Genomic DNA, 51,678 nt, shown 5'->3' with positions numbered 1-51,678 from the left:
CCGGAGCACCCCGGGGGGCGGCGGCCCGCGTCCCGGCGGCTTCGGCGGCCGTCCCAGCGGCGGCGGCCGCGGCCGCGGCGGCGGCACGGCGGGAGCCTTCGGGCGTCCCGGCGGCCGTCCGGGCCGCGCCCGCAAGTCCAAGAAGCAGCGGCGCCAGGAGTTCAACGACATGCAGGCGCCGTCGTTCGGCGGCGTCAAGATCCCCAGCGGCAACGGCAAGGTGATCCGGCTGTCGCGCGGGGCCTCGCTGGCCGACTTCGGCGAGCGCATCGACGTCAACCCGGCGTCGCTGGTGCAGGTCGTCATGTTGCAGTTGGGCGAGATGGTCACGGCCACCCAGTCGCTGCCGGACGAGACCCTGCAACTGCTGGGCGAGGAGCTCAACTACACGGTCGAGGTCGTCAGCCCCGAGGACGAGGACCGCGAGCTGCTGGAGTCCTTCTCCATCGAGTTCGGCGAGGACGCCGGAAGCGAGGAGGACCTCAAGCCGCGCGCCCCGGTGGTGACCGTCATGGGTCACGTCGACCACGGTAAGACCCGGCTGCTCGACGCGATCCGCAACACCAACGTGGCCAGCGGCGAGGCGGGCGGCATCACCCAGCACATCGGCGCCTACCAGGTCACCACCACGGTGGACGGTGAAGAGCGCAAGATCACCTTCATCGACACCCCGGGCCACGAGGCGTTCACCGCCATGCGTGCCCGCGGTGCGCAGGCCACCGACATCGCGGTGCTGGTGGTCGCGGCCGACGACGGCGTCAAGCCGCAGACGGCCGAGGCCATCGACCACGCCAAGGCGGCCAACGTGCCGATCGTGGTCGCGGTCAACAAGATCGACCTCGAGGGCGCCGACCCGCAGAAGGTCCGGGCGCAGCTCACCGAGTACGGCCTGGTGGCCGAGGAGTACGGCGGCGACGTCCAGTTCGTGGACATCTCCGCGAAGCAGAACATCAACATCGACGGACTCCTCGAGGCCATCATCCTGACCTCGGACGCCGAGCTGGACCTGAAGGCCAACCCCGACATGCCGGCCCAGGGCCTGGCCATCGAGGCCTACCTGGACCGCGGCCGCGGATCCATGGCCACCGTCCTGGTGCAGCGCGGAACGCTGCGCGTCGGCGACTCGATCGTCTGCGGCGACGCCTACGGCCGCGTCCGCGCGATGCTCGACGAGAACGGCAACCCGGTCAAGGAGGCCGAGCCGTCCCGTCCGGTGCAGGTGCTCGGACTGACCAACGTGCCCAGCGCGGGCGACAACTTCCTGGTGGTCAAGGACGACCGGGTCGCCCGCCAGATCGCCCAGCAGCGCGAGGCGCGCGAGCGGTTCGCGCAGCAGGCCAAGGCCAGCCGCCGGGTCACCCTCGACAACTGGCAGAAGACCCTGGAGGAGGGCAAGCGCGAAGAGCTGCTCCTCATCATCAAGGGCGACATGTCCGGTTCGGTGGAGGCGCTGGAGGAGTCCCTGCTCAAGATCGACGTGGGCGGGGACGAGGTCGCGATCCGCGTGATCGGCCGCGGTGTCGGCGCGATCACGCAGAACGACATCAACCTGGCGGCCTCGGCCGGTGCGATCATCATCGGCTTCAACGTTCGGCCCGAGGGCAAGAACAGCGAGCTGGCCGACCGCATGGGCGTGGACATCCGCTACTACTCGGTCATCTACCAGGCCATCGAAGAGGTGGAAGCGGCCCTCAAGGGCATGCTCAAGCCCGAGTACGAGGAGGTCCGGCTCGGCACCGCGGAGATCCGCGAGGTCTTCAAGGTGCCGCGGGTCGGCAACATCGCCGGTTCGATCGTCCGCGACGGCCTCATCAAGCGCAACTCCAAGGCACGGCTCATCCGCGACGGGGTGGTCATCTCCGACAACCTCACCGTCGAGTCGCTGCGCCGGTTCAAGGACGACGTCACCGAGGTCCGCGAGGGCTTCGAGTGCGGTATCGGAATCGGCTACAACGACATCCGCGTCGGCGACGTCATCGAGACGTTTGAGATGCAGGAGAAGCCGCGCGACTGACCCTTCGGGGAGGTCGGGGCCCGGCAGGTCTGCCGGGCCCCGACCCGGGGCCCCACAGCGGTCCGTGCCGGGAGACGGCATCCACAACTACAGAATCACGGGGTGAGCGCGTGTTCGTCGGGGCCCTGACGCTGGACCTGCTGCTGGGTGACGTCCGATCACTGAAGCAGAAGCGTTCCGTCGTGCGTCCCATCGTGGCCGAGCTCCAGCGCAAGCACAGGGTTTCGGTCGCCGAGACCGGCAACCACGACCTGTACCGGCGCTGCGAGATCGGAGTGGCGGTGGTCGCCGCCACCGCGGCGCACTGCACGGCGCTGATGGACTCCTGCGAGAACCTGGTCGCCAATCACCCCGAAGTCGAGCTGCTGTCCGCCCGACGGCGGCTCTTCAACGACGAGGAATAGAGCGATGGTTGACGCCGCACGCGCGAGCAAGCTCGCCGACCGCATCCAGCGGATCGTGGCCGAGATGCTGGAACGCCGTATCAAGGACCCGCGCCTGGGCTTCGTGACCGTCACCGACGCGCGGCTCACCAACGACCTGCGCGACGCCACCGTCTACTACACGGTGTTCGGCAGCGACACGGAGAAGGCCGGGACCGCGGCGGCCCTGGAGAGCGCCAAGGGGCTGATCCGCTCCGAGGTCGGCCGCCGCACCGGGCTGCGGCACACCCCCACCATCACCTTCGTGGCCGACGAGGTGCAGGCCAACGCCCAACACATCGAGGAACTGCTGGCCAAGGCCAAGATGGCCGACGCGGAGGTGGCCCGCGCCGCGGCCAACGCCCGCCCGGCCGGGGATCCCGACCCCTACCGCACCCCGCGCGTCCGCGAGGACGAGGACGACTGACCCATGACCGACGGCGTCGTCATCGTCGACAAGCCCGCCGACTGGACCTCCCACGACGTGGTCGCGAAGGTCCGCCGCCTGGCGGGGACCCGCCGGGTCGGCCACGCCGGCACCCTCGACCCGATGGCCACCGGGGTGCTGGTGCTGGGCGTGGGCCGGGCCACCCGCCTGCTGGGGCACCTCGCCCTCACCGAGAAGGTCTACGAGGCCACCATCCGCCTGGGGCAGACCACCACCACCGATGACGCCGAGGGCGAACCGCTGGAGCACCGCGCCGCGGACCGGGTCGGCGAGGACGAGGTCCGGGCCGGCGCCAAGGCGCTCACCGGGGTGATCCAGCAGGTGCCGCCGCAGGTCAGCGCGATCAAGGTGAACGGCCAGCGCGCCTACCGCAGGGCGCGCGCGGGCGAGTCGGTCGAGCTGCGGGCACGCGAGGTGACGGTCCGCGAGTTCGAGGTGACCGGGTTCCGCCGCGTCGCCGACCCCGGCGGGGACTTCGTCGACGTCGACGCCCGCGTCACCTGCTCCAGCGGCACCTACATCCGCGCCCTGGCCCGCGACCTGGGCGCGGACCTCGGCGTGGGCGGACACCTCACCGCGCTGCGCCGCACCCGGGTGGGCCCCTACACCCTGGACCAGGCCGCCACCCTGGAGGAGCTGGCCGCCGAGTTCACCCTGATGCCGCTGGCCGAAGCGGTCGCCGCGGCCTTCCCGGTCCGCCGCCTCACCGAGGCGGAGGCCCGCCGGGTGGCCCACGGCAACCGCATCTCCCCGAGCGGGCACCCCGGCCCGGTCGGCCTGTTCGCCCCGGACGGCAGCGTGCTGGCCCTGGCCGAGGACCGCCCCGGCTACGGCAAGCCCGTGGTGGTCTTCGCCGGGAACTGACGGCGCGGTCCCCGCCTCCGGGTGCCCGTCCGGCCCCGGTCCCGGCCGCCGCACGGAGGGGAGATCACGGGGAGTAACATGGCGCGGGGCGGCACCCGATCCGCCGCCCGCCCTGTCGACCACACCCCTGATGGGAGAGCGGTGAGCGTACGGCTTTGGCGCGGCCTGGACGAGGTGCCCGCTGACTGGGGACGCTCGGTCGTGGCCGTCGGAACCTTCGACGGAGTCCACCTCGGCCACCAGCACCTCCTGCGCCAGGCCCGGGGGCACGCCGACCGGCTGGGGCTGCCGCTGGTCGTGGCCGCCTTCGACCCCCCGCCCGGACTGGTGCTGGGCACCCTGGAGCCCGCCGTGGTGCTCACCGGCGCCGACTACCGGGCCCGGCTGCTGGCCGAGCAGGGCGCGGACGCGGTGTGCCTCCTGCCGTTCACCCCGGAGTTCGCCGAGCAGCCCGCCGCGGAGTTCGCCGAGCGCGTCCTGGTCGGCGCGCTGCACGCCGCGGTGGTCGTCCCCGCCGGGTACGGCGACCGCCTGCCCGCGGGGGACGCCGACGAGCTGCGCGCCCTCGGCAAGGAGCACGGCTTCGCCGTGGAGGAGGTGCAGCCCGCCGCCGGCACCGAACCGGTCACCTCCGCCCGGGTGCGCTCCCTCGTCACCGAGGGGGACGTCGCCGCGGCGCACGCCGCCCTGGGGCGCCCGCACCGCGTCGAGGGCGTGGTCGTGCACGGCGCGGCCCGGGGCCGGGAGCTGCTCGGCTTCCCCACCGCGAACCTGGAGTGCCCCCCGCACACCGCCGTCCCCGCCGACGGCGTCTACGCGGGCTGGCTGGTCCTGCTCGACGGGGTGGAGGAGCAGGAGCGGTGGGCGGCGGCCGTCTCGGTGGGCACCAACCCCACCTTCGAGGGGACCGCCCGCACGGTCGAGGCCTACGCCCTGGACCGCGACGACCTGGAGCTGTACGGCCTGCACATGGCGGTGGAGTTCACCCACCACATCCGCCCCATGCTGCGCTTCGACGGCATCGAGGAGCTCATCGCCGCCATGGGACGCGACGTCGCCCGCTGCCGGGAGCTGCTCCTGGGCGGCTGAGCCGCGGCACGCCCCTGCCGCGGCCGCCGCGCAACGGTAGTAAGCTTGCCTGGAAGTCGGCTGTAGCGCCGACCCTCGGCCGTGCCCGCTGCACTGCCCGTCCGGGCCCGCGGCACGCCGGGTGCACCATCCCGTCCGACGACTGTGGGCGCGCACGGTTGTCGGCTTTCGACGGTCCGTCCGGACCGGTTTCCCGAAAGCACAGGTCAAGGTCCGCGCGCCGAGACGTAAGAAGGAGCGTCGTGTCGATCGACAGCGACACCAAGAAGAAGATCATCGCCGAGTACGGTACCTCGGAGGGTGACACCGGTTCGCCCGACGTGCAGGTCGCGCTGCTGACGCACCGCATCACCCAGCTCACCGAGCACCTCAAGCAGCACAAGCACGACCACCACAGCCGTCGTGGCCTGCTGCTGCTGGTCGGTCGTCGGCGCCGGCTTCTCCAGTACATCGCGAAGAAGGACATCAACCGCTACCGTCAACTGATCGAGCGCCTCGGTCTGCGCCGGTAGCCGGTTGCCAGCGGAGAGGGGAGTGGCCGCCGCCGCTCCCTTTTCTTAGTAGTGTGGACTCGTTACCGGCTCCCGCGGCGGGGTAGTACCTTGCCGCGACGTGTCGGTCGACAACTGAAAAGCAGACCATTCCCGCGCCCCACCCTCGGCCGTTCCAGCCGCGGTGGCATCTGCCGGCAGGTGAGGAAGGACCTCACCACGGTGTCGAGGCCGGTCCTCGGTAGTGGTTCCCCGACGCGTCCGTAACCGACGGCGCCTCCGGGGGACTTCGATCGATGGCCGGCCGTCAGGGCCATCGCCGTGCGGTCGTGGACCGCCACACGCGGCGTCGCGGAGCCGTACGACTCCTTCGGGACGGACACTCTTCTCAACGGGGCACGGACGCGGGAGCTTCGTTCACCGTGTAGGAGGTCGCCCATGGAGGGCGTGTATTCCGCCGAGGCCGTCATCGACAACGGCCGCTTCGGCACCCGTACCATCCGTTTCGAGACCGGTCGGCTGGCCCGCCAGGCAGCCGGATCGGCCACCGCCTACCTCGACGACGAGACCATGGTCCTGTCGGCGACGACCGCGTCGAAGCGCCCCAAGGAGGCCCTCGACTTCTTCCCGCTGACCGTCGACGTCGAGGAGCGCATGTACGCGGCGGGGCGCATCCCCGGCTCCTTCTTCCGCCGTGAGGGCCGCCCCTCCGAGGACGCCATCCTCACCTGCCGCCTGATCGACCGGCCGCTGCGCCCGTCCTTCCAGAAGGGGCTGCGCAACGAGATCCAGATCGTCGCGACGGTCCTGGCGCTGCACCCCGACCACCTCTACGACGTCATCGCCATCAACGCCGCCTCGATGTCCACCCAGTTGGCCGGGCTGCCGTTCTCCGGCCCCATCGGCGGGGTGCGCGTGGCGCTCATCGAGGGCCAGTGGGTGGCCTTCCCGACCCACTCCGAACTGTCCAACGCCACCTTCGACATGGTGGTGGCCGGCCGGGTGCTGGACAACGGCGACGTCGCGATCATGATGGTCGAGGCCGAGTCCACCCCGCACACCCTCCGACTGGTCGCCGAGGGCGCGATCGGCCCCAACGAGCAGACCGTCGCCGAGGGCCTGGAAGCCGCCAAGCCGTTCATCAAGGTGCTGTGCCGCGCCCAGCAGACGCTGGCCGACGCCGCGGCCAAGGAGACCGTCGAGTACCCGATCTTCCTCGACTACCAGGACGACGCCTACGCCGCCGTCGAGGGGGCGATCCGCTCCGAGCTGGCCTCCGCCCTCACCATCGCCGACAAGCAGGAGCGCGAGGCCGAGCTCGAGCGGGTCAAGACGCTGGCCGCGGAGAAGCTCGCCGAGGACTTCGAGGGCCGCGAGAAGGAGCTGGCCGCGGCGTTCCGCGCGCTCACCAAGAAGCTGGTGCGCGAGCGCATCATCAAGGAGCGGGTCCGCATCGACGGCCGCGGGGTCAAGGACATCCGCTCCCTGACCGCCGAGGTCAACGTCGTGCCGCGGGTCCACGGCTCCGCCCTGTTCGAGCGCGGCGAGACCCAGATCCTGGGCATCACCACGCTCAACATGCTGCGCATGGAGCAGACCATCGACACGCTCAACCCCGAGCGGACCAAGCGCTACATGCACAACTACAACTTCCCGCCGTACTCCACCGGGGAGACCGGCCGGGTGGGCTCGCCCAAGCGCCGCGAGATCGGCCACGGCGCGCTCGCCGAACGCGCCCTCCTGCCGGTGCTGCCCTCGCGGGAGGAGTTCCCCTACGCCATCCGGCAGGTGTCGGAGGCCCTCGGCTCCAACGGCTCCACCTCCATGGGGTCGGTGTGCGCCTCCACCATGTCGCTGCTGGCGGCGGGCGTGCCGCTCAAGGACATGGTCGCGGGCATCGCCATGGGCCTCATCGCCGAGGACGGCGAGTACGTCACCCTCACCGACATCCTCGGCGCCGAGGACGCCTACGGCGACATGGACTTCAAGGTCGCCGGAACCCGCGACCTCATCACCGCGCTGCAACTGGACACCAAGCTCGACGGCATCCCCGCCGAGGTGCTGGCCGCCGCCCTGCAGCAGGCCCGCGGGGCGCGCCTGGCGATCCTCGACGTCATGGCCGAGGCGATCGACAGGCCCGCCGAGATGAGCCCGTACGCGCCGCGCATCCTCACCATCAAGGTGCCCGTCGACAAGATCGGCGAGGTCATCGGCCCCAAGGGCAAGATGATCAACTCGATCCAGGACGAGACCGGCGCCGAGATCACCATCGAGGACGACGGCACCATCTACATCGGCGCCACCGACGGGCCCTCCGCGGAGGCGGCCCGCGACACCATCAACAGCATCGCCAACCCGACGATGCCCGAGGTCGGCGACCGCTACCTCGGCACGGTCGTCAAGACCACCGCGTTCGGCGCGTTCGTGTCGCTGCTGCCCGGCAAGGACGGCCTGCTGCACATCTCGCAGATCCGCAAGCTGCACGGCGGCCAGCGGATCGAGAACATCGACGACGTGATCAGCATCGGCGAGAAGATCCAGGTCGAGATCCGCGAGATCGACGACCGCGGCAAGCTCTCGCTCATCCCGGTGGAGGTCATCGAGGCCGAGGCGGCGGCCGCCGCCAACGGCGAGGCGGACCGCGACGCGGCCAAGAAGTCCGACAACGGCGGCGAGCAGCCGCAGCCGCGTCGGCGCCGCCGCACCCGCTCCTCCAGCCGGTCCAGCGAGAACACCTGATCTGTCCCGCCACCGCCCGGGGCGTCCGGGCGGTGGGAGAACCCGTCGGGCGGCCGTACCGTAAGAGGACGGCCGCCCCCCGTTTACCCGAGGGGCGACCCCACCGTTTCCGCTTTCGCTGAAGAAGGACCCATGACGACAGTTCCGATCGCGGCCGAGCAGGAACCGGGCACCACCGTCACCGTGCTTCCCCCGCAGAACGGCACCGGCCTGGTACGGCGCACCGTGCTGCCGGGCGGCCTGCGGGTGGTCACCGAGACCATGCCGGGAGTGCGCTCCGCGGCCTTCGGGATCTCGGCCACCACCGGGTCCCGCGACGAGGACGCGGCCCACGCCGGCTCCGCGCACTTCCTGGAACACCTGCTGTTCAAGGGCACCGAACAGCGCAGTGCCCTGGACATCTCCGCGCTGCTCGACGGCGTGGGCGCCGACTACAACGCCTACACCACCAAGGAGCAGACCACCTACTACGCCAAGGTCCTCGACCGCGACCTGCCGCTGGCCATCGACGTCATCAGCGACATGATCGCCAACTCGGTCCTCGACCCCGCAGAGGTGGAGACCGAGCGCGGGGTGATCCTCGAAGAGATCGCCATGTACGAGGACGAACCCGCCGACGTGGTCGACGACGTGTTCGCCGCGCACTTCTTCAAGGACTCCCCGCTGGGCCGGCCCATCCTGGGCACCAACGACACGATCCGCGCGCTGCCCCGCGAGCGCATCCTCGAGCAGTACCGGAAGGCGTACGTGCCCTCCGAACTCGTCGTCGCCGCCGCGGGCAACCTCGACCACGACGAGGTGGTGCGCCGGGTCGCCGAGGCGTTCCGCGACCTGCTCGAGGCGGCCGGGGACGCCCGCCCCGCCCCGCCCCGCATCGGCGGCCCCACACCCGCCACCCACCCGGGAACGGTGCTGGTCAGCAGGGACACCGAACAGGCCCACCTGATCCTGGGCCGCGAGGGCGTCCACCGCACCGACCCGCGCTGGTACGCGCTGCGGGTCCTCGGCGCGATCCTGGGCGGCGGCATGTCCTCCCGGCTGTTCCAGGAGGTGCGGGAGAAGCGCGGCCTCGCCTACGCCGTGCACGGCTACTCGTCCAGCTACTCCGACACCGGCCTGTTCCAGGTCTACGTCGGCTGCCTGCCCGACAAGATCGACGAGGTGCTCGACGTCTGCCGCACCGAGCTGGCCCGGGCGGCCGCCCACGGCGTCCTCCCCGAGGAGCTGGCCCGCGCCAAGGGGCAGATCCGCGGCTCCTGGGTGCTGGGCACCGAGGGCACCAACGCGCGCATGAGCCGCCTCACCGGCCACGAGCTGGGCCGCACCCGCCACCTCTCCCTCGACGAGGACCTCGCCCTGTTCGACGCCGTCACCACCGACGACGTCAGCGAGGTCGCCGCCGACATCCTCAACCGGCCCGAGGCCCTGGCGGTGGTCGGCCCCTACGAGGAGGGCCGCTCCTTCGGTTGACCCGGCCGCGGGGCGCGGACGGACCACCCGGACCGGCCGCGCCTGTACGGCCCCGGCGCGGACCGCCTCCCACCTGCGTCCGGTACGGTGAGACCCGTGATCAAGGTAGGAGTGTTCGGCGCCCTCGGGCGCATGGGGTCAGAAGTCGTCAAGGCCGTCGAAGCGGCGGAGGACACCGAACTGGTGGCCGGGATCGACAGCGCGGACGAGCGCGACAAGGTGCTCGGCGCCGACGTGGTCGTCGACTTCACCCACCCCGACGTGGTGATGGACAACCTGCGCTGGCTCGTCGACCACGGCATCCACGCGGTGGTGGGGACCAGCGGCTTCGACGAGGGCAAGCTGGCCGAGGTGCGCGGCCTGCTCGACGCCCGCCCGGGGCCCAACGTGCTCATCGCACCCAACTTCGGCATCGCGGCCGTGCTCATGATGAACTTCGCGGCCAAGGCGGCCCCCTACTTCGAGTCGGCCGAGATCGTCGAGCTGCACCACCCGAAGAAGGCCGACGCGCCCAGCGGGACCGCCTACCGCACCGCCGAACTGATCGGGGCGGCGCGCGCCGAGGCGGGCCTGGCCCCCGCCCCCGACGCCACCACCTCGGAACTGCCCGGCGCCCGGGGCGCCCAGGTCGCGGGAGTGCGGGTGCACGCGCTGCGGATCACCGGCATGATCGCCCACCAGGAGGTCGTCTTCGGCACCCACGGCGAGACGCTGACCATCCGCCACGACTCGATGAACCGCGAGTCGTTCATGCCGGGCGTCCTGCTGGGCGTCCGCCGGGTCGCGTCCCTGCCGGACCGGCTCACCGTCGGGCTGGAGTCCCTGCTCGGACTCTGACGGGCTTGTGCCCGGCCCCGGGGAGGAGCGGCCGGTCCCCGGCCCCCTCCCCGGCGGCTACTCCCGTTCCGCCTCCACCCAGCCGAGGGTGCGCTGCACCGCCTTCTTCCAGTTGCGGTACTCGCGGTCGCGCAGCCGCGGGTCGATCGCCGGGGTCCACACCGCGTCGCGCCGCCAGTTCGCGCGCAGACTGTCCAGGTCGGGCCAGTAGCCCACGGCCAGCCCCGCCGCGTAGGCGGCTCCCAGGCAGGTGGTCTCCGCGACCTTCGGCCGCACCACCTCCAGGTCCAGCACGTCGGCGAGGGCCTGGTTGAGCAGCGCGTTGGCGACCATGCCGCCGTCCACCTTCAGCGAGGTCAGCGGGATGCCGGAGTCGCTGTTCATCGCGTCCACGACCTCGCGGGTCTGCCACGCGGTGGCCTCCAGCACCGCGCGCGCCAGGTGCGCCCGGGTCACATAGGAGGTGAGCCCGGCGACGACCCCGCGGGCGTCGCTGCGCCAGTGCGGCGCGAACAGCCCGGAGAACGCGGGCACGATGTAGCAGCCGCCGTTGTCGGAGACCGTGGACGCCAGCTCCTCGATCTCCGCGGCGTGCGAGATCATCCCCAGGTTGTCGCGCAGCCACTGCACCAGCGAGCCCGCCATCGCGATGGAGCCCTCCAGCGCGTACACCGCGGGCCGGTCGCCGATCCGGTAGCCCACCGTGGTGAGCAGGCCGTTGGCGGAGACCACCGGCTCGGTCCCGGTGTTGAGCACCAGGAACGCGCCCGTGCCGTAGGTGCCCTTGACGTCGCCCGGGTCGAAGCAGGTCTGCCCGAACAGCGCGGCGTGCTGGTCGCCCAGCGCCGCCGCCACCGGCACCCCCTCCAGCGGCCCGCGGGCCGTGCCGTACACCTCGGAGCTGGACCGGATCTCGGGCAGCATCGCCGCGGGCACGCCCATCGCGTCGAGGATCTGCTCGTCCCAGTCCAGGGTGTGCAGGTTCATCAGCATGGTGCGGCTGGCGTTGGTGACGTCGGTGACGTGCCGCCCGGTGAGCTTCCACACCAGCCAGGTGTCCACCGTGCCGAACAGCACCTCGCCGCGCTCGGCGCGCTCGCGCAGCCCTGGCACCTCGTCCAGCAGCCAGCGCAGCTTCGGCCCGGAGAAGTAGGTGGCCAGCGGCAGCCCGCACCGCTCCCGGAACCGGTCCTGGCCCGCCTCCCCGCCCAGGACGTCCAGCAGCCGGTCGGTGCGGGTGTCCTGCCACACGATCGCGTGGTGCACCGGCTCGCCGGTCCTGCGGTCCCACACCACGGTGGTCTCCCGCTGGTTGGTGATGCCCACCGCGGCCAGCCGGTCCGGGGTCAGCCCGCCCGCCGCGAGCGCCTCCTCGACCACCGCGACCACGTTCGCCCAGATCTCCGCGGCGTCGTGCTCCACCCACCCGGGCCGGGGGAAGATCTGGCGGTGCTCGCGCTGCCCCACCGAGACGACGTCGCCGCGCCGGTCGAAGACGATGCAGCGGCTCGACGTGGTGCCCTGGTCGATCGCCGCCACGTACTGTTCGGTCACCGGACCCCGCCCTTCCGTTCCGCGCGTTCCACGGTCGCCACCGACGTTAGCGGGATCACACCCGTCCCGGGGAGCCGACCGTCCGCGGGCGCGTCCCGGGGCCGGGCGTGGAGCCGGGAGGCCGGGCCGCTGCGGCTCCGGGGTCAGGTCGGCCGGGGAGAACTCGGACATGACGCCGGAGGCGGCGCAGGCGCTTCCCGGCGGCCCCGGAACCGGGGTGGGCGCGCCGCCCCTGCGCGCCCGTCAGTGGCCCGCGGGCCGTCGGGAGCCCAGCCGGGAGCGCACGGTCTGGGACCGGCCCGAGGACGTGTTCCCGAGGCTGGGACGGGCCAGCGGCAGCGAGCGGGGAGCACGCGGGTGCCGCGGCCGGGTCACCCCAGGGCGAGCCCCAGCGCGAACAGCACGCCGAACGCCGTCTGCAACCGCCCCGTCTCGCCCAGGCCGCGGATCAGGTCGGGGCCGGTCTCGCCGCGCAGCACCCGCGCGCACGGCCGTACCGCCAGCGGCGCGGACAGCAGCACCAGCAGCACCCACCACGCCCCCACCGCCGTGGCCAGCGCCGCGACGAACGCACCCGCCACGCACCCGGCGAACAGCAGCCGCGCCCGCCGGTCGCCCAGCACCACCGCCAGGGTCCGCTTGCCGGTCACCACGTCGGTGGGCAGGTCCCGCACGTTGTTGACGACCAGCATCGAACACGACAGCAGCCCCACCGCCACGGCCGCCGTCCACCCCCGCCACGGCACCGAGCCCGCCTGCACGAAGACCGTCCCGGCCACCGCCACCAGGCCGAAGAACACGAACACCGACACCTCGCCCAGCGCCCGGTAGCCGTACGGGTTGCGCCCGCCGGTGTAGAACCAGGCCGCGGCGATCGCCACCGCGCCCACCAGCAGCAGCCACCACGACGACACCGCCACCAGCACCAGGCCGACGACCGCCGCCACCCCGAAGCACAGCCAGGCCGCGGCGAACACGTGCCGCGGCTCGGCCAGCCGGGACGCGGTCAGCCGCAGCGGCCCCACCCGGTTCTCGTCGGTGCCCCGGACCCCGTCGCTGTAGTCGTTGGCGTAGTTCACGCCCACCTGCAACGCCACCGCCACCACCAGCGCCAGCAGCGCCTTCCACCACACGGCGGCGCCCAGCCCGAAGGCGAGCCCGGTGCCCACCGCCACCGGGACGACCGAGTTCGGCAGGGTGCGCGGACGGGCCCCCGCCACCCACTGGCTCACCGTGGCCACGTGTCGGCCTCACTTCCCCCAACCGCCCGCCGCCGCGGACGGAACCACCGGTCCGTTCTGTGCGGTCTCCACCGTAGCGCCGCCCGCCGCGGCCCCGGTCAGCGGCTGATCGCCGCGTGCAGCCGGACCATGGGCACCACGGTCCCCATGTCCAGCTCGCGGCGCGCCCCGTCCGCGGCCCACCCCGCCTGCTCCACGAACGTGCGCAGCGCGTTCTGCTGCTCCAGCGTCCACACGTACACCGCCTGGAAGCCGTCGTCGAGCAGGTGGTCCACCACCGCGTGCAGCAGCCGGCTGCCGTGCCCGCGCCGCACCCGGTCCGGGGCCACGTGCAGCGCGTAGATCTCCGCGTCGGTCCCCGGCCAGCGGTCCGCGTCCTGCGCCGGACCGAACGCCGCGAACCCGGCCACCGCCCCCTCGTCCGTGGCCACCAGCAGCCGGTGCCGCGACGTCGGCGGCGACTCCACCGCGGCCCGCCACCGCGCCACGAACGCCGCGCGGGCCTCCGCCCCCGACAGCTCCGCCAGCACCGCTTCGGGCAGCAGCTCCCGGTAGGTCTCCAGCCACGCCGCCACCTGGACGTCCACGATCGCCTCGACGTCCTCCACGCGGGCTGACCGGACGAAACGCCGCGTCGACACGGCACGCCCCCTCACACACTCGACGGCACGGGCAACCCGCCCATCGTCCCAGGAACACTCCGCAACCGGGAACCGAGGCCCCGCCCACCCCGAGAAGGCGCCCGCACGCCCCTGAGAATCCCCCCAAATTCCGCCCTGGACTGCCAACGCGCCCCCGTGGCGTGGGAGCATCGAGTCGTGAGCATCATCTTGAGAGTCATCGTCAACGCCATCGCCCTGTGGGCCGCGGTGCTCCTGGTCGACGGGATCGAGGTCACCACCGACAACACGGCCGCCATGATCCTGACCTACCTGGGCATCGGCGCGCTCTTCGGCATCGTCAACGCCGTCATCAAACCGGTCGTCAAGACCGTGGGCTGCATCTTCTACATCGTCACCCTCGGCCTGGTCGCCCTCGTCGTCAACGCCCTGCTGCTGTGGTTCACCGGATGGCTGGCCGGAGCACTGGGCATCCCCTTCACCATCGACGGCTTCTGGGCCGCGTTCTGGGGGTCCATCATCGTCGCCGTCGTCAGTTGGCTGCTCAGCCTGTTCGTCGGCGGAGACGACGACTGACCGCCCCCGGGACGGCCGTCCCCGCAGACCGGAGCGCGCCACAGACCTCCTCGACCGGGGAGGTTGGCGCGCTCTGTCCAGCTTTCGCGGTACCGTTTGCAGCATGGTAGGCAGTACTACGCCGAACGCGCCCTTCGGCCAGATGTTGACCGCGATGATCACCCCCATGCGCGACAACGGGGAAGTCGACTACGACGGAGTGGCCCGCCTCGCGGCCTACCTGGTCGACGAGCAGCGCAACGACGGCCTCGTCGTCAACGGAACCACCGGCGAGTCCGCCACCACCAGCGACGAGGAGAAGGAGCGCATCCTCCGCACCGTCGTCGAGGCGGTCGGCGACCGCGCCACCATCGTCGCCGGGGCGGGCAGCAACGACACCCGGCACAGCATCGAGCTCGCCCGGACCGCCGAACGCGCCGGAGCCCACGGCCTGCTGCTCGTCACCCCCTACTACAACCGCCCGCCCCAGGAGGGGCTGCTGCGGCACTTCACCGCTATCGCCGACGCCACCGGGCTACCGGTGATGCTCTACGACATCCCCGGCCGCACCGGGACCCCCATCGCCTCCGAGACCCTGGTCCGCCTCGCCGAGCACCCCCGCATCGTCGCCAACAAGGACGCCAAGGACGACCTCGGCGCCAGCTCCTGGGTGATGGCGCGCACCGACCTCGCCTACTACTCCGGCAACGACATGCTCAACCTGCCGATGCTGTCCATCGGCGCGGCCGGCTTCGTCAGCGTGGTGGGCCACGTCGTCGGCGGCGACCTGCACGACATGATCGACGCCTACCACTCCGGCGACGTCGCCCGCGCCCTGGCCATCCACCGCCGCCTCATCCCCGTCTACACGGGCATGTTCCGTACCCAGGGCGTCATCACCACCAAGGCGGTGCTCAACATGTCCGGACTGCCCGGCGGGACGGTCCGCAGCCCTCTGACCGACGCCTCCCCCGAACTACAGGCGCTCCTGAGCGAGGACCTCGCCGCGGCCGGGGTGAAGAGCCCCAACGGGCTCGCGCCCCACCAGGCCGTGCCGGCCGGCGCGGCGGGAGCGGAACGGCTCACGGAGGGAACGGCATGAGTCACCCGCACCCGGAACTCGGTCCGCCGCCGCCGCTGCCCCGCGACGCCCTGCGGATCGTCGCCCTGGGCGGTCTGGGGGAGATCGGCCGCAACATGACCGTCCTGGAGTACGACGGCAAGCTGCTCGTCATCGACTGCGGCGTGCTCTTCCCCGAGGAGGAGCAGCCCGGCGTCGACCTCATCCTCCCCGACTTCGAGTACCTCCGGGGCCGCCTCGACGACGTCGAGGCGATCGTGCTCACCCACGGGCACGAGGACCACATCGGCGGCGTCCCGTTCCTGCTGCGCGAGCGCAACGACATCCCGCTGGTGGGCTCCCGCCTCACCCTCGCGTTCCTCTCCGCCAAGCTCGGCGAGCACCGCATCAAGCCCGAACTGGTGCAGGTCGCCGAAGGGGAGCGGCACACCTTCGGCTCCTTCGACCTGGAGTTCTTCGCGGTCAACCACTCCATCCCCGACGCGCTCGCGGTCGGCGTGCGCACCCCCGCCGGGAACCTGCTGCACACCGGCGACTTCAAGATGGACCAGCTTCCGCTGGACAACCGCATCACCGACCTCGGCGGCTTCGCCCGCTTCGGCTCCGAAGGCGTCGACCTGCTGCTGTCGGACTCCACCAACGCCGAGGTGCCCGGCTTCGTCACCAGCGAGCGCGACATCTCCGGGGTCATCGACAACGTCTTCGCCAAGGCCGAGAAGCGCGTCATCGTCGCCTGCTTCGCCTCCCATATCCACCGGGTGCAGCAGGTCCTCGACGCCGCCCTGGCGCACGGCCGCAAGGTCGCCTTCGTGGGCCGCTCCATGGTCCGCAACATGAACATCGCCCGGGAACTCGGCTACCTCAAGGTCCCCGCGGGCCTCCTCGTCGACCCGCGCGACCTCGACGAGCTGCCCTCCGACGAGGTGGTGCTGGTGTGCACCGGCTCCCAGGGCGAGCCCATGGCCGCGCTCAGCCGCATGGCCAACCGCGACCACCAGATCCACATCGAACCCGGCGACACGGTCATCCTGGCCTCCTCGCTGATCCCCGGCAACGAGAACTCCGTCAACCGGGTCATCAACGGCCTCACCCGCTGGGGCGCCAAGGTCGTCCACAAGGGCAACGCCCTGGTCCACGTCTCCGGGCACGCCCCCGCAGGGGAGCTGCTGTACGTGCTCAACATGGTGCGGCCCCGCAACTTCATGCCGATCCACGGCGAGTGGCGGCACCTGCGCGCCCACGCCCAGCTCGCCGTGCTCAGCGGCGTCCCCGAGGACCGCGTCGTCATCGCCGAGGACGGCGTCGTCGTCGACCTCCACGAGGGCCGGGCCCGCATCACCGGGGTCGTCCAGGCCGGCTACGTCTACGTCGACGGCACCTCCGTCGGCGACGTCACCGAGGCCGCCCTCAAGGACCGCCGCATCCTCGGCGAGGAGGGCTTCATCTCCGTGGTCATCGTGGTGGAGTCCACCACCGGCAAACTCATCGGGGAGCCGCAGATCCACACCCGCGGCGCCGGGATCGACTCCGAGGCCTACGACGACGTCATCCCCAAGATCCAGGAGACCCTGGAACGGGCCGCCGCCGAAGGCGTCAGCGACACCGCGCAGTTGCGCCAACTGGTCCGCCGCAGCATCGGCCGCTGGGTCAACGAGAGCTACCGGCGCAGGCCCATGCTGGTCCCCGTGGTCGTCGAGGTCTGACCGCGCGGGCACCGGCCACGACACACCCGGCGGGTGCCTGAAGCGGCCCAGCCTTCCTTAGTAGGCTGCGCCCATGGCCACCCGCGCGCCCAGATCCTCCCAGCGTTCGGGCGGCGGAACCGGCAGGAAAGCCCCGGCCCGCCGCCCCGCGAACCAGTCCTCCCGCCCCCGTCGGCCGGCCAGGCGGACCCCGCCGCCCCGCAAGCAGCCCTCCGAGGGACCCGTCGCGCTCCTGTTCACCTGGATCGGACGCTGCCTGCTGCTGGCGCTGCGGCTGGTCGCGCACACCGTGGGGTTCCTGGTCCGCGCCGTCGGCCGCGGCACCCGCGACCTCGACCCCGACCTGCGCCGCGACGGCGTCGGCATGATCCTGCTCGCGGTCGGCCTGCTCATCGCCGCCGCCGTGTGGTGGGACAGCCGGAGCCCCCTGCTCGACGTCACCCGCACCGTGGTCGTCGGCGCCGTCGGCGTCTTCGCCCCGGTCATCCCGCTGCTGTGCCTGCCGTTCGCGTGGCGCCTCATGCGCAGCCCCGGGCCGCCCCGGCCCGCCGACACCGGGCGCATCGCCATCGGCACCACGGCGCTGCTCACCGGGCTGCTCGGCCTCATCCACATCGGCCGCGGCACCCCCTGGCCCTCCGACGGCATGGCCGCGCTCCACGACGCCGGCGGAATCATCGGCTTCGCCGCCTCCGGCCCCCTCAGCCTCCTCATCACCCCCTGGCTGACCGCGGTCCTGCTGTTCCTGCTCATGCTGTTCGGGCTGCTCGTCGTCACCGCCACCCCCGTCCACCGCATCCCCGAACGGTTCCAGCAGCTCCTCGGCAGCCTCCTGGCCGCCGACGACGGCCCCTCCGCCGGGGTCGACATCCTCGACCCTCCCGCCGAGGCCCCCCGCCCCCGGCGGCGCATCCCCAAGAAGGCCGCTGCCGCCGCTGAACCCCGCACCCACGCCGGGGACCACGAACGCCCCTACGACACCCCCGTCGTCGAAGCCGCCCCCGACCCCGAACCCGAGCCCGAACTCCCCAGGCCCACCGTCCCCGACCCCACCCCGGCGCCCGCCACCGCCACCCAGTTGGCCATCCCCACCCGCGTCGTCGACGGCGACTACACCCTGCCGCCCCCGCACCTCCTCAAGCCCGGGACCCCGCCCAAACAGCGCACCAAGGCCAACGAGGCCGTCGTCCAGGCGCTCACCGAAGTCCTGGAGCAGTTCTCCGTCGACGCCCGCGTCACCGGCTTCACCCGCGGACCCACGGTCACCCGCTACGAGATCGAGCTCGGCCCCGCCGTCAAGGTCGAGAAGGTCACCGCCCTGGCCAAGAACATCTCCCTCGCCGTGAAGAGCGCCGACGTGCGCATCCTGTCGCCCATCCCCGGCAAGTCCGCGATCGGCGTGGAGATCCCCAACACCGACAAGGACCTCGTCAGCCTCGGCGACGTCCTGCGCTCACCCGCCGCCACCTCCGACGACCACCCCATGCTCGTCGGACTCGGCAAGGACGTCGAGGGCACCGACGTCGTCGCCAACCTCGCCCGCATGCCCCACGTCCTCGTCGCGGGCGCCACCGGCGCCGGCAAGTCCACCTGCATCAACGGGCTCATCACCTCGATCATGATGCGCGCCCTGCCCGACGAGGTCCGCCTCATCCTCATCGACCCCAAACGGGTCGAGCTCACCATGTACGAGGGCATCCCCCACCTCATCACCCCCATCATCACCGACCCCAAGAAGGCGGCCGACGCGCTCCAGTGGGTCGTCGGCGAGATGGACCGCCGCTACGACGACCTCGCGGCCTCCGGGTTCCGCCACATCGACGACTTCAACGCCGCCGTGCGCTCCGGCGAGCTCACCGCGCCGCCCGGCAGCGAACGCGGCTACGAGCCCTACCCCTACCTGCTCGTCGTCGTCGACGAGCTCGCCGACCTCATGATGGTCGCCCCCCGCGACGTCGAGGACGCCATCGTCCGCATCACCCAACTGGCCCGCGCCGCCGGCATCCACCTCGTCCTCGCCACCCAGCGCCCCAGCGTCGACGTGGTCACCGGCCTCATCAAGGCCAACGTGCCCTCCCGGCTGGCCTTCGCCACCTCCAGCCTCTCCGACAGCCGCGTCATCCTCGACCAGCCCGGCGCCGAGAAGCTCGTCGGCAAGGGCGACGCGCTGTTCCTCCCCATGGGCTCCTCCAAGCCCATCCGCCTACAGAACGCGTGGGTCTCCGAGAAGGAGATCCGCGCCGTCGTCGAGCACTGCAAGCAGCAGGCCAAGCCCACCTACCGCGAGGACGTGGGCGTCACCGAAGCCAGGAAGAAGGAGATCGACGAGGAGATCGGCGACGACCTCGACCTGCTCCTCCAGGCCGCCGAACTGGTCGTCACCACCCAGTTCGGCTCCACCTCCATGTTGCAGCGCAAGCTGCGCGTGGGCTTCGCCAAGGCGGGACGCCTCATGGACCTCATGGAGAGCCGCGGCATCGTCGGCCCCAGCGAAGGCTCCAAAGCCCGCGAAGTCCTCGTCAAACCCGACGAACTGCCGCAGGTCCTCGCCTCCCTGCGCGGTTCCTGACCCGGTCGGGGCGCGCCGCGCGCCCCGACCGACCCCTGGTCCTTCCTTGACCGGACCCGGGAGCGTGTCCCCCTCCGGGCCGCCCGGTGACGCGGTAGGCATACACCGGCGGCGTCCCGACACGACGGGGAGGGAGACGGATGGCGACCATCGGACAGGCACTCGCGCACGCCCGGGCCCGGCACGGCCGCACCCTCCGCCGGCTCAGCGCGGCCACGCGCATCCCCGAACCCGTCCTGCGCGCCATGGAGCGCGACGACTTCACCGCCTGCGGCGGGGACTTCTACGCCCGCGGACACCTGCGCGTCCTCTGCGCCGCCCTGGGCCTCGACCCGGACCCCCTGCTGCGCCGCTACGACACCGAGCACGCCGCCCCGCCGCCCCGCAGCGCCGCGGAGCCCCGCCCGGCAGACCCCGGCCGCTGCGACCGCGGCCTGCGGCGCCGCCGTCGGGCCTGGACCGCCGCCGTCCTCGCCGCGGCCCTCGCCCTGACCTTCCCCGTCTGGCCCGACCACGACCCGGCCCCCGCGGCAGCCCGGCACGCCGCCCCCGCGCCCGCCGACCGCTCCGCGGCCCCCACCGTCCCGCCCGCCGCCGAACCGGTCACCCTGCGCGTCACCGCCCACCGCCGCACCTGGGTCAGCGTGGCCGACGCCACCGGGACCGACCTCTTCACCGGGGTCCTCGCCCCCGGACAGACCCGGTACTGGAGCGTTCCCCGCGCGGTGCTCCTCCGCCTCGGCGACGCCGGCGGCGTCCGCCTGTGGGTCAACGGCAGAGCCCACGGCACCCCCGGGGCCGACGGAGAAGTGACGCGTCTCTCCTTCACCGCCGACACCGGCGTCCCGCCCGGACCCGCCGGACCTCCCCCCGACGGCACCGCCTACCCTGGAAGCAACGGGGACCACCGCGCCCGCGAATTCCCCTAACCTTGGGAACTATGTCATCGCGCCGTACTGTCTCGCTCATCACCCTCGGGTGTGCGCGCAACGAGGTCGACTCCGAAGAACTCGCCGGTCGGCTCGCCGCCGACGGGTGGACCCTCGTCGACGGTGACGACGGTGAGAAAGCCGACGTCGTCCTCGTCAACACCTGCGGATTCATCGAAGCCGCCAAACAGGACTCCATCGAGACCCTGCTGAACGCGGCCGACAGCGGTGCCAAGGTCGTCGCCGCGGGCTGCCTGGCCGAACGGTACGGAGCAGAACTGGCGGAGGCCATGCCCGAGGCGCAGGTCCTCAGCTTCGACGACTACACGCAGATCAGCAAGCGCCTCGACGACGTCCTCGCCGGACGGCCCCTGACCCCCCACACCCCGCGCGACCGCCGTACCCTCCTGCCCATCACCCCGGTCGAGCGCTCCGCCGCGTCCGGCCCCCACACCCCCGGCCACCTCACCTTCGGCGCGGACCCCGAACCGCTGCCCGAGGGCGTCGCCCCCGCCTCCGGGCCCACCGTTCCCCGGCTGCGCCTCAACGGCGGCCCCGTCGCCAACCTCAAGATCGCCTCCGGCTGCGACCGCCGCTGCTCCTTCTGCGCCATCCCCTCCTTCCGCGGCGCCTACCTCTCCCGCCACCCCGACGACGTCCTGCGCGAAGCCGAATGGCTCGCCGACCAGGGCGTCCGCGAGCTCTTCCTGGTCAGCGAGAACTCCACCTCCTACGGCAAGGACCTCGGCGACCTGCGCGCCCTGGAGAAGCTCCTGCCCCGCCTCGCCGAGGTCCCCGGCATCGAACGCGTCCGCGTCAGCTACCTGCAACCCGCCGAGGTCCGCCCCGGACTCGTCGACGTCCTCACCGGCACCCCCAAGGTGGTGCCCTACTTCGACCTGTCCTTCCAGCACGCCAGCGGCCCCCTGCTGCGCCGCATGCGCCGCTTCGGCGACCGCGAACGCTTCCTCGAACTCGTGGAGACCATCCGCGCCCGGTCCCCCGAAGCGGGCATCCGCTCCAACTTCATCGTCGGATTCCCCGGCGAGACCGAAGAGGACCTCGCCGAACTCACCGCCTTTCTGGAACAGGCCCGCCTCGACGCCGTCGGCATCTTCGGCTACTCCGACGAGGAGGGCACCGAGGCCGCGGGCTTCGACGGCAAGCTCCCCGAGGAGACCATCGCCGAGCGGGTCGAACAGCTCAACCAGCTCGCCGAGGAGCTCATGGCCCAGCGCGCCGAGGAACGCGTCGGCACCACCGTCGAGGTGCTCGTCGAAGCCGAACTGGACGAAGGCGCCTACGAAGGACGTGCCGCGCACCAGGCCCCCGAGGTGGACGGCAGCACCATCGTCTACGCCGAGACCGAACTGCGCGTGGGAGACATCGTGCCCGCCACCGTGCTGACCGCCATGGGAGTCGACCTCGTCGCCGAACACCAGGAAGACGCTGATACCCCGTGAGCACCCCGGACCCCGCTGCGTCCACCGGCCGCGTTCCGGTGCTGAACATCGCCAACATCCTGACTATCAGCAGGATCGTCATGGTGCCCCTCTTCGTCGTCCTCATGCTCCAGGACGGCGTCTGGTGGCGCCTGGCGGCCTTCGCCGTCTTCGTGGTCGCCGCCATCACCGACCGCGTCGACGGCGAACTCGCCCGCCGCCACAACCTCGTCACCGACTTCGGCAAGATCGCCGACCCCATCGCCGACAAGGCCCTCACCGGAGCCGCGCTCCTCCTGCTCTCCTGGACGGGCGCACTGTGGTGGTGGGTCACCGCCGTCATCCTCGTCCGCGAGTGGGGCGTCACCGTGCTGCGGTTCGCCGTCATCAGACACGGAGTCATCCCCGCCAGCCCCGGCGGCAAGCTCAAGACGGTGCTACAGATCGTCGCCATCAGCGCCTACCTGTTCCCGCTGCCCGACCTGTGGTACCTGAAGCTGCCCGCGCACGCCGTCATGGCCGCCGCGGTCGCGCTCACCCTCTGGACCGGTGCCGACTACGTCGTCAAGGCCCTGCGCCTGCGCCACCGGGCCGGTGCCGGACAGCACGGCGGGGAAGCGGGAAGAGGCTGAACCGGTGACCGACACCGCCGCCCGCGTCCACGCCCTGCTGGCCCGCCGCGGCCACACCCTCGCCGTCGCCGAGTCGCTCACCGGAGGCATGATCGGCGCCGCCCTCACCGCGGTCCCCGGCGCCTCCGCCACCTTCCGCGGCGGAGCCGTCACCTACGCCACCGACACCAAGGCCGCCCTCCTCGGCGTGCCCGCCGCCCTCCTCGCCGACCACGGCGCCGTCCACCCCGACGTCGCCGCGGCCATGGCCCGCGGCGCACGCCGCCTCTTCGCGGCCACATTCGGCCTCGCCGTCACCGGCGTCGCCGGGCCCGACCCCCAGGACGGGCAGCCCGTCGGCACCGTCTACGCCGCCGCGGCCCTCCCCGACGACCGCTGCCACCTGAGAAAACTCCAGCTCCACGGCGGTCGCGCGGCCATCCGGGAGCAGACCGTCGCCGCCGCCCTGGAGCTCCTCCACGACACCCTCCTCGACGACGTGGCACAAACCACCGCGAATTAACGGCCGCCAACCCGTTCAAGTCGCCGATCTCGGGGAACAAAACCTCACCAAGATCGTGTTATCCCTCCAGCGAACAAGGAAGCGATGAGGTGCGACGATCGGGCTTCGGGCAGGTACGGTGTTTTTATGAAGGTCGCTACCGGTAGGAGGGAGCGCGAATGATGGTCCTGCTTCGTCACCTGCTCGGTGACGTGCTACGGCAGCTTCGGCAGCGGCAGGGCCGCACTCTCCGCGAGGTGTCGGCCGATGCCCGAGTGTCACTGGGATACCTGTCGGAGGTCGAGCGCGGACAGAAGGAGGCGTCCTCCGAGCTGCTCGCCTCGATCTGCGGCGCGCTGGGGGTCCCCCTCTCCCAGGTTCTCCGAGAGGTCTCGGACCAGCTCGCTCTCGCCGAACTCCAGGAGGCGGCGCTCAGCGGTTCGGTCCCGGCCGGGTCCGGTACCACTCCCGACCGCCTCGGCATCGACCCCATCCCCGATCGCGTTCCCGAGGTCGTCGACATGGTGGGTGTCTAGACCCCACCCCCACGGAGACGAACGGGCCGACCGCGCACGCCGCGGCTGGCCCGTTCACGCTTCCCGGACGCCCCGCCGGGTTTTCCCCAGCCCCGTCTGGGCAGTGGGACCCCACTTCCCGCAACCGAGCACCCAGGGGGATGAACCATGGCGAAGATCCGCGGGGCACTCACCGAAGACGCCCGCAAGGTCACCGGACAGGCGCTCCAGGCCGCGATCGTCGACCTCATCGACCTGTCGCTGCTGGGCAAGCAGGCGCACTGGAACGTGATCGGCCGCAACTTCCGCTCCATCCACCTACAGCTCGACGAACTCGTCGAGGCAGCCCGCAGGCACACCGACGTCCTCGCCGAGCGGGCCGTCGCCATCGGCGTCAACCCCGACGGGCGGGCCGGCAGGGTCGCCGAGGACACCCGGCTTCCCCAGCCCGACCCCGGCTACATCTCCGACGACAAGGTCGTCGCCTTCGCCGTCGAGGCGCTCAGCGGTGCGGTCGAACGCTTCCGCGAGCACATCGAGGCCACCGAGGAGGCCGACCCCGTCACCCAGGACCTGCTCATCGCCGCCGCCCAGGACCTCGAGCAGCAGCACTGGATGTTCGAGGCGATGCGCTGAACCCGCACAAGAGCCGCGGCCCCCGCACGACGGGGGCCGCACACGTCAGACCACGGTCAACTGGTCCACGCCTCCGGCTTCTCCGCCAGCGACCGGACCGAGTCCGGCAGCGACGAGGTCGCCACGTGCTCCAGTGTCACCGACTCCAGAATGGCCCGCTCGCTGGCCCGCAGCGCGATCCACACCTGCTGCAAGCTGCGCGCCGCACCGTCGTAGTCGACGTGCTCGGGACGCTCGCCGCGTACGTTCGCCAGCGGGCCGTCCACCGCGCGGATGACGTCGGCCAGGGAGATCTCCGAGGCTGGACGCGCCAGCCAGTACCCTCCCACCGGACCGCGCTGGCTGCGTACCAGGCCGGCGCGGCGCAACTGGGTCAGGATGTTCTCCAGGAATTTTCCGGGGATGGCTTGGGCACGCGCAAGCTGCTCGGCCGTGACGGGGCCGCCACTGGCGGCCGCGAGTTCGGCCGCGGCGCGCAGCGCGTAATCAACCCGGGCGGAAAGGCGCATGCTGCGATTATGCCGTGAAGTAGGAAGAGGTCGGGCCAGTGGGTCGGCCGGGAAGCGGCCGCTCGGTGCTCTCGTGTCTCATAGCCAGTTCTCCTACCGAGAAAGTCGATAAGCGGGTGCGCCACGCCCCGCGACCGGGAAGGAACCGGAGAACGAGGCCGACACGCCGCTGTGTCTCCACCCAGACTACCGGGCGGCCGCAAACCCGCTCAGCCGAGTGCGCGTCGCATCACCACGCGCGGCACCACCGCGATCCCGGTCGCGGCCTCCGCACGCCACTGCGCGGCCAGTTGCGGCCCCCACTCCGACTCCGCCAGCACCGTGAAGCCGTGCCGGGCGTACCACGGCGCGTTCCAGGGCAGGTCCCGGAACGTGGTCAGGGTGATCCACCGGTGGCCCAGCCGCCGCGCCCACGCGCAGGCCGCCTCGAGCAGGGCGCTGCCCACCCCGCGCCGCCCGTGGTCGGGGTGGACCGAGATCTGCTCCAGGTGGGCGTTGCCGTCCAGCACCGTCAGCGCCGCCAGACCCACCGGCGGGCTGCCCGCCACCAGCACCGGCGAGCAGCGGTCCAGCATCGCCGCCGGGTCGTCGGGCGGCAGCCGCAGTCCGGCCCGCTCGAACAACTGGTCGGCGGCGAGACTCACCTCGACCAGCCGTTGCCGGTCCGCCGCCGCCATCGGTCGTATCGTGAACTTCATCCTGTCAGCATGCCCCGTTCCGCTCCGCGGCGGTAGCGGATCGGACGGGGCCGACACTGGAGCGAGATGAGACTCTCCCACTTCTGGCAGCTCATGTACGAGCAGTTCGGCGAGGCCTACGCCGAGAGCCTCGCCCGCGACCACGTCATCGAGGAGCTCGGCTCCCGGACGGTCCGCCAGGCCCTCGACGACGGGGTCGAGACCAAGGAGGTCTGGCGCGCGGTGTGCCGCGCCTTCGACCTTCCCGCAAGTGTCCACTGAGACGGCCGCGACACACGAAATCGAACAAAGGTTCGGGTAGGATGGTGAGAGACCCGAGCCTGGAGTGGTTCCGGAGCGGTACCGCCGCTCCCGGGGACGGCCGCCACCGCCCGGGAAGGGGACGGCCCGGAAGGTTGTCCACAGCGGGGGAGAGAACACCGCGGGATGTCACTGCCGCGGCGTAACGTCACCCCCACCATGAAGAAGAAGGCACCGACCCAACAGGGGTTTCCCGTGGCAGCTGCTGATCGAGAGAAAGCTCTTGAAACCGCACTCGCGCAGATCGAGCGCCAGTTCGGCAAGGGCACCATCATGCGCCTCGGCGACGACAACCGCCCGCCCGTCGAGTCGATCCCCACCGGGTCCATCTCCCTGGACATCGCGCTGGGAATCGGCGGCATCCCGCGCGGCCGGATCGTGGAGATCTACGGTCCCGAGTCCTCGGGCAAGACCACCGTCGCCCTGCACGCCGTGGCCAACGCGCAGCGGGCCGGGGGGATCGCTGCCTTCGTCGACGCCGAGCACGCGCTCGACCCCTCCTACGCCAGGAAGATCGGCGTCAACACCGACGACCTGCTGCTGTCCCAGCCGGACACCGGCGAGCAGGCGCTGGAGATCGTCGACATGCTGGTCCGCTCCGGCGCGATCTCCATCGTCGTCATCGACTCGGTGGCCGCGCTCGTGCCGCGCGCCGAGATCGAGGGCGAGATGGGCGACAGCCACGTCGGCCTCCAGGCCCGCCTGATGTCCCAGGCCCTGCGCAAGATCGCCGGAGCGCTGAACCAGACGAAGACCACCGCGATCTTCATCAACCAGCTCCGCGAGAAGGTCGGCGTCATGTTCGGCTGCATGCACTACGACACCCCGGTGACGCTGGCCGACGGCACCCAGGAGAAGATCGGCAGGATCGTCGACCAGAAGATGGACGTCGAGGTCCTCTCCTACGACCCCGAGACGGACCGGATCGTCCCCCGCCGGATCGTGAACTGGTTCGACAACGGGACAGCCGACCACTTCTTGCAGTTCACCGTCGCCAGGTCCGGCAAGGACGGCGGCGCGCGGTTCGCGGCCACCCCCAACCACCTGGTCCGCACCCCCGGCGGCTGGCGGCAGGCCGGCGAGCTGATGGCCGGGGACCGGGTGCTGGTCAACGAGACCCACTACCTGAGCGAACAGCAGCGCCAGGTGGTCTACGGGGCCGTCATGGGCGGCGGCGAGCTCGCGCCGGACCGGCAGGGGAGCCCCGGCGCGCGTCTCCGCATGGGACACAGTGCCGGGCAGCAGGCCTACCTCGACTGGAAGGTCTCCCTGCTGGGCAACATCGAGCACTCGCGGACCACCGACGCCGAGCAGGCGGTGTCCGTCGACTTCACGCCGCTGCCCGAGCTCGACGAGCTGTACCAGGTCGTGTGCTTCGGAGACGGCAAGAAGCACCTCACCTGGGAGTTCCTCAAGCAGTTGACCCCGTTGGCGCTGGCCGTGTGGTACATGGACAGCGGCCGTTTCACGCCGGGTTCCCAGGAGGCCCGGTCCCGCACGGAGGGCGACGGCGGCCGGATCGAGATCTGCGTCGAGGCGATGAGCCCCGGCTCCCGCCAGCGGCTGGTCGAGTACCTCCGCGACACCTACGGGCTGGACGTCGGACTGGTCCGGCGCGGTCCCGCCGAGGAGGCCTTCATCCAGTTCACCGCGGCGGCCACGGCCGAGTTCATGGACGTCGTCGCTCCCTACGTGCCCGAGTCCATGGCCCACACGCTGCTTCCCCGGTTCCGGGGCCGCTGCGCCGTCGCCCCCGAGTACGCCGAGCCCGTGCAGAGGCTGGTGGCGGCTCCGGTGCTCGACGTCCGGATCAAGCCCGAAACCCCCGTCATGCGCAAGTTCGACATCGAGGTCGAGGGCAACCACAACTACTTCGTCGACGGCGTCATGGTGCACAACAGCCCCGAGACCACCTCGGGCGGTCGGGCACTGAAGTTCTACGCCTCCGTCCGCATGGACGTCCGGCGGATCGAGACGCTGAAGGACGGCACGGAGGCCGTCGGGAACCGGACCCGTGTGAAGGTCGTCAAGAACAAGCTCGCGCCGCCGTTCAAGCAGGCGGAGTTCGACATCCTGTACGGGGTCGGGATCTCCCGTGAGGGCGGCCTGATCGACCTCGGCGTCGAGAACGGGATCGTGCGCAAGTCCGGGGCCTGGTACACCTACGAGGGCACCCAGCTCGGCCAGGGCAAGGAGAACGCGCGGAACTTCCTGCGCTCCAACCCCGACATGGCCAACGAGATCGAGAAGCGGATCAAGGAGAAGCTGGGCGTGCCCACGGGCGACGACAGCGCCTCCGGCGAGGCCGCGACGGGCGAGGCCAAGGAGGCCGCCAAGACGGCTCCGGCCGCGACGACCCGGCGCACCACGCGCAAGGCCGCCGCTCCCGCCGCCGAGGCGAAGCCCACGACCCCGGGCGCGGATGCCTGACGACCGCGACCGGCGCGGTACGGCGCCGACGGGTCCTCCGGAGAGTGGCGGTCCGGAGGACCCGGAAGCGCGGGCGCGGGCGATCTGCCTGCGACTGCTCACCCGCGCGCCGCGGACCAGGGCGCAGCTCGCCGAGGCGCTGCGGCGGCGGGGGATCCCCGAGGAGACGGTCGAGTCGGTGCTGGGCCGGTTCGGGGAGGTCGGCATCGTCGACGACGCCGCCTTCGCCAAGGCGTGGGTGGACTCGCGGCACGCCGGACGCGGACTGGCCCGCCGCGCGCTGGCGGCGGAGCTGCGCCAGCGCGGGGTGGACGAGGACACGGTGCGCGACGCGGTGGACGGGCTCGGCCCGGAGCAGGAGGAGGCCACCGCGCGCCACCTGGTGCGCCGCAGGATCGCGGCGACCCGGGGCAAGCCCGTCGAGGTGCGGGTGCGCCGGCTGACGGGGATGCTGGCGCGCAAGGGGTACTCGGCTGGTCTGGCCTATCGGCTGGTCCGCGAGGAGCTGGAGGCCGAGGGCGCCGAGGTGGACGTCGAGGTCCCGGACGACCTGTGAGGGGCGGTTCCGCGCGTACCGGTTTGATGACCTGGGGATCACCGTTCTCTTTAATCTCCCGCGGGCGCGAGTTAACCCGGTGGTCCGAGGGGTAACCCTATCCAGACGGACGACGCGCGGGAGCGCGCGGTGGGGCTGTCCGGTCGGCCGCGTTCGGTGGTCGGACCAGGACAGGGCGCGGTGGGGGGTAGCTCCATGGACGGCGTGGCCGACCTTGCGGTCGTGGCACTCCTCGTGGCGCTGGTCGCTCTCCTCGTGGTCGGGTCGCTGCTGGTCAGGTCGCGGGTCCGGGAGATGCTGGCACAGGCCCGCCGGGACGCCGACCGGATCCGGGCCGACGCGGAACGGGAGGCGCAGCGTCGGGTCGGGGCGGTGCGGGCCGAACAGGAGCGGCTGCTCGCCGAGGCCGCGGAGCAGCGGGCCGAGCTGGAGCGCCGGGAGCAGCGGATCGCCGCCCGGGAGCACCGTCTCGACGGTGAGGCGCGCCGACTGGACGAGGCGCGCCGACGCGCCGAGGAGCGGGCAGCCGAGCTGGACCGGCGGGAGGCCGAGCTGTCGCGGCTGGCCGAGGAGAGGCGGGCCGTGCTGGAGCGGACCGCGGCGCTGAGCGCGGAGGAGGCCAAGGCCGAGCTGGTCGCCGAGGTGGCGGGCCAGGCGAAGCGGGAGGCGGCGCTCCTGGTGCGGGAGATCGAGCGGGAGGCGCGCAAGAACGGTGAGGCGCGCGCCCGCAAGATCATCACGCTGGCGATCCAGCGGCTGGCGAGCGAGCAGACCAGCGAGTCGGTGATCTCGGTCGTCCACCTGCCGGGAGACGACATGAAGGGGCGGATCATCGGCCGGGAGGGGCGCAACATCCGGGCGTTCGAGATGGTCACGGGGGTGAACCTGATCATCGACGACACCCCGGGCGCGGTGCTGCTGTCGTGCTTCGACCCGGTGCGGCGCGAGGTGGCGCGGCGCACGCTGGAGAAGCTGGTGGCGGACGGGCGGATCCATCCGCACCGGATCGAGGAGGCCTACGAGGCCAGCCGCCGCGAGGTGGACCAGTCGTGCGTGCGGGCGGGGGAGGACGCCCTGGTGGAGGTGGGCATCTCCGACATGCACCCGGAGCTGGTGACGCTGCTGGGGCAGTTGCGCTACCGCACCTCCTACGGGCAGAACGTGCTGGCGCACCTGGTGGAGAGCGCCCACCTGGCGGGGATGATGGCGGCCGAGCTGGGACTGGACGTGCAGTTGCTGAAGCGGTGCGCGCTGCTGCACGACATCGGGAAGGCGCTGACGCACGAGGTCGAGGGCAGCCACGCGGTGATCGGCGCGGAGATCGCCCGCCGGTACGGGGAGTGCGAGGACGTGGTGCACGCGATCGAGGCGCACCACAACGAGGTCGAGGTGCGCACGGTGGAGGCGGTGCTGACGCAGGCCGCGGACGCGATCAGCGGGGGGCGTCCGGGGGCGCGGCGGGCGTCGCTGGAGTCGTACGTGGAGCGGTTGCAGCGGATGGAGGAGATCGCCTACGCCGCCAGCGACGGCGTGGAGAAGGTCTTTGCGATGCAGGCGGGGCGCGAGATCCGGGTGATGGTCCGCCCGAGCGTGGTGGACGACGTGCAGGCGCAGGTGATCGCGCGGGACATCGCCAAGCGGGTGGAGGAGGAGCTGACCTATCCGGGGCAGATCCGGGTGACGGTGATCCGGGAGTCCCGTGCGACGGAGACGGCCCGGTGAACGGGGTGCGGGTTCCGGCCGCGGGGGCCGGAACCCGGCTCAGGAGTCGCCTTCGGGGGTGACGAGTTCGATCGGGGGGACGCCGGGCGGGGTGAAGCCGAAGAACACCTTGCAGTAGAAGGCGAGTTCCTTCTCCAGGGCGGTGGTGACGGTGTCGGTCCTGCGGAAGCCGTGGCTCTCGCCCTCGAACTCCACGAGCGCGTGGGGGATCTTGCGGTCGCGCAGGACGGCGGCGAGTTCCCGGGCCTGGGAGACGGGGACCACGGGGTCCTCGGTGCCCTGGAGGAGCAGGACGGGGGAGGTGATCTCGGCGGCCCGGTTGATGGGGGAGCGTTCCCGGTAGGTGGAGGTGTAGCCGGGGAGGGCGCCGATGATGGTGTCGAGGTAGCGCGACTCGAAGTCGTGCGTCTCCTGGGCGAGGCGGAGCAGGTCGGTGACGCCGTAGTAGGAGACGCCGCAGGCGAAGACGCCGTGGGTGAGGGCGAGGAGGGTGGTGAGTCCGCCCGCGCTGCCGCCGCGGATGGCGAGTCGGGTGGGGTCGGCGAGGCCCTTGTCGACGAGGGCCTGGGCGGCGGCGATGGCGTCCTCGACGTCCACGACGCCCCACTGGCCGTTGAGGCGTTCCCGGTAGGAGCGGCCGTAGCCGGTGGAGCCGCCGTAGTTGACGTCGATGATGCCGATGCCGCGGCTGGTGAAGTACGCCTTGTGGAGGTCGAAGGCGGCGGTGGCGGCTCCGGTGGGGCCGCCGTGGACCCAGACCACGTAGGGGGCGGGGCCTTCGTCCTCGATGGCGGGGTTGGTGGGCGGGTAGACGTTGGCGTGCACGGTGGTGCCGTAGCGCCCGGACAGGGTGGTGGCCTCGGGGCGGGGCAGGTAGTCGACGGTGGGCGGGGTGTCGAGGGGGCGGCGGAGCACGGTGGTGGCCCCGGTGTCGGGGTTGAGCCGCACCAGGCTGGTCGGCTCGGTGGGGGAGGAGGCCACGCCGACCACGGTCGTCCCGTCGCTGGCGAGGTCCTGCCAGGTGGTGTAGGGGGTGGTCAGCGGGGTGAGGTCGGCGGTGGCGGGGTCGTAGGCGCTGACGGTGAGGTCGGCGTGGCCGCGCAGGGTGACGATCCGGCCGTTGTCGAGGACGCAGTAGGGGGTGGTGCCGAGCTGCCACGGGGGCGGGGTGAACTCGGCCTCGTCGGGGTAGAGCGCCAGGGCCTGGCCCTGGACGCGGGTCTCGTACAGGTTCCACCAGCCGGACCAGTCGGACACGAAGTAGAGGGTGTCGTCGTCGCGCCAGCGGGGGTGGAGGACGGACTCCTTGATGCCGCCGCGCAGGACGCGGGAGGCGGTGACGGGGCCGCTCCCGGGGAGGGCGGCCACGCGCAACTGGGTGCCGGTCCAGGGCATGCGGGGGGAGTCCCAGGAGATCCAGGCGAGCTTGGTGCCGTCCGGCGAGGGGACGGGGGAGGCGAAGAAGTCGGCGCCGGTGACGAGGGTGCGGACGGCGGAGGGGGTGTGGGAGGCGCGTCCGGAGAGGGGGATGGAGACGATGGAGCGGGTGACGGCGGCGCCGTCGTGGCTCTCCTGGACGCAGATGAGGTGCTTGCGGTCGGGGGCGAGGACGGGGTCGGCGTAGCGGAGCGCGCCGGGGGAGGCCGGTTCGGGGGTGAGGGGGCGGGGTTCGCGGGATCCCTTCTCCAGCAGGTAGAGGCGCTGGTCGGAGAAGTTGGCGAAGACGATGCCCCAGCGGGTGAGGGCCTTGTCGTCGCGGCGGGGGACGGGCAGGTAGGAGCGGCCGCCGTACTCGTGGACGCGGGTGCGGGCGTTCCACGGGGCGGGAAGCAGGTCGGTGACGGTGCCGTCGGGCGCGAGGTGCATGACGGTGGTGCGGCCGCCCTCGTCGGGGCGGGTCTCCTCCCACCAGATCTCGCCGGCGGCGACGGACGGGAAGCCCAGGCGGACGGTGCCTTGGGCGCTGTCGGCTGCGGTGACGGGCGAGGGCCAACTGCCGTAGGGCAGGATCACGCGTTCGTTCATGGCGCTTTCCCAGGCGATGAGTGGGATGTGGTGGGAATCAAGGAAGACCTTAGCCGCTGGTGGGAGGGAATGGTGGAGCCCCGCCGACCGTGGTGGAGGGCGGGGCTCGAGGGGGGCGGTCAGGCGGGGCTGCCGGGGGCGCCCGGGTTGCCGGGGGCGGTGAGCGCGGCGGTCGGGGGCGCGGCGCCCCGCTGTGCGCCGCTGCGGGCGTTGCGCCGTTCCAGCCAGATCGCCAGGCGGCTCAGGGAGATGTTGATGGCGATGTAGATGGCGGCGCAGATGATCGCCGCGGGGATGACGTTGCCGTAGCGGGTGCCGATGAGGGAGAAGCTGCGGAGCAGTTCGGGGAAGGCGACGATGTAGCCGAGCGCGGAGTCCTTGAGCAGGATCACGAGCTGGGCGACGATCGCGGGCATCATGGAGCTGACGGCCTGGGGGATGAGGATCAGCCGCATGACCTTGCTCTTGTTCATGCCCAGCGAGTAGGCGGCCTCGGCCTGCCCCTTGGGGACGGCGTTGATGCCGGCGCGGAACACCTCGGCCAGGACCGACCCGTTGTAGAGGGTGAGCCCGGTGACGACCGCGGCGAGCGCGGAGACCTGGAAGGTGCCGGGGGTGAGCGGCGGCAGGCCGAAGGCGGGCAGCAACTGGTTGACCGCGAGGGGCAGCGCCATGGTGAAGAAGATCAGCATGAGCAGCGGGATGCCGCGGAAGAACTCCACGACGGCGCCCGCCGGGATGCGGATCCAGGCGTGGTCGGAGAGCCGGGCGATGCCGAAGACCAGGCCGAACAGCAGGGCCAGGCAGGATGCGGTGAGCGCGGCGGTCAGGGTGTTCTGTAGGCCGGGGAGGACGTAGTCGGTCCAGGTGGCCGGGTCGAGGAAGGGCTGCCACCTGGCCGCGGCCCACTGGCCGTCGGGGTTGATCCGCCAGGCGTCGGCGCTGAGCGGTGAGGGCGCCCCCTCGCCGAGGGTCCGGTTGAAGCCCAGGTAGACGACTGCGAGGACGCAGAGGAAGGCCACGACGGTGAGCGCGGTGTAGACGGCGTGGCGGATGCGGGCCTTGGGGCCGGGGGCGTCGAAGAGGACCTGCTGCGTGCTCATCGGGCCACCGCCATTCGCTTGCTGAGCCAACTGAAGAGGTAGCCGACCGGCAGGGTGAGGACGAGGAAGCCGATCGCGAAGCCGACGAAGGTCGGCAGGACCGGTGCGATGCCCTGGTCGAACATGAGCTTCATCTGGCGGGACGCCTCCTGGACGCCGAGGCCCGCGACGGAGGCGACGGTGGTGTTCTTGATGAGGGCGATGAGGACGCTGCCGAGCGGGCCGATGACGGTGCGCAGCGCCTGGGGGATGATGATCAGGCGCAGGCTCTGGGTGAAGGTGAGGCCGAGGGCGCGGGCGGCCTCGGCCTGGCCGAGAGGGATGGTGTTGATGCCGGAGCGCAGCGACTCGGAGACGAAGCAGGAGGTGTAGGCGGACAGTCCGATGACCGCCCACCAGAACACGTCCCAGGCGACCGTGCCGGAGAGGCTCAGGCCGAGCGCGCTGTTGAGGCCCAGTCCGCAGAAGAGGAGGACGAGGGTGAGCGGCGAGTTGCGGACGGTCTCCACGTAGACGGTGGACACGCCGCGCAGCAGCGCGACGGGGGAGACCCGCATGGCGGTGAGCAGGACGCCCAGCAGGAAGGAGAACAGGGCGCTGAACAGGGTGAGTCGGACGGTCCAGGAGAAGCCGTCGATGACCCTGTCGATGTTGTCGAAGAAGGCTTCCATCGATCCCAGCCGGTAGGGGCCCGGTCGGCGGGGCGGTGCGGCTCCGCCGACCGGGCCGGGCGATCAGGGGTCAGGCGCAGCCCTCGAGCGCGGGCTGTTCCTCTGCGTAGGCGAAGCCGGTCTCGCCGAACGCCTTCTCCAGGAACTCCAGGGCCTTGCCCTCCTCCCACATCTTGGTGATGGCCTGGTTGACCTTCTCGCACATCTCGGTGGAGCCCTTGGGCAGGCCGACGCCGTACTTCTCCTCGCCGAAGGGGTTGTTCACCATGCGGTAGGCGTCGGGGTTCTGTGCGGCGAACCCGGCGAGGATGGTGTTGTCGGTGGTGACGGCGTCGACGGTGCCGTTGGCGAGGAGCTCCATGCACTCGGAGTAGTTGCCGGCCTCGCGCAGTTCGGCGTCGATGCCCAGGCCGCCGTCCTCCTCGCTGTCGACGATGTTGTTGGCGGAGCGGGAGCCGGAGGCGGAGCAGAGGACCTTGCCCGACAGGTCCTCGGGGCCCTGGATGTCGGTGTTGTCGGCGGCGACGATGATGTCCTGCTGGGCGACGTAGTAGGGGCCGGCGAAGTCGACGACGTTCTTGCGCTCGTCGGTGATGGAGTAGGTGGCCACGACCATGTCGACGGTGCCCTGCTGGAGGAACGTCTCGCGGTTGGCGGAGGCGGCCTCGGTCCACTCGATCTGCTCGGGGGAGTAGCCGAGCTCGCCGGCGATGTAGGTGGCGACGTCGACGTCGAAGCCGGACGGGGTGCCGCCTTCGAGGAGGCCGAGGCCGGGCTGGTCGTACTTGACGCCGATGGTGATGGTGTCTGCGCCTCCGCTCTCGTCTCCTCCGCCTCCGCCGCCGACTTCGGCGGTGCCGCAGGAGGCGAGGACGAGGGCGAGGGCGGACGCTCCCGCCAGGGTGGCGCTGGTACGACGGATACGCATGGGGCGAACCTCTTCTTCTCGGGTGGTGCGGAGAACGGTCGGGCGGTTCAGTGGGTGAGGATCTTGGAGAGGAAGTCGCGGGCTCGTTCGGTACGGGGACTGGTGAAGAACTCGTCGGGGGTGTTCTCCTCGACGATCTGGCCGTCGGCCATGAACACGACCCGGTCGGCGGCGCGGCGGGCGAAGCCCATCTCGTGGGTGACCACGATCATGGTCATTCCCTCGGAGGCCAGGTCGGTCATGACGTCGAGGACCTCCTGCACCATTTCGGGGTCGAGCGCGGAGGTGGGCTCGTCGAAGAGGATGACCTTGGGGTTCATCGCGAGGGCGCGGGCGATGGCCACGCGCTGCTGCTGGCCGCCGGAGAGCTGGGCCGGATATTTCTTGGCCTGCTCGGTGATGCGGACCCGCTCCAGGAGTTCCCAGGCACGCAGGGTGGCCTCGGCCTTGGGGACCTTGAGGACTTTGGTGGGTCCGAGGGTGATGTTCTCCAGCACGGTTTTGTGGGAGAACAGGTTGAACGACTGGAACACCATTCCCACGTCGCTGCGGAGCCGGGCCAGGGCGCGGCCCTCGGCGGGCAGCGGCTGGCCGTCCAGCAGGATGCGACCGCTGTCGATGGTCTCCAACCGGTTGATCGTGCGGCACAGGGTGGACTTTCCCGATCCCGAGGGACCGATGACGACGACCACCTCGCCCGCGGCCACGGAGAGGTTGATGTCGCGGAGTACGTGGAGTTCACCGAAGTGCTTGTTGACGTTCTCCAGGACGACGAGAGGAGTAGCGGCCATGGGATCGGAACCTAGTGTGCGCGGGTTGTTTTGTCACCAGGGTTAACCGGTGAACTTAGGCAGAGTGGCGGACTTGTTATCCCCAAAACCGTACAAATGTTACGTTCAACTGCGGAATTTTGAGCTGCCTGTCTGGAGGAGTCGCACGTCACCGGAGGGCCGTGACCGGTTCCGGCCGCGAGGGGGAGAGCGGCGGTCCGCGCGGGTATGAGGAACGATTAGCCTGGATGGGTGAGCCAGAGTCGTACCTACCAAGTGCGGACCTACGGCTGCCAGATGAACGTCCACGACTCCGAGCGGCTTTCCGGACTGCTGGAGGACGCGGGGTACCAGCGGGCAGCCGAGGACGCCACGCCGGACGTCGTCGTCTTCAACACCTGCGCGGTGCGCGAGAACGCGGACAACCGCCTCTACGGCAACCTCGGCCACCTGCGGCCGATCAAGGAAGCCCATCCGGGCATGCAGATCGCGGTGGGCGGGTGCCTGGCCCAGAAGGACCGCGGGGAGATCGTGCGCCGTGCCCCGTGGGTGGACGTGGTCTTCGGGACGCACAACATCGGCTCGCTGCCCGCGCTGCTGGAGCGTGCCCGGGTGCAGCGCGAGGCCCAGGTGGAGATCGTCGAGGCGCTGGAGACCTTCCCCTCGACCCTGCCGACGCGGCGCGAGTCGGTGTACGCGGCCTGGGTGGCGATCTCGGTGGGCTGCAACAACACCTGCACGTTCTGCATCGTCCCGGCGCTGCGCGGCAAGGAGAAGGACCGCCGTCCCGGCGACGTGCTGGCCGAGGTGCGCGCGGTGGTGGCCGAGGGCGCGGTCGAGGTGACCCTGCTGGGGCAGAACGTCAACGCCTACGGGTCGGAGTTCGGCGACCGGCAGGCGTTCTCCAAACTGCTGCGGGCCTGCGGCGAGGTGGAGGGCCTGGAGCGGGTGCGGTTCACCTCCCCCCATCCGCGGGACTTCACCGACGACGTGATCGCGGCGATGGCGGAGACCCCCAACGTGATGCCGCAACTGCACATGCCGTTGCAGTCGGGCTCGGACCGGGTGCTTCGGGCGATGCGCCGCTCCTACCGGTCCGACCGCTTCCTGCGGATCGTGGAGAAGGTGCGGGAGGCCATGCCGGAGGCGGCCATCAGCACCGACATCATCGTGGGCTTCCCGGGGGAGACCGAGGAGGACTTCGCCGAGACGCTGCGGGTGGTGGAGGAGGCGCGGTTCGCGCACGCCTTCACCTTCCAGTACTCCAAGCGCCCGGGCACCCCGGCGGCGTCGATGGCGGACCAGGTGCCCCCGGAGGTGGTGAAGGAGCGGTACCAGCGGCTGCTGGAGGTGCAGGAGCGCATCTCCGAGGAGGAGAACGCCAAGCTGGTGGGCCGCGAGGTGGAGGTGCTGGTCGCCGAGGGCGAGGGCCGCAAGGACGACGTGCACCGCCGCATGTCGGGGCGGGCCCGCGACAACCGGCTGGTGCACTTCTCCGTGGACGAGAGCCTGGGCGTGCGCCCCGGCGACATGGTCACCGTCGAGGTGACCTACGCGGCGCCGCACCACCTGGTGGCCGACTCCGGGGTGCGCTCGGTGCGGCGGACCCGCGCGGGCGACGTCTGGGAGGCCCGCAACGCGGCCCCGGCGAAGCGGTCGTCGGGCGTGCTGCTGGGCATGCCGAAGGTGGGCGCGCCCGCTCCGCTGCCGACGGCGGCGAGCGGCTGCTGCGACCCCTGACCTGTGGTGGCGCGGGGCGGCCCGGTCCGGTGGGACGGGGCCGCCCCTTCGGCGTCCAGGGGCGGGCCGGGAACGCCCGGTCGCCGTGGCGCTCCTGCTCCGGCGGGACCGGCGTGCGGTGTGCGGCGGTGCCGGAGGAAACGGCGGTCCTGCTCCCTGCGGACCGGCGGTATGCGATTTCCGGGGTGCCCGGTGCCGGGGTTCTTCCGGTTTTCCGGGGGCCTGTGCTGCGGTTTTCCGGCGGCGGAGGAAAAGCCCGGTATGAAGTGTCTGAAATGTGATGGCCGGGGTGGCCGGGAATGCCGGAACCGGGAAATCCGGCGCCGGTGGTCGGACCCGATCACCGGCGCATTCCCGGTTCCGGGGCGCGGCCGGGCGGTTCAGTCGACGGGGCGGGCGACGGCGAAGCGCGCTCCCGCGGGGTCGGCGAGCACCGCCCAGCGGCCGTACGGGGAGTCGGCCGGGGCGCGCAGCACCGTGCCGCCCGCCCTCCCGGCGCGCGCGGCCGCCCCATCGACGTCGGCGGCCGTGAAGTAGGGCAGCCAGGCCCCGGTGCCGCGGCGGTCGCGGCCGCCTCCCCCGTGGACGCCGAACAGCGGGTCCCCGTTGCGGGTCAGGCTGGTGAAGTCGACCCCGGGGAGGCGCTCGGCGGTCAGGCCGAAGACGGCGGCGAAGAACTCCGCGGTCGCGGGGTCGGGGCTGGCCACCTCGGCCCAGGCGGGGGCGCCGGGGATCCCGGACGCCTCCGAGCCGGCCAGGCCCGAGCCCTGCCACAGTCCGCAGGCCGTACCGGCGGGGTCCTGGACGATCGCCGTCGAACCGAGACCGGGGAGGTCGCTGCGGCCGACGGCCACCGTGCCGCCCGCGGCGCGCACGGCGGCCAGGGTGGCGTCGAGGTCGTGGGTGGCGAGGTAGACGGTCCAGGCGGGCCGCCCGGGCGGCGGGGCGCCGTCGGCGGGGCTGGACAGCGCGGCGATCCGCCGTCCGCCGATCCGGACGGTGCGGTAGGGGCCGTCGTCGGTGAACTCCCAGCCGAGCACGGCCGCGTAGAAGCGCTGGGCGGCGTCGGGGTCGGTGACGGTCAGGTCGAGCCAGGCGGGCGCGCCGGGCGCGTAGGCGATGGAGTACGTCATGCCTCGAATCGTACGTGTGTTCGATTCGCTGGGCGCGGCGGTCCGCGCGGCGCGGCCGGGGTTTTGCCGGTGTTTTGACGTGTCTGTACCGGGCCGGGGTCAGTCCCCGTCGAGGGCCTTCTCGACCAGGGCGAACGCCCGGTCCAGCAGGTCGGGGGCGTCGTAGGGGAGCCAGTGCACGCGCGGGTCGCGGCGGAACCAGGACTCCTGGCGGCGGGCGAAGCGCCGGGTGGCCCGCACGGTCTCCTCCTTGGCCTCCTCCTCGGTGCACTCCCCGGCGAGGAAGCGCAGCACCTGGGCGTAGCCGAGGGCGCGCGAGGCGGTGAAGCCGCTGCGCAGCCCCGCCTTCTCCAGGGTGCGGACCTCGTCGACCAGGCCCGCCTGCCACATCCGCTCCACCCGCAGCGCGATGCGCTCGTCCAGTTCGGGGCGGGGGGCGGTGAGCCCGATCTGCACACACGGGTAGCGGGAGACGTGCTCGGGCAGGGTGGCGGTGAACGGTCCGCCGGTGATCTCGATGACCTCCAGGGCGCGCACGATGCGCCGCCCGTTGCTGGGCAGGATCGCCTGCGCCGCGGCGGGGTCGAGGCGGGCGAGCCGGGCGTGCAGGGCGAGCGGGCCGTGCTCGGCGAGCTCGGCCTCCAGCCGGGCGCGCACCTGCGGGTCGGTGCCGGGGAAGTCCAGCTCGTCCAGTGCGCCGCGCACGTACAGGCCGGAGCCGCCGACCAGGACGGGCACGCGCCCGGCGGAGCGGAGGCCGTCGATGACGGCGCGGGCCATGCGCTGGTAGTCGGCGACGTTCGCGGTCTGGGTGACCTCCCAGACGTCGAGCAGGTGGTGGGGGACACCGCGCCGCTCCTCGGCGGTGAGCTTGGCGGTGCCGATGTCCATGCCCCGGTACAACTGCATGGAGTCGGCGTTGACGATCTCGGCGGGGCGGCCGTGCGCGCCCAGGCGCAGCGCCAGCTCGACGCTGAGGTCGGACTTGCCCACTGCGGTCGCTCCGACGACCGCGATCACTGTGCTCATGCCTCAAGTGTGGCAGCGCGCCGCGGCCGGGAGGACCGGTTCGCGCTGCTCGGGACCGGGTCCGGGGGGCGGAGCGGGGAATCTAGGATGAACGCATGCGTTTCGCCAAGGGCCACGGCACCGAGAACGACTTCGTGATCCTCCCCGACCCGGACGGGGAGTGGGACCTCGGCGCGGCGGAGGTCGCCGCACTGTGCGACCGCCGCGCCGGCATCGGCGGCGACGGGGTGCTGCGGGTGGTACGGACCAAGGCGCTGGGGGAGCCGTTGGAGGGGGCGGCCGCCTCGGCGCTGCGCTGCGAGTGGTTCATGGACTACCGCAACGCCGACGGCAGCATCGCCGAGATGTGCGGCAACGGGGTGCGCGTGTTCGCGCGCTACCTGCGGGAGTCGGGGCTGGTCGGCGACACCGTGTTCGAGGTCGGGACCCGGGCGGGGGCGCGCCGGGTGACGATGGAGGACGACGGGGAGGTCACCGTCGACATGGGGCCGGTGACCCTGCTCGGCCCGGGCAGCGCGGAGCTGGCCGACGGCCCGGTGCGGGGGGTGCGGGTGTCGGTGGGCAACCCGCACCTGGCCTGCCGGGTGGCGCGCCCGGTGGCCGAGGTCGACCTGGGCCGTCCCCCGGTGCTGCGGGCGGACGAGTTCCCGGAGGGGGCCAACGTGGAGGTGTTCCGCGAGGTCGCGCCGGGCCTGCTGGAGATGCGCGTCTACGAGCGCGGCGCCGCGGAGACCCGGTCGTGCGGCACGGGGATCGTGGCCGCGGCGGCCGCGGCCACCCCGGAGGGCGAGGACGCCGAGTGGACGGTGCGGGTGCCGGGCGGGGTGTGCACCGTGGTCTTGCAGGAGGGTGAGGCCCGGCTGCGCGGGCCCGCGGTGATCGTCGCCGAGGGGGACGTGCGACTGCCCGTGGCCCGGTGAGCGCGGTCGCGGCGGGGCGTCTGGCCGCGGGGCCGCTGCTGGTCCGGGTGCTGGGGCGGCTGGTGCTGCTGTTCGCCGCGGCCAGTTGCGCCTACCTGCTCGCGGCCGCCGCGCTGAACCCCCGGGAGAACTACGAGGCGCGGCGGCCCCCGCCGCCGGCCGAGGCGGTGACCGCCGCGCTGGACGCCGCCAACCTCAACGACGAGACGCCGCTGCTGCGGCGCTACGCGGTCTGGGTCTCGGGGGTGGTGGTCGGCGACTTCGGCCGCACCTGGGACGGGGCGTCGGTCAACGAGGAGCTGTCCCGCCGGATCGGGGTGAGCGTGCGGCTGCTGGCGGCGGGCGCCGTGCTCGGCTGCGTCGGCGGGGTGCTGCTGGGCACGTGGACGGGGGCGCGGCCGCACGGGGCCGCGGACCGGGCCGTGACGGCGGTGTCCCTGCTGCTGATCTCGGTGCCGGTGGTGGTGGTCGCGGTGTCGTTGCAGAACGCGGCGCTGTGGGTGAACCAGACGGCGGGGGCGGACCTGCTGCGGGTCACCGGCGAGGCCACCCCCGGGCTGGAGGGCGGGATCGCGGAGCGGGGGGCGGACCGGCTGCGCCACCTGGTGCTGCCGACGCTGGCCGTGGCGCTGCCGCAGATCGCCCTGTACAGCCGGTACCAGCGGTCGTTGGTCGCCGACCAGTTGGGCGCCGACTACCTGCGCACGGCGCGCGCCAAGGGGATGACCCGGTTCCGGGCGGTGGTGCGGCACGCGCTGCGGGTCACCCTGGCGCCCGCTGTCGTGTATTTCGGTTATTCCCTGGCAGTGCTGTTGACCAGTACGGTCTTCACCGAGCAGGTGTTCGGCTGGCACGGGGTGGGGGAGTACCTGTTCGAGTCGATCGGGGAGGGGGACGTGAACGCCGTCGCGGCGGTCTGCTGTTTCGGCGCGGTGTGCGTGACCGCGGCGGGAGTGGTGTCCGACACCGCCCGGGCGGTGCTGGATCCGCGCTCCCGTGCGGGTTAGCGGAAGTCAAACACTGAACTACACTCCCAATCGGAGTACTATTTTCCCCAATTGTTCCATTGATGCCTTTTGTTAAGGCGATCATGGCGTGTCGGTCCGGTGGGGTTCCGGTGGGTTCGGAACCTGTTGCCGCGGGCGTCCCATGACATTTGGGGGACAAGTGCGAACTGGGAAATGGCGTGCGATTCCGGCGGGGCTGCTCCCGCTGGTCCTGGTCACCGCGCTCGCGGGCTGCCAGACCACGGTGGAGGGCGGCCAGGCGGCCCCGGACCCCGCCACGGCCTCGATCAACGCCGCGGACCGCGCGCAGGTCGCCGACGGCGGCACGGTGACCTGGGGGATCAACGAGTTCCCCACCCAGTGGAACCCCCACCACCAGGCGGGCAACCTCACCACCGCGCACACCGTCCTGGAGGCGCTGCTGCCCGCGCCGTTCCGCACCGACGAGCGGGGCCAGTCCCACCCCGACCCCGACTACGTGACGGGGGTGTCGGTCACCACCGAGCCGGAGCAGGTCGTCACCCTCACCCTCAACCCCGAGGCCACCTGGTCCACCGGGGAGCCCATCACCTGGCGCGACTACGCCTCCATGGCCGAGGCGCTGTCCGGGGAAGACGCCGAGTACCAGGCGCTCGGCGCGGCCGGCTACGACCGGATCGCCGAGGTCCGCAAGGGCGAGGACGAGTACCAGGTCGTCATCGTCTTCGACCGGCCCTTCGCCGAATACCGGGCGCTGTTCTCCCCCCCTGCTGCCCGAGGAGTACACCGCGGACCCGGAGGCGTTCAACACGGGCTACCTGGAGCAGATCCCGGTCACCGCGGGGCCGTTCGAGGTGGCCGAGCTCGACCCCGTCGCCCAGACCGTCACCCTGCGCCGCGACGACGACTGGTGGGGCGCGCCGGCCAAGCTCGACTCGATCGTCTTCCGCGCGCTGGCCCCGGACGCCCTGGACGCGGCCTTCCTGGACGGCAGCATCGACCTGTACGCGCTCTCCCTCGACTCCAGCTCCTACCAGCGGGTCCGCTCCGCGCCCGACGCGGAGATCCGCGCCGCGCTGGCGCCCGACTACCGGCACATCACCCTCAACGGGCAGAGCCCGGCCCTGCAAGACGTGGACGTGCGCCACGCGGTCTTCCTCGGCATCGACCGCGAGGCGCTGGCCGGGGCGGCGTTCAGCGCCCTGGGCTGGCAGCCGGAGGTGCTCAACAACCGCTTCCTCACCCCCGAGCACCCCGGCTACGCCGACAACAGCGGCGAGTGGGGCGGGCACGACCCCGAACGCGCGGCGCAGCTTCTGGAGCGGGCGGGGTGGACCGCCCCGGAGCCGGGCGCGGTGCGCGTCCGCGACGGCGAACCGCTCACCCTGCGCTTCGTGGTCCCGCAGGGGTACGCGCCGGCGCGCGACGAGGCCGAGCTGGTGCAGTCGATGCTCGCCGAGATCGGCGTGGAGGTGAAGATCAAGAGCGTCCCCGGCGACCAGTTGTTCGGCAAGTACGTGCAGCCCGGCAACTACGACCTGGTGGCCTTCGTCAACAGCGGGAGCGGCTTCCCGGTGTCGGAGTCCCTGTACCAGTGGACCGACGCGGTGGAGGGTCCCGACGGGGAGCCGCAGTGGCGCGCCAACGTGGGCCGCATCGGGTCGGAGGAGATCGACGCGGCGCTGCACGAGGCGCTGGAGGCCCTAGACCCCGACACCGCGCTCGACCGGATCAACACGGCCGACAGGCTGCTGTGGGAGGCGGGCCACACCCTGCCCCTGTACCAGCGGCCGCAGCTCTACGCGGTCCGCTCCACCCTGGCCAACGTGGGCGCCCCCGGACTCGGCACGCTCGACTACGCCGACATCGGCTACCTCGTCGAGCGGTAGCGGGCGCCCGCCACGCCCCCGCGGCCGGGGAGCGGTCGCGGGGACGCGGCGGGCGGGGCCTGCTACGGCATCCGCTCGTAGGCGGGCAGGGTGAGGAACTCGGCGTAGTCGTCGGCCAGGGCGACCTCCTTGAACAGCGCGGTGGCGCGGTCCAGCAGGTCGGCGTCGAGGGACGTGGCCGCGCGGATCGCCGCCAGCTCCTCGCCGATCAGGCGCTCCACCAGGTCGGCGGTGACGCGGGTGCCGTCGTCCAGGGTGACGTCGTTGTGCAGCCACTGCCAGATCTGGGAGCGGGAGATCTCCGCGGTGGCCGCGTCCTCCATGAGGTTGTGGATGGCCACCGCGCCGCTGCCGCCCAGCCACGCGGCCAGGTACTGGAGGGCGACGTTGATGTTGTTGCGCAGGCCCGCCTCGGTGATGCCGCCCTCGGCGCTGGAGACGTCCAGCAGGTCGGCCGCGGTGACCTCGACGTCGTCGCGCTGCCGGTCGATCTGGTTGGGCCGGTCGCCGAGGACGCCGTCGAAGACCTCCATGGCGACCGGGACCAGGTCGGGGTGGGCCACCCAGGAGCCGTCGAAGCCGTCCGCGGACTCGCGGGCCTTGTCGTCGCGGACCTTGGCCAGCGCCACCCGGTTGACCTCGGGGTCGCGGCGGTTGGGGATGAACGCGGCCATGCCGCCGATGGCGTGCGCGCCGCGCTTGTGGCAGGTCTTGACCAGCAGCTCGGTGTAGGCGCGCATGAACGGCGCGGTCATCGTGACGGCGTTGCGCTCGGGCAGGAGGAACCGGCGGCCGCGGGTGCGGTGCGTCTTGATGATGCTGAACAGGTAGTCCCAGCGGCCCGCGTTGAGCCCGGCGGAGTGCTCGCGCAGCTCGTAGAGGATCTCCTCCATCTCGAAGGCGGCCGGGATGGTCTCGATCAGCACGGTGGCGCGGATGGTGCCGCGCTCGATGCCCAGCGACTCCTGGGCGCGCACGAAGATGTCGTTCCACAGCCGGGCCTCCAGGTGGCTCTGCATCTTCGGCAGGTAGAAGTAGGGGCCCTTGCCCTTGGCGAGCTGGCGGCGCGCGCAGTGGAAGAAGTAGAGCGCGAAGTCGACGATGCCGCCGGAGGTGCGCTGGCCGTCGACGAGGATGTGCTTCTCGTCCAGGTGCCAGCCGCGCGGGCGGACCACGATGGTGGCCAGCTCGGCGTCGTCCTTGAGGGCGTAGCGCTTGCCCTCCGGGGTGGTGAAGTCGATGGTGCGGTCCAGCGCGTCCCGCAGGTTGAGCTGGCCCTCGATCATGTTCTCCCACAGCGGGGTGTTGGCGTCCTCGAAGTCGGCCAGCCACACCTTCGCCCCGGAGTTGAGGGCGTTGATGGTCATCTTGCGGTCGGTGGGACCGGTGATCTCGACCCGGCGGTCGACGATGCCGGGGGCCGGAGGGGCCACGCGCCAGTTCGGGTCCTCGCGGATGGCCTTGGTCTCGGGGAGGAAGTCCAGGTCGGCCCCTGCGGAGATCTCCTCCTGGCGGCGCCTGCGCGCGGCGAGCAGCTCCTGGCGGCGCGGCTCGAACCTGCGGTGCAGGTCGGCGATGAGCGCGAGGGCGTCCTCGGTGAGGATCTCGTCGTACCTGTCGTTCATCGGGCCGGTGATCTCGACCCCGGCGGGAGCACCCATGGAACCCAACCTTCCGCATTGCGAAACTTGCTTCTGTTATGTGGAATGTGACGCTACTCCGCCCCTGGGGGCCGGTCAACGCAGTCTCCGCGCTGCACAGCCGGAAATTTTCACTGAAACGAAAGGATTCGTGTTTTTCTGGGTCAAGAGCGGTTAAAGAACTCGTCTTCTTCGTCATCTGACGAGCCCGCGGCCCTGCCGCTGCCGGGCCCGGCGGCGAGAAAAAAAGCTGACGCCGAGCGGTACGCGTGGGACGATCGGGGAAGAAACCGCGGTGACTCCGCGTTGACACCCCACGGATGGATATGACACGTACTTCTCTCAACGGCCACGCTCCCCGCACCGGATCCAGCGTCGTGACGGCGGAGTCCCCCCGGACCCGCCCGGACGACCGCGAGATCGACCGCGGACAGCTCGAACTCCAGGACCGCTACGCGCTGCGCCGCGTCCAGGGGCTGTCCACCGAACTCCGCGACGTCACCGAGGTCGAGTACCGGTCCCTGCGGCTGGAGCGGGTCGTCCTCATCGGGGTGTGGACCAGCGGCACCCAGCAGGACGCCGACAACTCGCTGTTCGAGCTCAAGCAGCTCGCCGAGACCGCGGGAGCCCTGGTGCTGGAAGGGCTCACCCAGCGCCGCTCCAAGCCCGACCCCGCCACCTACGTCGGCAGCGGCAAGGCCGCCGAACTCCGCGACATCGTGGAGAGCACCGGGGCCGACACCGTCATCTGCGACGGCGAACTGACCCCCGGCCAGTTGCGCCAGCTCGAGGACGTGGTCAAGGTCAAGGTGATCGACCGCACCGCCCTCATCCTGGACATCTTCGCCCAGCACGCCCGCAGCAGGGAGGGCAAGGCCCAGGTGGAACTGGCGCAGCTCACCTACCTGCTGCCGCGGCTGCGCGGTTGGGGTGAGGCGCTGTCCCGCCAGACCGGCACCTCCGGCGGCGGCAACGGCGGCGTGGGCCTGCGCGGTCCCGGTGAGACCAAGCTGGAGACCGACCGGCGCCGCATCAACACCCGCATGGCCAAGCTCCGCCGCCAACTGGCGCACATGGCCGTGGCCCGCGACGTCAAGCGTGAGCGGCGCCGCACCCGCCAGGTGCCCGCCGTGGCCATCGCCGGATACACCAACGCGGGCAAGTCCAGCCTGCTCAACCGGCTCACCGGGGCGGGCGTGCTGGTGGAGGACGCGCTGTTCGCCACCCTGGAGCCCACCGTGCGCCGGGCGCGCACCCCCGACGGCCGGCTGTTCACCCTCAGCGACACCGTCGGATTCGTGCGGCACCTGCCGCACCAGCTCGTCGAGGCGTTCCGCTCCACCCTGGAGGAGGTCACCGACGCCGACCTCATCCTGCACGTCGTGGACGGCTCCCACCCCGACCCCGAGCAGCAGATCGCCTCGGTGCGCGAGGTCTTCGCCGAGATCGGGGCCAGCGACATCCCGGAGCTGATCGTCGTCAACAAGGTCGACGCGGCCGAGGAGACGCTGCTCAAGCAGTTGCGCACGAAGCACCCCGACGCCGTCGAGGTGTCCGCCCGCACCGGCGAGGGCATCCAGGAGCTGCTCCAGGCCATCGCCGGGGCGCTGCCCGAGCTCGGGTGCGAGGTCTCCGTGCTGCTGCCCTACGAGCGCGGCGACCTGGTCTCCCGGGTCCACCAGGAGGGCCGGATCATCAGCGAGCAGTACACCGACGAGGGCACGGTCCTGTCCGCCTGGGTCCCCCAGGAGCTCGCGGGCCAGCTCGACCGGTACGGTGTCGCCGTGCGGTAGCCCACGGTGATCGGAACGAACGCGAACGAACACGAACGAACCTGGCGGAACCCCTTAAGGGGTTCCGCCGTTTACTGTTCGGGCGTAGAGGTGTACATCCCGGCGTTCTATGAACTACGGTTGCCTTCACCGAAGTGAGATGCTGCTGCCCGGCCCCGTCCCGGCCGCGTTGTGACCCCCTACCTAGGCCAAGGCATCGATATGAAGTCGTGTGAGGACTGTTCGTGCGGCGTGGCCGTCCCCTGCGCACCGGATGACGGCCGTGACGACGCGGACGGGCGAGCGGTGAGACAATGACGGTACGACTGCTGACGAACATCGGACGACTATGGACCGGCGTCGAACTCATCAGCAACGCCGCCATCGTCATGCACGACGGGATCATCGTCTGGGTCGGCCCCGCCGCCGACCTGCCCCAGAGCATTCCCGGAGTCATTGACCACATCGCCGACGCCGAGATCGACAACGCGGGCGGCGCGCTCGTCACCCCCGGTCTCATCGACGCCCACACCCACCCCGTCTACGCCGGGAACCGGTTCGCCGAGATCTCCGCGCGCTCCGACGGCGCCTCGCAGAGCGACATCGTCGCCGCGGGCGGCGGGGTCGCCTCCACCGTCACCGTGACCCGGGGGACCGACCCGTGGACCCTCTGCAACGACGTGCGGGACCGGCTGCGCCACTGGCTGCTGTGGGGCACCACCACGGTCGAGGCCAAGACCGGCTACCACCTGACCCGCGACGGCGAGCTCGCCGACGTGCGCCTGCTGCGCTCCCTGGAGGAGGAGCCCGGCATGCCCCGGCTGCACGTCACCTTCTTCGCCGCGCACGCGGTCCCGCCCGAGTACTTCGGCCGCCACCGCGACTACGTGCAGGCCGTCGGCTCCTGGCTGGGCGACGCCGCCCAGGCCGGTGCCGACGGCGTGGACGTCTACTGCGACAACCGCCAGTTCACCACCGAGGACGCGCGCTGGCTGCTGTCGCTGGGCCGCTCCGTGGGGCTCAAGACCCGGCTGCACGCCTGCTCCAAACCCCGGCACGGCGCCGTGCGCATGGCCGCCGACCTGCAGTGCGACTCGGTGGACCTGCTGCACGAGACCGACGACGAGGACGTGCTGGCGCTGGCGAAGACCGCCACCCCGGTGGTGGTCTGCCCCACCGCCTCGCTGAGCGAGCGCCGCGAACCGCCGGTGCGCACCCTCCTCGACCACCGCGTCCCGGTGGCGCTGGGCACCGACCACAACCCCGCCCAGTCCGGGACGACCATGATGTCGCTGATCGTGTGCATGGCCATCGGCCTGTACCGGATGAGCGTGCTCGAGGCGCTGCGCGCGGCCACCGTCGGCGGGGCGCAGGCGCTGGGCCTCACCGACCGCGGCGTCATCGCCCCCGGCCGGGCCGCCGACGTCGTCCAGTGGGACGCCGACCACGAGGGCGCGTTCGCCTGGGCCTACGGCCTGAAGGCCATGCGCGTGTGGCGCGACGGCGAGCCGATCCGCTGACCCCCGGGCGTCAGGCGGACGCCGACGCACCCCGGGTCGGGAACACCCCGCGCTTCCGGAGCCCCGGTCCACCCCGCCGGGAGTCCCCTCCGCGGCACCGGGCCGCCCCGCGCGGACCGCTCAGCGCCGCCCCCGGGCCGAGACGATCTCGACGACGGCGCGTTCCAGGGCGTAGGCGGGATCGCGTCCCGCCCCCTTGATCAGGGCGTCGGTCTCGGCGACCACGCGCATGGCGTGCGCCACGCCCCGCGGGGTCCAGCCGCGGGCCTGCTGGCGGATGGTCCGCAGCTTCCACGGCGGCACCTTGGCCTGCTTGGCGAGCTCGGCGTCGGAGAGGCCGCGCGGCGGCTGCACGGCCACCGCGATCCCGCGCACCGCGCCCGCCAGCGCACTGTTGATCAGCACCGGAGCCATGCCCACCGCCAGGGACCAGCGCAACTGCTCCAGCGCCTCGGCCAGGCGCCCCTCCACGGCGCGGTCGGCGACCGTGAACCCCGACGCCTCCGCCCGGCCCCGGTGGTAGCGGGCCACGGCAGCGGCGTCCACCCTGCCCTCGGTGTCGGCGATCAACTGGGTGCAGGCCGCCGCGATCTCCCGCAGATCGGTGCCGACCGCGTCCAGCAGCGCCTGGGCGGCGTCCGGGGCGATCTGCCGCCCGGCCCGGGCGAACTCGCCCTTGACGAACGCGAGCCGCTCGGACGCCTTGGTCGGCTTGGCGCAGTCGATCCGGTGCGCCCCGGCCTTCAACGCCGCCTGCAGCAGTGCCTTGCCCTTGGCGCCGCCCGCGTGCACCAGGACCAGCACCACGTCGTCGGCGGGGTCCTTCAGGTAGTCGGTCACCACTCCGGCGGGCTCCTTGGTGAGGTCCTGCACCGAACGCAGCACCACCACCCGGCGCTCCCCGAACAGCGAGGGCGAGGTGACCTCGACCAGCTTCCCCGCACTGACCTGCGAGGGGACCAGGTCGTGCACGTCCACTTCGGGATCGGCGGCGCGCACCGCCGCCACGAGGCCGGCCACGGCCCGGTCGACGAGCAGCTCCTCGTCGCCGACGACGACGGTCAGCGGCGCAACAGGGGTGGAGTCCATGGAGGCCAGCATGCCACGCGGCGGCGACCGGCGGGCGCCTTCCGCCGACCGCGCGGCCTACCGGGAGCGCTGCCGCGCCCGGGCGGCCTCGCCCCGCAGCACCGGCCGCCACCCGCGGGGACGGCGGTACAGCCGGTTGTCGGCCGTCCGGCGGCGGATGTCCCACAGGAAGAAGTCCCGCACCGAGGTGCGCAGCCGCAGCGGAAGCCTCGGGTAGACCGCCCGCACCAGGGCGCACCACCGGTCGAAGCGGCGCTGCCGGCCCGCGTCCCAGGCCAGCCCCAGCTCCTCGCGTAGCCGGGGCGGCAGCAGTCCGGCCGCGACGAACCCCTGGAGGCGCATGGCGGGCCGTAGCAGCGGGGAGACGGGGTGGAACAGTTCGCGGACCACGGTGCGCGAGGCCGGGGTGGCCCGCAGCACCGGCAGCATCCGCGCCCAGTAGCGCTCGAAGTCGGCGCGGGAGGGCGGCCAGTACTCCGCCGGGCAGCCCAGCGCCGTGGCGAACACCGCCGAGTGCGCGTACACCTCGTCCTGCTCCGCCTCGGTGAGGTCGCCCACGGCCAGCCCGTACATCGTCTCCGCGGCCCGGTACAGGGTGGCGGCCACCCACAGTTGCAGTTCCGGGTCGAGCGCGCGGTAGCCGGGGCCGGTGACCCTGGCGTGCATGGCGCGCACGATCGCGCCGATCCGCTCGGCCTCGGCGGGGGTGCCGAACACCACGCCGTAGACGAAGGTGAGGGTGCCGTGCAGCCGGTTGAGCGGCCGGGACGCGAAGTCGCTGTGGTCGTGCACGCCCTGCCCCACCGCGGGGTGGGCGATCTGCAACAGGACTGCGTATCCGGCGGCGCCGAGGACGGCCGCCTCACGGGAGACGCGGCGCAGGGCGGAGTCCTCGGGAGGGAGGCCGATAGACATGCCCTCAGCTTAGGTCCGGAGGGGCCCGGGCCTGGGAGGGCCTTCAGACCCTCCCAGACCCGGCTCACCGCGGCCTGGGGCCGCGCCAGTGCACGACCGGGCCGTCGGGACCGGGGACCACCGCCACGTCGCCGTGCCGGTCGGTGCGGTAGGAGGCCGGGGTCAGGCCCGTCAGCCGCGCCCACGTGGCCGGGGCGGGATGGCCGTAGGGGTTGTCGGCGCCCACCGAGGTGAGCGTCACCCGCGGGCGGGTGGCGTCCAGGAAGGCGGCCTCCTGGGTGGCCGCGCCGTGGTGCGGGGTCTTGAGCACGTCGACCCCGCGGATCGCGGGCTCGGGCAGCAGGGCGCGCTGCGCCGACTCCTCGATGTCACCGGTGAGCAGCACCGACAGCCCGGCGGCGTCCGCGGAGGAGGGCAGGCGGGCCAGCAGCACCACGCTGCCCTCGTTGGGGTCGTCCCCGGCGAAGTCGGGCGGCGGCCACAGCACGGACAGCCGCCACGGCCCCGCGGCGAGCTCGTGGCCGGCGTGCACGGTGCGCGGCCGCACCCCGGTGGCGACGACCAGGACGTCCCCGGCCAGGACCCGGCCGTCCTCCAGTTCCAGGCCGCGTCCGGGGATCCAGCGCAACGCCGCCGTCCGGGAGTGGACGGTCACGCCCAGCCGCGTGTAGTGGCCCGCCAGCACGCGGGCGGCGCCCTGGTCGAGCTGGCGGTGCATCAGCCAGGCGGCGGCCTCCACCAGGTGCACGCGGGCGCCGCGCCGCCCCAGCGCGCGTGCGGTCTCCAGGCCGAGCACGCCGCCGCCCAGGACGACCACGGGCGCCCCGGGGCGGGTCAGGGCGGCCAGGCGGCGGCAGTCGGCCAGGTCGCGCAGGACGGTCACCCCCTCGGCGGGCCGGGAGCGGGAGGTGGTGGCCCCGGGCAGCGGCGGCACCGCCGCGCGCGCCCCGGTGGCCAGCACCAGTTCGTCGTAGTGCAGGGTGTCGCCGTCGTCCAGGGCG

General features: G+C 72.1%; 45 protein-coding genes and 2 pseudogenes. 31 read left to right on the top strand and 16 right to left on the bottom strand.

What is annotated here, in order from left to right:
• The 9 genes from infB to dapB form a co-directional block, all read left to right on the top strand.
• The coding region (infB, locus tag AC529_RS01130) for a translation initiation factor IF-2 (protein ID WP_083947841.1) at positions 1-2,014 on the top strand (2,014 nt) is incomplete at its 5' end.
• A gap of 110 nt (positions 2,015-2,124) precedes the next feature.
• On the top strand, positions 2,125-2,418 hold the full coding sequence (locus tag AC529_RS01125) for a DUF503 domain-containing protein (RefSeq protein WP_068753068.1): 294 nt from the start codon (positions 2,125-2,127) through the stop codon (positions 2,416-2,418).
• Positions 2,419-2,422: 4 nt separating this feature from the next.
• On the top strand, positions 2,423-2,863 hold the full coding sequence (gene rbfA / locus AC529_RS01120) for a 30S ribosome-binding factor RbfA (RefSeq protein ID WP_068753067.1): 441 nt from the start codon (positions 2,423-2,425) through the stop codon (positions 2,861-2,863).
• A 3-nt stretch (positions 2,864-2,866) separates the two neighbouring features.
• Positions 2,867-3,748 carry a tRNA pseudouridine(55) synthase TruB gene (gene truB, locus AC529_RS01115; protein ID WP_068753066.1) on the top strand — a complete coding sequence of 294 codons (882 nt, stop codon included), beginning with the start codon at positions 2,867-2,869 and terminating at the stop codon, positions 3,746-3,748.
• A 141-nt stretch (positions 3,749-3,889) separates the two neighbouring features.
• Positions 3,890-4,837 carry a bifunctional riboflavin kinase/FAD synthetase gene (locus tag AC529_RS01110; protein WP_068753065.1) on the top strand — a complete coding sequence of 316 codons (948 nt, stop codon included), beginning with the start codon at positions 3,890-3,892 and terminating at the stop codon, positions 4,835-4,837.
• A 242-nt stretch (positions 4,838-5,079) separates the two neighbouring features.
• On the top strand, positions 5,080-5,349 hold the full coding sequence (gene rpsO, locus AC529_RS01105) for a 30S ribosomal protein S15 (RefSeq protein ID WP_068753064.1): 270 nt from the start codon (positions 5,080-5,082) through the stop codon (positions 5,347-5,349).
• A 417-nt stretch (positions 5,350-5,766) separates the two neighbouring features.
• The gene (locus AC529_RS01100) at positions 5,767-8,067 is read left to right on the top strand and encodes a polyribonucleotide nucleotidyltransferase (protein ID WP_068753063.1); all 2,301 of its coding nucleotides are present in this window, start codon (positions 5,767-5,769) and stop codon (positions 8,065-8,067) included.
• A gap of 132 nt (positions 8,068-8,199) precedes the next feature.
• Positions 8,200-9,537 carry a M16 family metallopeptidase gene (locus tag AC529_RS01095; protein WP_068753062.1) on the top strand — a complete coding sequence of 446 codons (1,338 nt, stop codon included), beginning with the start codon at positions 8,200-8,202 and terminating at the stop codon, positions 9,535-9,537.
• Between the two features lie 96 nt (positions 9,538-9,633).
• Complete coding sequence (gene dapB / locus AC529_RS01090) at positions 9,634-10,374, top strand: 4-hydroxy-tetrahydrodipicolinate reductase (protein ID WP_198156253.1); 741 nt, start codon at positions 9,634-9,636, stop codon at positions 10,372-10,374.
• A gap of 57 nt (positions 10,375-10,431) precedes the next feature.
• On the opposite strand, the gene glpK is transcribed toward dapB, so the two are convergent.
• From glpK to AC529_RS01075, 3 genes are all read right to left on the bottom strand, one after another.
• On the bottom strand, positions 10,432-11,928 hold the full coding sequence (gene glpK, locus AC529_RS01085) for a glycerol kinase GlpK (protein ID WP_068753061.1): 1,497 nt from the start codon (positions 11,926-11,928) through the stop codon (positions 10,432-10,434).
• A gap of 371 nt (positions 11,929-12,299) precedes the next feature.
• A complete protein-coding gene (locus tag AC529_RS01080; protein ID WP_068753060.1) occupies positions 12,300-13,169 on the bottom strand; it encodes a 1,4-dihydroxy-2-naphthoate polyprenyltransferase in 870 nt (289 codons plus the stop codon).
• Between the two features lie 98 nt (positions 13,170-13,267).
• Entirely contained in the window at positions 13,268-13,810 is a 543-nt protein-coding gene (locus AC529_RS01075) for a GNAT family N-acetyltransferase (protein WP_068753059.1), read from the bottom strand.
• 177 nt (positions 13,811-13,987) lie between these two features.
• On the opposite strand from AC529_RS01075, the gene AC529_RS01070 reads away from it, so the two are divergent.
• The 10 genes from AC529_RS01070 to AC529_RS01025 all read left to right on the top strand — a co-directional run bounded on the left by AC529_RS01070 (position 13,988) and on the right by AC529_RS01025 (position 24,332).
• Complete coding sequence (locus AC529_RS01070; protein WP_068753058.1) at positions 13,988-14,365, top strand: phage holin family protein; 378 nt, start codon at positions 13,988-13,990, stop codon at positions 14,363-14,365.
• A gap of 103 nt (positions 14,366-14,468) precedes the next feature.
• Complete coding sequence (gene dapA / locus AC529_RS01065; RefSeq protein ID WP_083947838.1) at positions 14,469-15,446, top strand: 4-hydroxy-tetrahydrodipicolinate synthase; 978 nt, start codon at positions 14,469-14,471, stop codon at positions 15,444-15,446.
• Complete coding sequence (locus tag AC529_RS01060) at positions 15,443-17,128, top strand: ribonuclease J (protein ID WP_068753056.1); 1,686 nt, start codon at positions 15,443-15,445, stop codon at positions 17,126-17,128. The genes dapA and AC529_RS01060 overlap by 4 nt, the downstream gene beginning before the upstream one ends.
• Before the next feature lie 73 nt (positions 17,129-17,201).
• On the top strand, positions 17,202-19,697 hold the full coding sequence (locus AC529_RS01055) for a DNA translocase FtsK (RefSeq protein WP_068753055.1): 2,496 nt from the start codon (positions 17,202-17,204) through the stop codon (positions 19,695-19,697).
• Positions 19,698-19,837: 140 nt separating this feature from the next.
• A complete protein-coding gene (locus tag AC529_RS01050) occupies positions 19,838-20,626 on the top strand; it encodes a helix-turn-helix domain-containing protein (protein ID WP_083947837.1) in 789 nt (262 codons plus the stop codon).
• Positions 20,627-20,637: 11 nt separating this feature from the next.
• Complete coding sequence (gene rimO, locus AC529_RS01045) at positions 20,638-22,089, top strand: 30S ribosomal protein S12 methylthiotransferase RimO (protein WP_068753054.1); 1,452 nt, start codon at positions 20,638-20,640, stop codon at positions 22,087-22,089.
• The gene (pgsA, locus tag AC529_RS01040) at positions 22,086-22,700 is read left to right on the top strand and encodes a CDP-diacylglycerol--glycerol-3-phosphate 3-phosphatidyltransferase (protein ID WP_068753053.1); all 615 of its coding nucleotides are present in this window, start codon (positions 22,086-22,088) and stop codon (positions 22,698-22,700) included. The genes rimO and pgsA overlap by 4 nt, the downstream gene beginning before the upstream one ends.
• Positions 22,701-22,704: 4 nt before the next feature.
• Positions 22,705-23,202 (top strand): CinA family protein, encoded by a 498-nt coding sequence (locus tag AC529_RS01035; RefSeq protein WP_068753052.1) that lies wholly within the window; start codon positions 22,705-22,707, stop codon positions 23,200-23,202.
• A 158-nt stretch (positions 23,203-23,360) separates the two neighbouring features.
• Positions 23,361-23,717, top strand: a complete 357-nt coding sequence (locus AC529_RS01030) for a helix-turn-helix domain-containing protein (protein ID WP_068753051.1) — start codon at positions 23,361-23,363, stop codon at positions 23,715-23,717.
• 147 nt (positions 23,718-23,864) lie between these two features.
• The gene (locus AC529_RS01025) at positions 23,865-24,332 is read left to right on the top strand and encodes a Dps family protein (protein WP_068753050.1); all 468 of its coding nucleotides are present in this window, start codon (positions 23,865-23,867) and stop codon (positions 24,330-24,332) included.
• Positions 24,333-24,388: 56 nt separating this feature from the next.
• On the opposite strand, the gene AC529_RS01020 is transcribed toward AC529_RS01025, so the two are convergent.
• Together AC529_RS01020 and AC529_RS01015 are read right to left on the bottom strand one after the other, a co-directional pair.
• Positions 24,389-24,841 carry an RrF2 family transcriptional regulator gene (locus tag AC529_RS01020; RefSeq protein WP_068753049.1) on the bottom strand — a complete coding sequence of 151 codons (453 nt, stop codon included), beginning with the start codon at positions 24,839-24,841 and terminating at the stop codon, positions 24,389-24,391.
• A gap of 209 nt (positions 24,842-25,050) precedes the next feature.
• Positions 25,051-25,539: a GNAT family N-acetyltransferase gene (locus AC529_RS01015; RefSeq protein ID WP_068753048.1), complete on the bottom strand. Its 489-nt coding sequence runs from the start codon at positions 25,537-25,539 to the stop codon at positions 25,051-25,053.
• Between the two features lie 66 nt (positions 25,540-25,605).
• On the opposite strand from AC529_RS01015, the gene AC529_RS01010 reads away from it, so the two are divergent.
• The 6 genes and pseudogenes from AC529_RS01010 to rny all read left to right on the top strand — a co-directional run bounded on the left by AC529_RS01010 (position 25,606) and on the right by rny (position 30,547).
• Positions 25,606-25,800 carry a DUF3046 domain-containing protein gene (locus tag AC529_RS01010; protein ID WP_068753047.1) on the top strand — a complete coding sequence of 65 codons (195 nt, stop codon included), beginning with the start codon at positions 25,606-25,608 and terminating at the stop codon, positions 25,798-25,800.
• 234 nt (positions 25,801-26,034) lie between these two features.
• Positions 26,035-26,646, top strand: a pseudogene (gene recA, locus AC529_RS21130) (recombinase RecA); the annotation flags it as partial.
• Positions 26,638-27,498 (top strand): annotated as a pseudogene (locus tag AC529_RS21125) (intein-containing recombinase RecA); the annotation flags it as partial. The pseudogenes recA and AC529_RS21125, both read left to right, overlap by 9 nt.
• Before the next feature lie 171 nt (positions 27,499-27,669).
• Entirely contained in the window at positions 27,670-28,269 is a 600-nt protein-coding gene (locus AC529_RS21120) for a hypothetical protein (RefSeq protein WP_269745527.1), read from the top strand.
• On the top strand, positions 28,262-28,825 hold the full coding sequence (gene recX / locus AC529_RS01000) for a recombination regulator RecX (RefSeq protein ID WP_068753045.1): 564 nt from the start codon (positions 28,262-28,264) through the stop codon (positions 28,823-28,825). Before AC529_RS21120 ends, recX begins: the two co-directional genes overlap by 8 nt.
• A 195-nt stretch (positions 28,826-29,020) precedes the next feature.
• Complete coding sequence (gene rny, locus AC529_RS00995) at positions 29,021-30,547, top strand: ribonuclease Y (protein WP_068753044.1); 1,527 nt, start codon at positions 29,021-29,023, stop codon at positions 30,545-30,547.
• Between the two features lie 39 nt (positions 30,548-30,586).
• On the opposite strand, the gene AC529_RS00990 is transcribed toward rny, so the two are convergent.
• The 5 genes from AC529_RS00990 to AC529_RS00970 form a co-directional block, all read right to left on the bottom strand.
• On the bottom strand, positions 30,587-32,572 hold the full coding sequence (locus tag AC529_RS00990) for a S9 family peptidase (protein ID WP_068753043.1): 1,986 nt from the start codon (positions 32,570-32,572) through the stop codon (positions 30,587-30,589).
• Positions 32,573-32,691: 119 nt separating this feature from the next.
• On the bottom strand, positions 32,692-33,675 hold the full coding sequence (locus AC529_RS00985; protein WP_068753042.1) for an amino acid ABC transporter permease: 984 nt from the start codon (positions 33,673-33,675) through the stop codon (positions 32,692-32,694).
• On the bottom strand, positions 33,672-34,346 hold the full coding sequence (locus AC529_RS00980) for an amino acid ABC transporter permease (RefSeq protein ID WP_068753041.1): 675 nt from the start codon (positions 34,344-34,346) through the stop codon (positions 33,672-33,674). Before AC529_RS00980 ends, AC529_RS00985 begins: the two co-directional genes overlap by 4 nt.
• 70 nt (positions 34,347-34,416) lie before the next feature.
• Complete coding sequence (locus tag AC529_RS00975) at positions 34,417-35,274, bottom strand: glutamate ABC transporter substrate-binding protein (protein ID WP_068753040.1); 858 nt, start codon at positions 35,272-35,274, stop codon at positions 34,417-34,419.
• A 47-nt stretch (positions 35,275-35,321) separates the two neighbouring features.
• Positions 35,322-36,065 (bottom strand): amino acid ABC transporter ATP-binding protein, encoded by a 744-nt coding sequence (locus AC529_RS00970; RefSeq protein WP_068753039.1) that lies wholly within the window; start codon positions 36,063-36,065, stop codon positions 35,322-35,324.
• Positions 36,066-36,320: 255 nt separating this feature from the next.
• On the opposite strand from AC529_RS00970, the gene miaB reads away from it, so the two are divergent.
• Positions 36,321-37,784 carry a tRNA (N6-isopentenyl adenosine(37)-C2)-methylthiotransferase MiaB gene (miaB, locus tag AC529_RS00965; protein ID WP_068753038.1) on the top strand — a complete coding sequence of 488 codons (1,464 nt, stop codon included), beginning with the start codon at positions 36,321-36,323 and terminating at the stop codon, positions 37,782-37,784.
• 380 nt (positions 37,785-38,164) lie between these two features.
• On the opposite strand, the gene AC529_RS00960 is transcribed toward miaB, so the two are convergent.
• Both AC529_RS00960 and miaA read right to left on the bottom strand, forming a co-directional pair.
• Positions 38,165-38,917, bottom strand: coding sequence for a VOC family protein (locus tag AC529_RS00960; protein WP_068753037.1), 753 nt, complete (start codon positions 38,915-38,917; stop codon positions 38,165-38,167).
• Positions 38,918-39,016: 99 nt separating this feature from the next.
• The gene (gene miaA, locus AC529_RS00955) at positions 39,017-39,946 is read right to left on the bottom strand and encodes a tRNA (adenosine(37)-N6)-dimethylallyltransferase MiaA (RefSeq protein ID WP_068753036.1); all 930 of its coding nucleotides are present in this window, start codon (positions 39,944-39,946) and stop codon (positions 39,017-39,019) included.
• A 95-nt stretch (positions 39,947-40,041) separates the two neighbouring features.
• Here miaA and dapF point away from each other — a divergent pair, with 95 nt between their 5' ends.
• The 3 genes from dapF (at position 40,042) to AC529_RS20710 (ending at position 43,741) form a co-directional block, all read left to right on the top strand.
• On the top strand, positions 40,042-40,866 hold the full coding sequence (gene dapF, locus AC529_RS00950; RefSeq protein WP_068753035.1) for a diaminopimelate epimerase: 825 nt from the start codon (positions 40,042-40,044) through the stop codon (positions 40,864-40,866).
• Positions 40,863-41,873 (top strand): ABC transporter permease, encoded by a 1,011-nt coding sequence (locus AC529_RS00945; protein WP_083947835.1) that lies wholly within the window; start codon positions 40,863-40,865, stop codon positions 41,871-41,873. Before dapF ends, AC529_RS00945 begins: the two co-directional genes overlap by 4 nt.
• 746 nt (positions 41,874-42,619) lie before the next feature.
• Complete coding sequence (locus AC529_RS20710; protein ID WP_332307038.1) at positions 42,620-43,741, top strand: ABC transporter family substrate-binding protein; 1,122 nt, start codon at positions 42,620-42,622, stop codon at positions 43,739-43,741.
• Between the two features lie 62 nt (positions 43,742-43,803).
• Here the strand turns inward: AC529_RS20710 and aceB are convergent, their stop codons facing one another.
• Positions 43,804-45,402: a malate synthase A gene (gene aceB / locus AC529_RS00935; RefSeq protein WP_068753034.1), complete on the bottom strand. Its 1,599-nt coding sequence runs from the start codon at positions 45,400-45,402 to the stop codon at positions 43,804-43,806.
• Positions 45,403-45,707: 305 nt separating this feature from the next.
• Between aceB and hflX the strand changes: the two genes are divergently transcribed.
• Both hflX and AC529_RS00925 read left to right on the top strand, forming a co-directional pair.
• Positions 45,708-47,174, top strand: a complete 1,467-nt coding sequence (gene hflX / locus AC529_RS00930) for a GTPase HflX (protein ID WP_068753033.1) — start codon at positions 45,708-45,710, stop codon at positions 47,172-47,174.
• Between the two features lie 293 nt (positions 47,175-47,467).
• Positions 47,468-48,673, top strand: coding sequence for an imidazolonepropionase (locus tag AC529_RS00925; RefSeq protein WP_068753032.1), 1,206 nt, complete (start codon positions 47,468-47,470; stop codon positions 48,671-48,673).
• Positions 48,674-48,793: 120 nt separating this feature from the next.
• Here the strand turns inward: AC529_RS00925 and holA are convergent, their stop codons facing one another.
• From holA to AC529_RS00910, 3 genes are all read right to left on the bottom strand, one after another.
• Complete coding sequence (holA, locus tag AC529_RS00920; protein WP_068754351.1) at positions 48,794-49,762, bottom strand: DNA polymerase III subunit delta; 969 nt, start codon at positions 49,760-49,762, stop codon at positions 48,794-48,796.
• Positions 49,763-49,819: 57 nt separating this feature from the next.
• Positions 49,820-50,677: an oxygenase MpaB family protein gene (locus tag AC529_RS00915; protein WP_068753031.1), complete on the bottom strand. Its 858-nt coding sequence runs from the start codon at positions 50,675-50,677 to the stop codon at positions 49,820-49,822.
• 64 nt (positions 50,678-50,741) lie between these two features.
• A partial coding sequence (locus AC529_RS00910) for an FAD-dependent oxidoreductase (RefSeq protein WP_198156252.1) occupies positions 50,742-51,678 on the bottom strand: 937 nt, incomplete at its 5' end.

This window comes from Thermobifida cellulosilytica TB100, from assembly GCF_001517975.1.
In the GTDB taxonomy this organism is placed as follows: Bacteria; Actinomycetota; Actinomycetes; order Streptosporangiales; family Streptosporangiaceae; genus Thermobifida; species Thermobifida cellulosilytica.
Note: the sequence above shows the minus strand (reverse complement) of the source record. Positions and strands in the feature narration are given on the sequence as shown.

What these genes read in the sequence shown, in the direction of transcription:
- rbfA (WP_068753067.1), top strand. Translation starts at nt 2,423, where the DNA reads ATGGTTGACGCCGCACGCGCGAGCAAGCTCGCCGACCGCATCCAGCGG.
- truB (WP_068753066.1), top strand. Translation starts at nt 2,867, where the DNA reads ATGACCGACGGCGTCGTCATCGTCGACAAGCCCGCCGACTGGACCTCC.
- AC529_RS01100 (WP_068753063.1), top strand. Translation starts at nt 5,767, where the DNA reads ATGGAGGGCGTGTATTCCGCCGAGGCCGTCATCGACAACGGCCGCTTC.
- AC529_RS01095 (WP_068753062.1), top strand. Translation starts at nt 8,200, where the DNA reads ATGACGACAGTTCCGATCGCGGCCGAGCAGGAACCGGGCACCACCGTC.
- dapA (WP_083947838.1), top strand. Translation starts at nt 14,469, where the DNA reads ATGGTAGGCAGTACTACGCCGAACGCGCCCTTCGGCCAGATGTTGACC.
- AC529_RS01060 (WP_068753056.1), top strand. Translation starts at nt 15,443, where the DNA reads ATGAGTCACCCGCACCCGGAACTCGGTCCGCCGCCGCCGCTGCCCCGC.
- AC529_RS01055 (WP_068753055.1), top strand. Translation starts at nt 17,202, where the DNA reads ATGGCCACCCGCGCGCCCAGATCCTCCCAGCGTTCGGGCGGCGGAACC.
- AC529_RS01050 (WP_083947837.1), top strand. Translation starts at nt 19,838, where the DNA reads ATGGCGACCATCGGACAGGCACTCGCGCACGCCCGGGCCCGGCACGGC.
- rimO (WP_068753054.1), top strand. Translation starts at nt 20,638, where the DNA reads ATGTCATCGCGCCGTACTGTCTCGCTCATCACCCTCGGGTGTGCGCGC.
- AC529_RS01030 (WP_068753051.1), top strand. Translation starts at nt 23,361, where the DNA reads ATGATGGTCCTGCTTCGTCACCTGCTCGGTGACGTGCTACGGCAGCTT.
- AC529_RS01025 (WP_068753050.1), top strand. Translation starts at nt 23,865, where the DNA reads ATGGCGAAGATCCGCGGGGCACTCACCGAAGACGCCCGCAAGGTCACC.
- AC529_RS01020 (WP_068753049.1), bottom strand. Translation starts at nt 24,841, where the DNA reads ATGCGCCTTTCCGCCCGGGTTGATTACGCGCTGCGCGCCGCGGCCGAA.
- AC529_RS01015 (WP_068753048.1), bottom strand. Translation starts at nt 25,539, where the DNA reads ATGAAGTTCACGATACGACCGATGGCGGCGGCGGACCGGCAACGGCTG.
- AC529_RS01010 (WP_068753047.1), top strand. Translation starts at nt 25,606, where the DNA reads ATGAGACTCTCCCACTTCTGGCAGCTCATGTACGAGCAGTTCGGCGAG.
- AC529_RS21120 (WP_269745527.1), top strand. Translation starts at nt 27,670, where the DNA reads ATGCGCAAGTTCGACATCGAGGTCGAGGGCAACCACAACTACTTCGTC.
- recX (WP_068753045.1), top strand. Translation starts at nt 28,262, where the DNA reads ATGCCTGACGACCGCGACCGGCGCGGTACGGCGCCGACGGGTCCTCCG.
- rny (WP_068753044.1), top strand. Translation starts at nt 29,021, where the DNA reads ATGGACGGCGTGGCCGACCTTGCGGTCGTGGCACTCCTCGTGGCGCTG.
- AC529_RS00990 (WP_068753043.1), bottom strand. Translation starts at nt 32,572, where the DNA reads ATGAACGAACGCGTGATCCTGCCCTACGGCAGTTGGCCCTCGCCCGTC.
- AC529_RS00985 (WP_068753042.1), bottom strand. Translation starts at nt 33,675, where the DNA reads ATGAGCACGCAGCAGGTCCTCTTCGACGCCCCCGGCCCCAAGGCCCGC.
- AC529_RS00980 (WP_068753041.1), bottom strand. Translation starts at nt 34,346, where the DNA reads ATGGAAGCCTTCTTCGACAACATCGACAGGGTCATCGACGGCTTCTCC.
- AC529_RS00975 (WP_068753040.1), bottom strand. Translation starts at nt 35,274, where the DNA reads ATGCGTATCCGTCGTACCAGCGCCACCCTGGCGGGAGCGTCCGCCCTC.
- AC529_RS00970 (WP_068753039.1), bottom strand. Translation starts at nt 36,065, where the DNA reads ATGGCCGCTACTCCTCTCGTCGTCCTGGAGAACGTCAACAAGCACTTC.
- AC529_RS00960 (WP_068753037.1), bottom strand. Translation starts at nt 38,917, where the DNA reads ATGACGTACTCCATCGCCTACGCGCCCGGCGCGCCCGCCTGGCTCGAC.
- miaA (WP_068753036.1), bottom strand. Translation starts at nt 39,946, where the DNA reads ATGAGCACAGTGATCGCGGTCGTCGGAGCGACCGCAGTGGGCAAGTCC.
- dapF (WP_068753035.1), top strand. Translation starts at nt 40,042, where the DNA reads ATGCGTTTCGCCAAGGGCCACGGCACCGAGAACGACTTCGTGATCCTC.
- aceB (WP_068753034.1), bottom strand. Translation starts at nt 45,402, where the DNA reads ATGGGTGCTCCCGCCGGGGTCGAGATCACCGGCCCGATGAACGACAGG.
- hflX (WP_068753033.1), top strand. Translation starts at nt 45,708, where the DNA reads ATGACACGTACTTCTCTCAACGGCCACGCTCCCCGCACCGGATCCAGC.
- AC529_RS00925 (WP_068753032.1), top strand. Translation starts at nt 47,468, where the DNA reads ATGACGGTACGACTGCTGACGAACATCGGACGACTATGGACCGGCGTC.
- holA (WP_068754351.1), bottom strand. Translation starts at nt 49,762, where the DNA reads ATGGACTCCACCCCTGTTGCGCCGCTGACCGTCGTCGTCGGCGACGAG.
- AC529_RS00915 (WP_068753031.1), bottom strand. Translation starts at nt 50,677, where the DNA reads ATGTCTATCGGCCTCCCTCCCGAGGACTCCGCCCTGCGCCGCGTCTCC.